Source organism: Paenibacillus sp. LT-B23, assembly GCF_059417685.1.
Window position 1 is genome coordinate 173,014 of record NZ_JBSQBM010000007.1, and the last position, 57,671, is coordinate 230,684.

At 47.3% G+C, this 57,671-nt stretch carries 51 protein-coding genes and 1 pseudogene (2 of these 52 only partly in view); 43 read left to right on the top strand and 9 right to left on the bottom strand.

Going from position 1 to position 57,671, the window contains the following annotated elements; all coding sequences use genetic code 11:
• The 8 genes from ACWXW9_RS11140 to ACWXW9_RS11175 all read left to right on the top strand — a co-directional run.
• On the top strand, positions 1-100 hold the end of the coding sequence (locus ACWXW9_RS11140; RefSeq protein WP_494929441.1) for an amino acid ABC transporter ATP-binding/permease protein. Its footprint begins 1,556 nt before the window's first position; the window shows 100 of its 1,656 coding nt (coding positions 1,557-1,656); its start codon lies off the left edge, out of view; the stop codon is at positions 98-100.
• Between the two features lie 293 nt (positions 101-393).
• Positions 394-2,895 (top strand): type I pullulanase, encoded by a 2,502-nt coding sequence (pulA, locus tag ACWXW9_RS11145; RefSeq protein ID WP_494929442.1) that lies wholly within the window; start codon positions 394-396, stop codon positions 2,893-2,895.
• A gap of 214 nt (positions 2,896-3,109) precedes the next feature.
• Positions 3,110-3,751, top strand: coding sequence for a 50S ribosomal protein L25 (locus tag ACWXW9_RS11150; RefSeq protein WP_494929443.1), 642 nt, complete (start codon positions 3,110-3,112; stop codon positions 3,749-3,751).
• Between the two features lie 479 nt (positions 3,752-4,230).
• Positions 4,231-5,217 (top strand): S66 family peptidase, encoded by a 987-nt coding sequence (locus ACWXW9_RS11155; RefSeq protein ID WP_494929444.1) that lies wholly within the window; start codon positions 4,231-4,233, stop codon positions 5,215-5,217.
• Between the two features lie 51 nt (positions 5,218-5,268).
• Positions 5,269-6,930: an ECF transporter S component gene (locus ACWXW9_RS11160; RefSeq protein WP_494929445.1), complete on the top strand. Its 1,662-nt coding sequence runs from the start codon at positions 5,269-5,271 to the stop codon at positions 6,928-6,930.
• Positions 6,927-7,691: a LytR/AlgR family response regulator transcription factor gene (locus ACWXW9_RS11165; RefSeq protein WP_494929446.1), complete on the top strand. Its 765-nt coding sequence runs from the start codon at positions 6,927-6,929 to the stop codon at positions 7,689-7,691. The genes ACWXW9_RS11160 and ACWXW9_RS11165 overlap by 4 nt, the downstream gene beginning before the upstream one ends.
• A gap of 190 nt (positions 7,692-7,881) precedes the next feature.
• The gene (locus ACWXW9_RS11170; protein WP_494929447.1) at positions 7,882-9,129 is read left to right on the top strand and encodes an L-lactate MFS transporter; all 1,248 of its coding nucleotides are present in this window, start codon (positions 7,882-7,884) and stop codon (positions 9,127-9,129) included.
• A gap of 178 nt (positions 9,130-9,307) precedes the next feature.
• On the top strand, positions 9,308-10,219 hold the full coding sequence (locus ACWXW9_RS11175) for a serine/threonine protein kinase (protein WP_494929448.1): 912 nt from the start codon (positions 9,308-9,310) through the stop codon (positions 10,217-10,219).
• A gap of 48 nt (positions 10,220-10,267) precedes the next feature.
• On the opposite strand, the gene ACWXW9_RS11180 is transcribed toward ACWXW9_RS11175, so the two are convergent.
• Positions 10,268-12,358, bottom strand: a complete 2,091-nt coding sequence (locus ACWXW9_RS11180; protein ID WP_494929449.1) for a VWA domain-containing protein — start codon at positions 12,356-12,358, stop codon at positions 10,268-10,270.
• A 632-nt stretch (positions 12,359-12,990) separates the two neighbouring features.
• On the opposite strand from ACWXW9_RS11180, the gene ACWXW9_RS11185 reads away from it, so the two are divergent.
• The 23 genes from ACWXW9_RS11185 (at position 12,991) to ACWXW9_RS11295 (ending at position 36,510) form a co-directional block, all read left to right on the top strand.
• Positions 12,991-15,159, top strand: coding sequence for a transcriptional regulator (locus ACWXW9_RS11185; protein WP_149093953.1), 2,169 nt, complete (start codon positions 12,991-12,993; stop codon positions 15,157-15,159).
• A 119-nt stretch (positions 15,160-15,278) separates the two neighbouring features.
• The gene (locus ACWXW9_RS11190) at positions 15,279-15,704 is read left to right on the top strand and encodes a hypothetical protein (protein ID WP_013311475.1); all 426 of its coding nucleotides are present in this window, start codon (positions 15,279-15,281) and stop codon (positions 15,702-15,704) included.
• Positions 15,705-15,834: 130 nt separating this feature from the next.
• On the top strand, positions 15,835-16,284 hold the full coding sequence (locus ACWXW9_RS11195) for a J domain-containing protein (protein WP_044647230.1): 450 nt from the start codon (positions 15,835-15,837) through the stop codon (positions 16,282-16,284).
• 32 nt (positions 16,285-16,316) lie between these two features.
• Positions 16,317-16,865, top strand: coding sequence for an FHA domain-containing protein (locus tag ACWXW9_RS11200; RefSeq protein WP_494929450.1), 549 nt, complete (start codon positions 16,317-16,319; stop codon positions 16,863-16,865).
• A gap of 39 nt (positions 16,866-16,904) precedes the next feature.
• Positions 16,905-17,432 (top strand): FHA domain-containing protein, encoded by a 528-nt coding sequence (locus tag ACWXW9_RS11205; RefSeq protein ID WP_044647232.1) that lies wholly within the window; start codon positions 16,905-16,907, stop codon positions 17,430-17,432.
• A gap of 33 nt (positions 17,433-17,465) precedes the next feature.
• Positions 17,466-18,296 carry a PP2C family protein-serine/threonine phosphatase gene (locus tag ACWXW9_RS11210; protein WP_494929451.1) on the top strand — a complete coding sequence of 277 codons (831 nt, stop codon included), beginning with the start codon at positions 17,466-17,468 and terminating at the stop codon, positions 18,294-18,296.
• 22 nt (positions 18,297-18,318) lie between these two features.
• On the top strand, positions 18,319-20,211 hold the full coding sequence (locus ACWXW9_RS11215; protein WP_494929452.1) for a PP2C family protein-serine/threonine phosphatase: 1,893 nt from the start codon (positions 18,319-18,321) through the stop codon (positions 20,209-20,211).
• Between the two features lie 47 nt (positions 20,212-20,258).
• The gene (locus ACWXW9_RS11220) at positions 20,259-21,578 is read left to right on the top strand and encodes a normocyte-binding protein (protein WP_494929453.1); all 1,320 of its coding nucleotides are present in this window, start codon (positions 20,259-20,261) and stop codon (positions 21,576-21,578) included.
• Positions 21,575-22,264: an iron-dependent peroxidase gene (locus ACWXW9_RS11225; RefSeq protein ID WP_494929454.1), complete on the top strand. Its 690-nt coding sequence runs from the start codon at positions 21,575-21,577 to the stop codon at positions 22,262-22,264. Before ACWXW9_RS11220 ends, ACWXW9_RS11225 begins: the two co-directional genes overlap by 4 nt.
• Before the next feature lie 31 nt (positions 22,265-22,295).
• Complete coding sequence (locus ACWXW9_RS11230; RefSeq protein WP_494929455.1) at positions 22,296-24,947, top strand: molecular chaperone; 2,652 nt, start codon at positions 22,296-22,298, stop codon at positions 24,945-24,947.
• A gap of 38 nt (positions 24,948-24,985) precedes the next feature.
• Positions 24,986-25,498: an RDD family protein gene (locus ACWXW9_RS11235; protein ID WP_494929456.1), complete on the top strand. Its 513-nt coding sequence runs from the start codon at positions 24,986-24,988 to the stop codon at positions 25,496-25,498.
• Positions 25,499-25,525: 27 nt separating this feature from the next.
• Positions 25,526-25,681: a hypothetical protein gene (locus tag ACWXW9_RS11240; RefSeq protein WP_431087446.1), complete on the top strand. Its 156-nt coding sequence runs from the start codon at positions 25,526-25,528 to the stop codon at positions 25,679-25,681.
• 13 nt (positions 25,682-25,694) lie between these two features.
• Positions 25,695-26,471: a DNA and RNA helicase gene (locus tag ACWXW9_RS11245; protein WP_494929457.1), complete on the top strand. Its 777-nt coding sequence runs from the start codon at positions 25,695-25,697 to the stop codon at positions 26,469-26,471.
• Between the two features lie 24 nt (positions 26,472-26,495).
• Positions 26,496-27,095, top strand: a complete 600-nt coding sequence (locus tag ACWXW9_RS11250; protein WP_494929458.1) for a hypothetical protein — start codon at positions 26,496-26,498, stop codon at positions 27,093-27,095.
• Positions 27,092-28,504 carry a phage tail protein gene (locus ACWXW9_RS11255; RefSeq protein ID WP_494929459.1) on the top strand — a complete coding sequence of 471 codons (1,413 nt, stop codon included), beginning with the start codon at positions 27,092-27,094 and terminating at the stop codon, positions 28,502-28,504. The genes ACWXW9_RS11250 and ACWXW9_RS11255 overlap by 4 nt, the downstream gene beginning before the upstream one ends.
• A complete protein-coding gene (locus tag ACWXW9_RS11260) occupies positions 28,501-29,148 on the top strand; it encodes a hypothetical protein (RefSeq protein ID WP_494929460.1) in 648 nt (215 codons plus the stop codon). Before ACWXW9_RS11255 ends, ACWXW9_RS11260 begins: the two co-directional genes overlap by 4 nt.
• Positions 29,130-29,654 (top strand): hypothetical protein, encoded by a 525-nt coding sequence (locus ACWXW9_RS11265; protein WP_494929461.1) that lies wholly within the window; start codon positions 29,130-29,132, stop codon positions 29,652-29,654. The genes ACWXW9_RS11260 and ACWXW9_RS11265 overlap by 19 nt, the downstream gene beginning before the upstream one ends.
• 15 nt (positions 29,655-29,669) lie before the next feature.
• Complete coding sequence (locus ACWXW9_RS11270; protein WP_494929462.1) at positions 29,670-30,062, top strand: DUF4280 domain-containing protein; 393 nt, start codon at positions 29,670-29,672, stop codon at positions 30,060-30,062.
• 21 nt (positions 30,063-30,083) lie between these two features.
• Positions 30,084-32,864 carry a hypothetical protein gene (locus ACWXW9_RS11275; RefSeq protein ID WP_494929463.1) on the top strand — a complete coding sequence of 927 codons (2,781 nt, stop codon included), beginning with the start codon at positions 30,084-30,086 and terminating at the stop codon, positions 32,862-32,864.
• A 27-nt stretch (positions 32,865-32,891) separates the two neighbouring features.
• Complete coding sequence (locus ACWXW9_RS11280; protein ID WP_494929464.1) at positions 32,892-33,338, top strand: SUKH-3 domain-containing protein; 447 nt, start codon at positions 32,892-32,894, stop codon at positions 33,336-33,338.
• Between the two features lie 453 nt (positions 33,339-33,791).
• Positions 33,792-34,406 carry an AHH domain-containing protein gene (locus ACWXW9_RS11285; RefSeq protein ID WP_494929465.1) on the top strand — a complete coding sequence of 205 codons (615 nt, stop codon included), beginning with the start codon at positions 33,792-33,794 and terminating at the stop codon, positions 34,404-34,406.
• On the top strand, positions 34,403-34,882 hold the full coding sequence (locus ACWXW9_RS11290) for a hypothetical protein (RefSeq protein WP_494929466.1): 480 nt from the start codon (positions 34,403-34,405) through the stop codon (positions 34,880-34,882). Before ACWXW9_RS11285 ends, ACWXW9_RS11290 begins: the two co-directional genes overlap by 4 nt.
• 695 nt (positions 34,883-35,577) lie before the next feature.
• Positions 35,578-36,510 carry a DUF2167 domain-containing protein gene (locus tag ACWXW9_RS11295; protein ID WP_494929492.1) on the top strand — a complete coding sequence of 311 codons (933 nt, stop codon included), beginning with the start codon at positions 35,578-35,580 and terminating at the stop codon, positions 36,508-36,510.
• Positions 36,511-36,690: 180 nt separating this feature from the next.
• Here the strand turns inward: ACWXW9_RS11295 and ACWXW9_RS11300 are convergent, their stop codons facing one another.
• Positions 36,691-37,722 carry a PocR ligand-binding domain-containing protein gene (locus ACWXW9_RS11300; protein ID WP_494929467.1) on the bottom strand — a complete coding sequence of 344 codons (1,032 nt, stop codon included), beginning with the start codon at positions 37,720-37,722 and terminating at the stop codon, positions 36,691-36,693.
• A 189-nt stretch (positions 37,723-37,911) separates the two neighbouring features.
• Between ACWXW9_RS11300 and ACWXW9_RS11305 the strand changes: the two genes are divergently transcribed.
• From ACWXW9_RS11305 to ACWXW9_RS11320, 4 genes are all read left to right on the top strand, one after another.
• Positions 37,912-39,045 (top strand): glycerol dehydrogenase, encoded by a 1,134-nt coding sequence (locus ACWXW9_RS11305; RefSeq protein ID WP_494929468.1) that lies wholly within the window; start codon positions 37,912-37,914, stop codon positions 39,043-39,045.
• Between the two features lies 1 nt (position 39,046).
• A complete protein-coding gene (dhaK, locus tag ACWXW9_RS11310) occupies positions 39,047-40,807 on the top strand; it encodes a dihydroxyacetone kinase subunit DhaK (RefSeq protein WP_494929469.1) in 1,761 nt (586 codons plus the stop codon).
• A 196-nt stretch (positions 40,808-41,003) separates the two neighbouring features.
• Entirely contained in the window at positions 41,004-41,288 is a 285-nt protein-coding gene (locus ACWXW9_RS11315) for a hypothetical protein (RefSeq protein WP_494929470.1), read from the top strand.
• Between the two features lie 434 nt (positions 41,289-41,722).
• Positions 41,723-43,336, top strand: coding sequence for a cellulase family glycosylhydrolase (locus tag ACWXW9_RS11320; RefSeq protein ID WP_494929471.1), 1,614 nt, complete (start codon positions 41,723-41,725; stop codon positions 43,334-43,336).
• 321 nt (positions 43,337-43,657) lie between these two features.
• On the opposite strand, the gene ACWXW9_RS11325 is transcribed toward ACWXW9_RS11320, so the two are convergent.
• Positions 43,658-44,662 (bottom strand): LLM class flavin-dependent oxidoreductase, encoded by a 1,005-nt coding sequence (locus ACWXW9_RS11325; protein WP_494929472.1) that lies wholly within the window; start codon positions 44,660-44,662, stop codon positions 43,658-43,660.
• 172 nt (positions 44,663-44,834) lie between these two features.
• Here ACWXW9_RS11325 and ACWXW9_RS11330 point away from each other — a divergent pair, with 172 nt between their 5' ends.
• Positions 44,835-45,158, top strand: coding sequence for a DUF3817 domain-containing protein (locus ACWXW9_RS11330; protein WP_494929473.1), 324 nt, complete (start codon positions 44,835-44,837; stop codon positions 45,156-45,158).
• A gap of 169 nt (positions 45,159-45,327) precedes the next feature.
• On the opposite strand, the gene ACWXW9_RS11335 is transcribed toward ACWXW9_RS11330, so the two are convergent.
• Positions 45,328-46,278, bottom strand: a complete 951-nt coding sequence (locus ACWXW9_RS11335) for an acetylxylan esterase (protein ID WP_494929474.1) — start codon at positions 46,276-46,278, stop codon at positions 45,328-45,330.
• Between the two features lie 36 nt (positions 46,279-46,314).
• Positions 46,315-46,578 (bottom strand): YkgJ family cysteine cluster protein, encoded by a 264-nt coding sequence (locus tag ACWXW9_RS11340; protein WP_013311446.1) that lies wholly within the window; start codon positions 46,576-46,578, stop codon positions 46,315-46,317.
• A gap of 297 nt (positions 46,579-46,875) precedes the next feature.
• Here ACWXW9_RS11340 and ACWXW9_RS11345 point away from each other — a divergent pair, with 297 nt between their 5' ends.
• A complete protein-coding gene (locus tag ACWXW9_RS11345) occupies positions 46,876-47,133 on the top strand; it encodes a GlsB/YeaQ/YmgE family stress response membrane protein (protein WP_023989828.1) in 258 nt (85 codons plus the stop codon).
• A gap of 128 nt (positions 47,134-47,261) precedes the next feature.
• Here ACWXW9_RS11345 and ACWXW9_RS11350 read toward each other — a convergent pair whose 3' ends face one another.
• Positions 47,262-48,563: an MFS transporter gene (locus ACWXW9_RS11350; RefSeq protein ID WP_494929475.1), complete on the bottom strand. Its 1,302-nt coding sequence runs from the start codon at positions 48,561-48,563 to the stop codon at positions 47,262-47,264.
• Between the two features lie 281 nt (positions 48,564-48,844).
• Between ACWXW9_RS11350 and ACWXW9_RS11355 the strand changes: the two genes are divergently transcribed.
• From ACWXW9_RS11355 to ACWXW9_RS11365, 3 genes are all read left to right on the top strand, one after another.
• A complete protein-coding gene (locus ACWXW9_RS11355; protein WP_494929476.1) occupies positions 48,845-49,696 on the top strand; it encodes an amino acid ABC transporter substrate-binding protein in 852 nt (283 codons plus the stop codon).
• A 73-nt stretch (positions 49,697-49,769) separates the two neighbouring features.
• Entirely contained in the window at positions 49,770-50,438 is a 669-nt protein-coding gene (locus ACWXW9_RS11360; RefSeq protein ID WP_023989825.1) for an amino acid ABC transporter permease, read from the top strand.
• 14 nt (positions 50,439-50,452) lie between these two features.
• Complete coding sequence (locus tag ACWXW9_RS11365; RefSeq protein WP_068942063.1) at positions 50,453-51,205, top strand: amino acid ABC transporter ATP-binding protein; 753 nt, start codon at positions 50,453-50,455, stop codon at positions 51,203-51,205.
• A 120-nt stretch (positions 51,206-51,325) separates the two neighbouring features.
• Here the strand turns inward: ACWXW9_RS11365 and ACWXW9_RS11370 are convergent.
• A pseudogene (locus tag ACWXW9_RS11370) lies at positions 51,326-52,478 on the bottom strand (MFS transporter).
• A gap of 44 nt (positions 52,479-52,522) precedes the next feature.
• Between ACWXW9_RS11370 and ACWXW9_RS11375 the strand changes: the two are divergent.
• Positions 52,523-52,699 carry a hypothetical protein gene (locus ACWXW9_RS11375; RefSeq protein WP_494929477.1) on the top strand — a complete coding sequence of 59 codons (177 nt, stop codon included), beginning with the start codon at positions 52,523-52,525 and terminating at the stop codon, positions 52,697-52,699.
• Between the two features lie 40 nt (positions 52,700-52,739).
• Here ACWXW9_RS11375 and ACWXW9_RS11380 read toward each other — a convergent pair whose 3' ends face one another.
• Positions 52,740-54,020, bottom strand: coding sequence for an AAA family ATPase (locus ACWXW9_RS11380; protein ID WP_494929478.1), 1,281 nt, complete (start codon positions 54,018-54,020; stop codon positions 52,740-52,742).
• A 1-nt stretch (position 54,021) separates the two neighbouring features.
• Positions 54,022-55,479 (bottom strand): RtcB family protein, encoded by a 1,458-nt coding sequence (locus ACWXW9_RS11385; RefSeq protein ID WP_494929479.1) that lies wholly within the window; start codon positions 55,477-55,479, stop codon positions 54,022-54,024.
• Between the two features lie 575 nt (positions 55,480-56,054).
• On the opposite strand from ACWXW9_RS11385, the gene ACWXW9_RS11390 reads away from it, so the two are divergent.
• Both ACWXW9_RS11390 and ACWXW9_RS11395 read left to right on the top strand, forming a co-directional pair.
• On the top strand, positions 56,055-56,384 hold the full coding sequence (locus tag ACWXW9_RS11390; RefSeq protein ID WP_014282840.1) for an ArsR/SmtB family transcription factor: 330 nt from the start codon (positions 56,055-56,057) through the stop codon (positions 56,382-56,384).
• A gap of 30 nt (positions 56,385-56,414) precedes the next feature.
• Positions 56,415-57,671, top strand: partial view of a SulP family inorganic anion transporter gene (locus ACWXW9_RS11395; protein WP_494929480.1) — the 5' portion only. 528 nt of this gene lie beyond the right edge of the window; only the first 1,257 of its 1,785 coding nucleotides appear in the window; its start codon is at positions 56,415-56,417; its stop codon lies off the right edge, out of view.

Here is a 57,671-nt window from a genome sequence, read left to right on the forward strand (position 1 = left end):
ACAGCAGCAGGATAAAACGATTGTCCTTGTTTCCCACCGAAGCTCCACCATGCGGATCGCAGACGATCTGTTTCAGATGGATAACCGTAGGCTGTCCTGATTTTTTGGCCGTTTTTAGCGTGTATGTGAAGGGTTAAAGGGAATTATATATGGTGCTTGGAGGGCTGCTGCTGTAGCCTGTTCATAGTTTTGTCATAAAATGGAGTGTGCGTGTGAAATGAAAGCAGCATCCGTATTTGAAATCATCCGACTTTTCAAGCTTGTCTTATTTTGATAGCCTAGTAGGTAAGGATTTTTGAAAAATCCTGAGGTATATTGACAAGTCGTAAACATCATAAATGATGGATGAACAGAGGCTGAAAGCCGATGTACAGAAATGGGTGGTGAACAGGAATGTCTGATTTCAATCAACTCAAGGAGCTTGAGCACACAACATATCCCACATATGAAGGCCATGATTTGGGTCTTACTTATACGCCTGCGGGCAGCATGTTTAAAGTATGGGCACCGACTGCAAAGCAGGTCCATGTAGCGCTGTATGACAACGCTGGATTGTACGACCAGGAAGGTAACGTTCAGGACCATAGCAGTGGCCGGGAATTTCCGATGAGCCGTGATGAGCGTGGTGTATGGTCCGTAGAGCTGGAAGGGGACTGGAACAAGTATTATTACATGTACAGGCTGGAATGGGCAGACAGTACCCTTCATTATGCCGCCGACCCTTATGCGACAGCGGTATCACCCAATGGACAGCGCACGGCTATCGTTGATTTGGCTCAAACCCATCCGGACGGATGGAAAGAGGATGCTGGACCCACACTTGCCCGGGCTACGGATGCCATTATATATGAGCTTCATGTGCGTGATTTTTCAATGGATACACATTTTAATACTGGAGAAAAAGGCTTATCTGCCGCACAAGGACGGTTTGCAGCCTTTACGTATACGGGACTAAAAGATTCGGTGGGCAACAGCATCGGACTGGATCATTTGCTGGAGCTGGGCATTACACATGTCCATCTGCTTCCAGTAGCTGATTTCCATACGGTAAATGATTTTGCGGAACAGGGCACGGAATATAACTGGGGCTATGATCCCCAGCACTATAATGTGCCGGAGGGATCTTATTCTTCCAATCCGGCTGACCCGGAGGCACGTATACGGGAGTTGAAGCTGCTGGTGCAATCCCTGCATACTGCTGGCATCGGTGTCATTATGGACGTCGTGTACAACCATACTTTCTCGGTGGAAAAAGGGCCGTTCGACCCTGTTGTACCGGGTTACTATTACCGTACGGATGAGCATGGGCAGCTTTCCAACGGCTCGGGTGTGGGTAATGAGGTGGCAAGCGAACGCCCGATGGTTCGCAAGTATATCAAGGATTCGCTGCGCTATTGGGCAAAGGAATATCATATAGACGGCTTCCGTTTTGATCTGATGGGACTGATAGATACCCCGACTGTGGAGCAGCTTACACAGGAGCTTCGCTCTGAGGTTCGTCCCGATCTGCTTATCTATGGAGAGCCTTGGACGGGGGGAGAATCCCCGCAGCCTCTGCTGACGTTAAAAGGAACACAACGGGACAAAGGCTTTGCCGTCTTCAATGACAACTATCGTTCTGCTATTAAGGGTGACAGTGATGGTACCGCAAGTGGCTTTGCCACGGGGGCATGGGATCAGGAGGAACTGGTGCTTAAAGGTGTTTTTGGAGCTATTCATGATTTTACAGCCCAACCTTCGGAAACGGTCAATTATGTCACGGCTCACGATAATCTCAATCTGTGGGATAAAATTTTGACGGTACAGCATTTGCGGGAACGCTGCGGTTTTCCTCAATGGGAGCAGGGTCAGCCGCAGGATGGAAGAGCGGCCGAACAAGCCGTGACGGATGCAGACCCGTACCGGGAAGTGAATGAGCATGACTTGCTGGAGAATGAAACCGTACGCAAATCCTTACTGGCAAACGGCATGGTGCTAACCTCCCAGGGCATTCCCTTTATCCATGCAGGTGATGAACTGTTGCGCTCCAAATATGGAGACCATAATAGCTACCGTAGTGTGGATGTGGTGAATGCTATTCGCTGGGAGAACAAGGCGAGATTTCGTCCCGTATTTGATTACTATCAGGGGTTAATCGCTTTACGGCGCAGTCATCCGGCATTCCGGATGGATCACCGGGAGTTGGTGGAGCAGCATATGGAAGTGCTGCACAGCAGCGGGCATGTGGTAGCTTTTGCATTGAGGAACCATGCTAACGGCGATGCCTGGAATCAGATTGTGGTGATTTATAACGGCTCGGATACGGAGCAGACAATACTGCTGCCTGCGGAATCGGATCGCTGGCATGTCGTTGTGGATGCTCACGGGGCTGGAAATGAGATACGGTATGAAGTAGCAGGCCATCGTGTGACCGTTTCGCGCTGGTCGATGATGGTACTGTATGATCAGGAGGAACCCGCTCAGCCATCCTTTTTGACTGGACAGGATCAGACTAACGAGCTGGCGGAGAACGGATTGGAAGGTTCGGATGAGGGAACAGACCAAGAAATAGCAGGTCACTACGAAGAAGCGGCGTTGTATCGCACCATTGAGTTGATTTACGAGCGTGCGGATCGACAATATTCCGGTTGGAATGTGTGGGTATGGGGCACCGGATGCCGGGACGGACATGTAGAATTGAGTGAATTGGATGACGGTCGCGCAGTAGCGCGTATTCAAGTGGCTCCTCATGTGCGGCGTATCGGCTACATCGTCCGCCTCAATCAGTGGGATGCCAAGGATATTGAGGCCGATCGGTATATTGATGTAGACCTGAACCGATCTGTGATGCAGGTATTGATTCATAGTGGCAGAGAAGAATATTTGCTGCTGGTCAACGACAACCGGGCAGGATAGCTTTATTTTCAGAATTAGCATTTTTCGATTATTTCGAGAGATGCTATTTTTTTATGCAAACGTGTGTCAGTTTCAGAAAAAAGGGGTAATATAGAATTATGGACTTGTTTGGTTTTGCCAGCTTGCTGGCTTATACCTTGTAGTACAACTGGTAAACAGGCAAGATTCTTGAGGAATAATCATTTGTAAGGTAACCTGAAGGAGGTTGTATATCATGAGTTCTAATGGAGGAAGTATTCAACTGACCGCCCAGCCGAGAACAGAGAAGAAGGGTTCGGCACTTCGTGGATTGAGGTTAAAAGGACGGATTCCAGCTGTGGTTTACGGCTCTGAGCTTGAAGGAACCCCTGTACATGTTGATGCCAAAGAATTTAATAAAGTAGTCAGAACCGGACGTTCCGAGGTGTTCAACCTCACAGTAGAAGGTGGAGAAACCATTCCGGTCATCATTAAGGATTATCAGCAGCGTGACAACCAGTGGTTGCATGCCGATTTTCTGAAAATTTCCAAAAACAAGCCGCTTCGTGTGCGTGTTTCTATTGATTATCAGGGTACACCTGTAGGTACAAAAACGGGCGGTATTCTGCAAATTCAGGAAACCGAAGTCGAAGTCGAGGGTCTTCCTGCTGACCTGCCCTCTACCATTGAGGTGGATGTATCCGCACTGGATGTCGGCGACAAGCTGAGCGCAAGCGACCTGAAACTCCCTAAAGGAGTAACGTTGCATGTTCCTGAGGAAGAGCTGCTTGCTTCCATTATCGTTCCGCGTGGGGTAGAGGTGGAAAATGCTGCTGTGGCAGGTGATGCAGCTGCAACAGAAGGTACAAAAGAGGCTTCTGAAAACAAGGAGTCCTGATGCTGTATGTCATCGGATAGATGAGTGCCTTCCTGCCGAAGACGGCTATTCAAGGATAAATGTAAAATCGCTCCCTGATCAGGGGGCGATTTTTTGCGTTTACATATGTTCCAGCATTATCTAATCCCTCGATGTGTGTGTCTAATGGAGTAGGTTTTGTCGTCGCAGCGGTTATGCCGATTTTGAATATTAAAAGCTTCATCATCGGGCTAATGAGCCGAGGAATATCGCTATCAGACGGTAATCCCCGGTTTTTTGCTGATGTAGAGTTGAGAGTGTATTTCTAAAAGCTATAATTACATAGGCTGAACTAAAAAAGGTACATAGAAAAGGGAGTAGGCGGAATGGTGCTGTACAAGCGAAGCACTATCCGACTGCGCAGTGGAGCAATAGGTAACTTTTAAGCTCAGTTTATATAGATGGAAGTTGATGGTATAATTTGTGGCAGTTTAAATGCTTCATACATAGGGGGAATCACCATGATAATGGGAAGGCAAGCACCCAAACTAAAGGCTGGAGACGAGATACGCATTCTTTCGCCGTCCATAAGTTTGTCTATCGTTTCTGAGAAAAATCGTCTAATTGCCCAGCAAAAGCTGGAGCAGCTCGGATTTGTGGTAAGCTTTTCACAGAATGTGCTGGAAAGCGATGATTTTACATCTTCCTCAATAGAATCCAGAGTAGCAGATTTACACGAAGCTTTTGCCGATCCGAAGGTGAAGGGCATTTTGACTGCCATTGGAGGGTATAATGCTAATCAGCTCCTTGCCCACCTTGACTATGAACTGATTGGCGCTCATCCTAAACGGTTATGTGGTTATTCGGATATTACTGCTTTAAGTCATGCCATATATGCAAAAACGGGACTTATCACGTATGCAGGGCCTCATTTTTTGACATTTGGTATGCAGCAAGGAAATGAATACACGACGGCGTATTTTCAAAGGATGATGTTGGAAGAGGGCAGTATTCAAATCCAGCCTTCGCCAGAGTGGAGTGACGATACATGGTATTTGGATCAGGATCAACGAATCTTTCACCGCAATGTCGGGCCTTATGCGATTCACGAAGGAGAAGCATACGGTACGATTGTGGGTGGAAACCTTTGCACCCTGAATTTGTTGCAGGGAACGCCGTATATGCCGAGTCTGGAAGGAACGATTCTATTGGTTGAGGATGATTATGAAAGCTCTCCTGCTACGTTTGATCGAGATTTGCAATCATTGCTGCACCAGCCGGGATTCGATCAGGTGAGAGGAATCATCATCGGACGTTTTCAGCAGGCATCTCATATGACGGAAAAGTTGCTGCGGCAAATCATTAGCTCGAAAAAGGAACTGACCTCTATTCCGGTGATTGCAGATGCCGATTTCGGACATACCACACCGCAATTTACATATCCGATTGGCGGGAAGGCGAGTATTCGTGCCCGGAATGACATGATTGATCTTGAAATATGTGAATAGTGAGAGTGGTACAAGGCTTGATGAATGGGTTTATATTTGGGAGGAACGCATGTGAACGGCTTTTTGGAAATGCTGATGCAGCTATTTGAACGCGCAGCGTTGTTGCTGATTTGTCTATTTTTTATTACTCGTATTCCCCGGTTTAAAGAAACCTTGCAAAAGAATAGCCATTCCCCGGCAGAGCTGACGCTATTGACGATGATTTTTTGTATGTTTGCGCTGTTCGGCACCTATACCGGGATCGAAGTCGAAGGGTCGCTCGTCAATGTTCGGATTATTGCGATTATGGCGGGTGGCATCCTATTTGGACCGTGGGTCGGGATTATTACGGGTATTGTATCGGGTATTCACCGTTATCTGATTGATATCGGGGGAGTGACCTCGATTCCGTGTCTGATTACGAGTATTCTGGCAGGTGTGGTATCGGGATATATCGGGCGCCGGGTCGACCGCTCCAAGAGGTGGCTGGTCGGTATTGCCGCCGGGATGATCTGCGAAACATTGACGATGCTGCTCATTTTGGTGATGGCACAACCGTATGAGCTTGGTTTGGACATCGTTTCAAAGATCGGTTTGCCGATGATTATCGGGCAAGTCAGCGTCGGTCTAATCGTTCTGCTGATTCAGAGTGTCGAGGGGGAAAAGGAAAATATCGCGGCCAGACAGGCCAAGCTGGCACTAGATATTGCCAACAAGACGCTGCCTTATTTTCGCTCCATTAATGCCGAATCGCTGCATACCATTTGTTCGATCATTAAGGAGGATATCAAGGCGGACGCGGTGGCGATTACGGATACCAGAGATGTATTGGCCTACGTTGGTTTTGGCGAGGAACGTTATCATATCGGCGACGAGATCATTAGCGATGTGACCAAATCGACGATCCGCAGCGGTAAAATCACGATTCGCAACCATATTGCCGACGATAAAACACCTCAAATCCAGTCTCTGCTCATTATCCCGTTGGAGGAACGGGGAGAGGTGACCGGAACCCTGAAAATTTACTACCGCAAAGCTTATAAAATCACGTACCCGTTGCAAACCATGGCGATTGGCTTGTCCCAAATTATATCCACGTTAATGGAAGTATCGCGTGTGGAGCAAATTAAGGAAGCGGCGAATAAAGCCGAGTTGAAGGCGCTCCAGACTAAAATCAATCCGCATTTTCTGTTCAACGCGCTGAACGCCATTGCCTCTACGACGCGCACCAAGCCGGATAAGGCACGAGAGCTGATTATTAATTTGTCGGGATATCTGCGTTATAATTTGGAGCTGAATGATGATGTGATCGAAATTCATAAGGAGCTTCAGCAGGTGTCTGATTATGTGGAAATTGAAAAAGCCCGCTTCGGCAACCGGCTTCAGGTGGAGTATGTGATGGACGAGGTGTCCGTACGCATTCCAAGCCTTATCATTCAGCCGCTGGTTGAGAATGCGATTAATCATGGAATTCTCAAGAAAAAGGGACCGGGTACAGTGACCATTTCCGTAAAGGATCGGGGAGAAAAGGTGCGGATTTCTGTGGCAGATACAGGAGTAGGCATACGGGATGATGTCGTGGATAACCTGTATCATGATCGGGTTCCGGCCAAACAAATTGGCTTGTATAATGTGCATAGACGACTCAAGCTCATGTATGGAGAAGGGGTTATTATTCTCAAGCATGAGCAAGGCACCGAAGTTTATTTTGACATACCAAAGGAGCAGTCATGAAGGCCATCATTGTAGAAGATGAAATTCCGGCGCGTGAAGAGCTGGAGTATCTTATTCAGACCCACAGCCATATTGAAGTGACGGACAGCTTTGAGGACGGGCTGGACGTGTTCCGTTTTTTGCAGGACCATGAGACGGACGCTATTTTTCTCGATATTAACATTCCTTCTCTGGACGGGATGCTGCTGGCGCAGAACATTAGCAAATTTGCCAAAAAGCCTTATATTATTTTTACGACTGCCTATAAAGAGCATGCCGCGCAGGCTTTCGAACTGGAGGCATTTGATTACATCCTCAAGCCGTATGATGAAAAGCGGATCGCCGCCATGCTGCGCAAGCTGGAAAATGCATACGAGCAGCAGAACGTTCAGGTACAGGAGATTGCCCAACCTGCGCAGCCCCGACCTGCTGAAACCAGCACCGCTAGCGCTCCGGGCCGTATTAATCTGCTGAAAAACGACAAAATCATTGTAACGGATGCGAACGATATTTATTATGCGTGCGCACAGGAAAAGGTCACCCGTGTCTTTACAAGACATGAGGAATATACGATGCCGATGAGCATCTCGGAATTTCATGCCAGACTGCCGCAGCAGGACTTTTTCCGCTGTCACCGATCCTACACGGTTAATCTGTCACAGATCCGTGAAATTGTACCTTGGTTCAATCATACGTACCTGCTGCGCTTGCGTGGTCTGGACGCGGAGATTCCAGTGAGTCGTAGCAAGGCCAAGGAATTTCGGCAAATTATGCGACTTTAAAGGCATTTCATTCCGCTATAGGTGCATTTCATTCCTCAAACGATTTCTGGCTAACATGCAGCGTTATAATGATCCATGTAGAGAGAATCCTTACAGACTTGCTTCTCCCAAGACGCAAAGCGTACTGGATTCCCGGTTATCATGATAACGAATTGAAGCGGTAGAGCCGGAATGAAAAGAGGAGATTTATATGAAAACAAACAGCGGAAACCGTTGGCTGGTCGTGCTTGGAACGATTATTGTCCAAATGGGTTTAGGAACGATTTACACATGGAGTTTATTCAATCAACCGCTGGTGGACCGCTTTGGCTGGAATCTCAGCTCGGTCGCCATTACATTTTCGATTACCAGCTTTGCGCTGGCGTTTGCTACATTGTTCGCAGGTAAGCTACAGGATAAATGGGGATTACGTCGTCTGATTTTGTGCGCGGGCGTTGTGTTGGGCGCAGGACTTATGCTCAGCTCACAGGTAACTTCCCTGTCCCTGTTGTACATTTTGGCGGGTATTGTCGTAGGTTTTGCGGATGGAACGGCTTATATTACATCACTGTCGAATCTGATCAAATGGTTCCCTGAGAAAAAAGGACTCATTTCCGGTATCTCGGTTGGGGCATACGGAACAGGCAGTCTTATATTTAAGTATATCAATGGTTCGTTAATTCAGTCCGTTGGCGTATCGCAGGCGTTTCTGTATTGGGGAATGATCGTGCTGATCATGATTGTGGGCGGTTCCTTCTTGGTACGGGAAGCAGCAGTCGTGAACAAGCCTTCGGTACAAAATGGAGTTGTGCAGCGTGATTACACTGTAAAAGAAATGCTGCGCACCAAGCAGGCTTATCTGTTATTCGTCATGTTCTTTACGGCTTGTATGAGTGGCTTGTATCTGATTGGAGTTGTAAAGGATATCGGCGTACGGATGGCGGGGCTGGATGTAGCTACAGCCGCCAATGCGGTTGCTATGGTTGCTATTTTCAACACGGCGGGTCGGATCATATTAGGTGCGCTGTCGGATAAAGTTGGTCGTCTGAAAGTAGTAGCAGGTGCGCTGCTAACAACAGCGGTCGCAGTTACAGTGCTGAGTCTGGTACCGCTGAATTACGGTTTGTTCTTTGCCTGTGTAGCAGGGATTGCCTTTTGCTTCGGCGGTAATATCACAGTCTTTCCTGCCATCGTGGCGGATTTCTTCGGTCTAAAAAACCAAAGTAAGAACTACGGTATCGTGTATCAGGGCTTTGGCCTCGGTGCGCTGGCGGGTTCCTTTATCGCAGCCTTGCTTGGCGGATTCATCCCGACCTTTACCACGATTGCTGTACTGTGTGTCGTATCGTTCTTGATTGCACTCACCATCCGTACCCCGGATCAAGGCAATTTGCGCAGCCAACGGAAGAAAAATACCAACAGCATGCGCAGCATGAAGCCTGAAACGAAGCTGGGTTAAAAGGGATTGAGAACAAAGTACCAGATGAATGCCAAAAGACCTGTCATCATTTCTCTGAGGGAGATTATGGCAGGTTATTTGTTTTTCCATTATTCGATTATACGGTATAATAAAAAGATATGTGATAAGCCGATATATACAAAAGACATAAGCTAAGAACCTGACAGGAGGACGAGTCATGATCGTGGATACAAGCGGGAGCCTGCTTGCCCGCAATACGAAGCTGCGAAATACATATCAAATTCGAAGCGCCTTGTCCCGCAGTGAGCTGGCCATCGTGTATACGGCAAGGCTGTTGGATAATCGAGAAAAGGTCATTGTTAAGGAGTTTTTTCCGAATGCGCTCGCTTTGCGGGGATCGGATCGAAAAACCGTGACTTGCAGTGCATCTATGCAATTCAAATATGTGGAGTTTATGCATTATTTCTTGCGTGAAGGGCAGATGCTCAAGGAATTAAGCCATCCGGGTATTGTCGGTTATATAGATCACTTTGAAGAAAATGGAACCGCTTATCTGGTCATGGAATACTGTGCCGGCAAGACGCTGGACCTGGTGATGAAGGAAGAGGATGCTCCAACGTCTGATCCTGCTTTTTTATATCATTCACTGCTGCCTTTAATTGATGCCATGGAGTATATTCACGACAAAGGCATTATTCATCGGGATATTAAGCCGGGCAACATTATGATCGGGGAGAATGGCAACATCAAGCTGCTTGATTTTGGATCGGCTGTGCATTTTGAAGGCAAAGAGCATCCGATCTTCACCACGGCGGGCTACTCTCCGCTGGAGTTCTACTCTAACCGCTCGCAGCAAGGACCCGTGTCGGATATCTACAGTCTGGCCGCCACGCTGTATTATTGCCGAAAAGGATCACCTCCACCTGATGTGCCGGGCAGATTGTTTGCAGATCAGGCTGACCGGATTCAGATCGAAAATGCAGGTCTTTCCCTGCTGCCGTATGTGATTCGGCGTGGTCTGGAGGTACAGGCGAACAAGCGTTGCCGCTCGCTTAGATGGTTTAAAGCCGCACTGTGTGCGGAATATTGGATAAAAAAAGGGAAACGCCCTACTCTTACGGTTCGTTAATCGTAAGAGACGGCGCTTCCCTTTTTTGTTTCCGACGGACGTTATCCATTATCCTGTCGGAGCTTGAATATGATCGGTGTACACGGAGGTATTGGGCTTGATCGCCTTGTACCGCAGCTCGATTTCAGTTACACCGTCCTCGAACGTAATGTAGAGCTTGTCGCTGTACTCCAGCACGGCCTTTTTATTGCGGCCAATTCTGACTTTCCCGTGCTGCAAGGCGCAGCGTGTATCATGTTTGACCACCAGAGTCCCTTTTTTACCTGCGGAAAAGACAATCCGCTCCGCTTCCGGCAGCGGTTCGTGAACGTCAAGCGTACGGAACAACTCCTGCAAGCTGACCTTCCGTCCCGGAAAGGAGGTAAGCGGCCAGGATTTTACCGGAATCTCCTGTCCACTTGCTGTCGCGAGGAAATATCCTTCGATTCTTCCCGCAAACTGCGGTTTTGGCCGCAAGAACCAGTACAGAAGTGCCGCTACTACGACACTAACAGCTACCGTCCATTTGATGGCTGTATACCGGGACTGTACGGCAACGGTCAGCGTAGCGCTACTGGATGCTCCTTCCGAATCGGTAGCGGTAATTTTCAGCTCGGAGTCGCCCGTGTGAAGCCCGGATAACAGCAGATCTGTGCCGTTAATCTCAGCATTCGCCGCATCCCCGGAGGCTCCTGAATCCAGCTTATAGGTGAGCTTGTCATGATTAGGATCAGCAAAAAATTCGCTTAAACTCCGGCGGGCATCCCCGTCTTCCTTCACGAGACGAATCGTCAGGTCCTTTAAAGCCTGCGGTGCTGCATTCGCCGCATGGACGGTATGGACTGCTCCCTTGCGATACCATTGCGGGCTGTCCAAAGACAACTGCCACGTATAATCTCCCGTTAGAGGGAACGCGTATTCGGCCTGAAAGAATCCCGACTTGTAGGTCATAGGTACCTTTTTGCTTGTACCACCCTTTACGGGTGTAACCATGATATTGGCTTGAAGCGATTTGTATACGGCTTCATCTGTAAGCTTTTGACCGTCCGGCAGCAACAACTGGGCCTTGAACGGTATGGCTTGTCCTTTAAGTAGCTGCACGGGTTTGTTTCCACTGGCTTGTGTTTCCTTGTTTCCCGTCATGGTAGCCTCAGCTTCCAGTCGATAGCTGCCAAGCAAATTGATTTTGACCAAATCTCCGCGTATGCCCCTCAGTTTCAGCTTGACTTTGCCTGCCTGTGGATGCTCAATTTTTAAAATCGCATATCGACTCGATTTGTACCTGCGGACATTTTCTGAATTGGAATAGAGCTGTGTTTCCTGAAGAGGATGCTCCGACAAAAGCACCAGATTGGCTTCTTCCATGCTGGAATCCGGTATATCTACTGTTAATTCTTGCATTTCGCCGGTGGTCGTAATCGCGGCGACTGGAACGAGCTTGGAACGAATCTGGCTGGCAAAAATACGGTTCAAAATTTCCGGCAGATCCTCGGCGCTGCTCGTTATAAAAGAAGCTCCCCCCGTTTGCGAAGCGATTCGCTCCAGTTCTTGTCGGTTCACCGTGCCGTCATGATTCAGTCCAATGGTATACACAGGGTATCCTTTGGTCTGTGCAGACTTAATGACGGAGGACACGTCATTACTTGAGTCCCCTTTGGATCGGGAACCGGAAGAGGCTCCAAAATCAGTCTCTCCATCCGATAACAGGATCATAAAAGGCTGACGTCCTTTGGAAGTCCCTGCGGCAAGCAGTTCCGAGCCTTTACGCAATCCAAGTCCCAAATCTGTATAACCGGAACGGTTCAGTGTTCTGATTTCCTGCTGAATTTGTGATTTTTGCGCTGCTACCGCAATAGAAGTCAGCGACTTCGAGGCGACTACATGATGGTTGTAAGCGACGAATCCGACGCGTGTACGGTCTGCATCACTCAAATCCATAAACATATTGATAACTTCGGCCGCAATGCCCTCGGGATCGGTATCCCTCATGGAATAGCTGGTATCCAATACAAAAACGGCATCATAACCCTCGACTGGAACAGTTCCCAAAGATGCGGCATTGGCCTGATTTACAGTCCAAATGACCCCGTTTGAGCCAATTTGAAAAAATAGTACAAAAGTCATAAAAGCAATAATTCCCAATTTCCTCATTCTGAACATAAGCCCCTCCATCGACGAGGCCAATGCGGGCGCGCCCACTCTCCTAATCCTTGGTATATAAGGGATAAAGGATCAAAACAGACTGTTAACCCTCACATTAGCCATGAATTTGATACTTTTACGCTTAACAGAAATATCCAATGGATTTCTATCGGCAATTGAGTTCCATTTGTGAATAATTCCCTGAATAAACAGGTCTAACATATCATAAAAATTACGTATTTACGCATAAAATGAGTCGAATTGCCCTGTTTCAATCTGGGGCTACAGAAATTGACAAAACTAACGGGTACTTTGTATGATAGCTCTCGTATCAACGGCAAAAAATGGGATAACAGTAGGATCACGGAATAACAGAATCGCAATTTTCCTTGTTACCTGAACGATATATCTCCGTTTGTTAATTTTGCCATTAAAAGTTAAACGAACGCTTCGGACTGATTTTCGAGGTTACATGCCTGTGCTGCGTATAGCAGTATGAGCCGAATCCTTTGGCCAATTTGAATGTTATGTAGGGGGGAGGAGGCAAAGGAACTAAGCGTGGAAACCCGATTGCTCTAAATTGGACATCCCGTGTCCGTGTATGGGGCTTTCGACGTATATCCATACTTTAATTTCGTTTGCCGACAGCGATGGAAATCATTTATCAAACAAACCGGACAATGCTTTTTGAAGAAATCAACCCGGAAAAGCTGGACCTGATCACAATTGTAGGTGATGTGAAGGGCATTGACAGCTTGAGTGATGAGAAAATCAAGGAAATTAACCAGCACCTTCTGGTGCGCAGCTTCGACGAATTTTTGGATAAATTTTCGCCGACTGTGTATTCGTTTTTTAACGCGGCTAATCAAAAAGTGGTCTATACCCTCAAAAAGCCGGAAGGGATTGATGAGGACAGCATTTCTGAAATTCGTGTGAACCAAAGTAATGATTTTCTGAAAATGTTGTTTACGCTCATCGATACCAAGCGCAGCCAAGGAATCACAAACGTGGATTTCAAGTTTGAAAATCTGCTGGACATGATTTCTCCGAAAAAGGTTATGGACGATATTCGCCAAGTCCGCAAAGAAATTCACTATATGTATGGTGAATATGACAAGCTGGATGATGGCGATCCGAAGAAACTCGACATGGGCGACAAGCTGAATGGCATGTTCGAGGAAGCAAGCCAGAACTATAACAACGTTATGGCGATGCTGCCATTGGCGATTGAGGATATCAAAACCCGCCTTTTGCTCGGTGGCGCCCAGGAGGAAAACTCCGGTGAGCTGATCCAGGTGGGTATGCTTTCTATTGGGGAAAGCGGCGAGCTGAAAATTATTGAAGCACCGAAGAGTGACAGCACCGAGCTGATGCTGCTGGACGAGAACAGCACGGGCGATTTGTCACAGGTGTTCGAGGAAGATTACAACTCGATTACCGATACGCCTTCCGACTATGTGAAGGATTTGGTGGTTCGCACATTTGTGCCGCTGCCGGCTGTTCAGACCAAGGTTGATACAGCAGTTGAAGTTCAGAACTACAACACGTATCTGGAGTTCTATAAAAATGCCAAGGATGATTTCGTAAAGGCGGTTAAGCCGCTTGTGGAAAAAATCCTCGGTGTCAAAATGTTCTTCGATCAATATGCAACGAAGAGCAAAGGTATGTTGCCGACCATGCTGGTGGCCAATAACAAGCTGGACATGCTGGTGAAAAGCAGCAATATCCCGCGTCTTGAAACATACCTGAACACCGTGAATGCCAAAAATGAATTCAGCGACACGATCTGGTTCGGTATCGTTCCATCCGTCGAGCTGGAAGCAGCCGGTAAGGTGAAGGTTTCACGTGAACGCTTTAAGGGCAACGAGAAGGTCGTTAAGCAGGGCGGAAATTCGATGGAATCGCTCTCGATGCTGCTGCAAGTTGTGAAGGATTACAAAATTCAAATGTTCTTTAATTTTGAATCCGGTGAAGAAACGACTTTCAACAGTATGGCGACAGCAGGTATCGACAAATATGTCGACAAATGCGCCAGTCTCGTTCGCAGAGAATACAGCGAATTTGCGATTCCTTGCGTACCGAACTTCACGATTATTCCGAAGGACAAATCGGGTGTCATTATCGATAGCAAAATGCTACAGACCGAAAGCGGTGTGCAGCTCTCCAAGGAGAAAGAGGATATCCTCAAGCTGTGGATCGAAGGCGTTTATGTGGGTGCAGCCTACGTTGCTGCTGGTTTGGTTGCTTCTTATCAGTGTCCCGAATACCTGCGTGAGACGTTCAAAACGGTCAACAAAAACTTCCCTGGCGTACGCTTCGACATTGAAGCGGGAGACAACAGTCTGCGCACAGTGACGACGATGGCCAAGGAAATCACGGGGTTCACCAACACGATCAAGGATGCCATCAACCGTAAAAACTTCGGCTTTGTATTCTCGTCCGAGAATGCTCAGATTCAGGATAAGGATATCCGCCGGATTACCGTCTACAAGGCGAGAAGCATGGCGATGTCCGAGGACGGCTTTGACTCCATCTACAAGACGCTGGTCAGCACGTACATTGAACGTATTTTGCGCTACCAGACAGGAGACTTCAAGCACGAAAATATCGTCCGCTTCTTCAGTAACAATCCAAGCAGCCAAAAGAGCAAGTGGCTGGGCAGCAGAGGATCTGTAAACTCGATCATTCAGGACGGAGACGATATGAGCTTTATTATTGATGAGAAAAGCAATATGTGCCATATCGATCTGGTCTTCAACGGCAATGTGAAGAACCTGGAAGTCATGATTACTAAAGGAACCAGCTCGGTCAAATCATGATCCGAGCGCTACGAAAGATGTTAGAGGCGTTTCTATCCAGAACCGCCTTTATACATAAATTGCGGAGAAGCCCTGCTTCTCCCGCCATCATATTACCTAATTTCAAGGAGGCAACACACATGGGATTCAGACTGAAAGTTGAAGGACAGGAAACAATCGAGCTGGGCTTGGATAACATCCAAACGGTTATTTATGACACCGATACACCGGACGACTCCAATGCACGCTCCACTGACGTAGGCTCCACGCTGCGCATCAGCGGTAAAATTATCACAGCCGTAGACGGCGACAGCGCGGATGACACGCTGAAACTGGCTTTGTGGTCCCTGGTTCCTGCTGAAAAAGCAGACAGCTACCGTAAAGTAACACTGGAAGTTATCGCAGCTGACCAAGTTGTGCGTAAAATCCACTTCCCGAACGCATTCGTTGTAGATTACAACGAGCATTTCGGTGACACAGAAGGTGTAGGTGCATTTACACTCTACATTAAACAAAAGAAAGACAAAACCGAGCTGGCTACCATCGACGGCGGATATCCGGTTTAAGCTTGACGTACTGACGTTAAGCGCAGCTTGAACACACACTCACTCCACGTGCAAGCGTAGGGTGGATCAATATTAAGAGGCCCCCGGGTCTCTTAATATTTGTTTTTTTCGGAGAGGGGAACATCACACAATGACCAATTATTATGAGCTGCTCGGTGTCAGCCGGGATGCTTCGGAGACAGAGATTAAGCAGGCTTACCGCAAACTGGCCAAAAAGTATCATCCTGATACCAACCAGGGAAGCGAGGAAGCAACGCGCAAGTTCAAGCTGATCCACGAGGCTTACAATACCTTGCGTGACGAAGCATTGCGGCAGGCATACGATGCCGAGCTCATCCGAAAAACAGAGGGAGCTGGCGGACCGCAGCAAGAGAGAGGAAGAGGGTCAGCATCTTCCAGCGGTGCTCGCACCGCAGCCAAAGGATTTAATCCGGCTGATATAGGAACTGATTTTGAGCAATTTTTCGGTTTTCATCCGAAAACGAAAGAAGGCTCACCGGGGAAAAAAACGAAAAAATCCGGTGATCCGACGGATACCTCGGCGATGTTTAACCAGTTTTTTGGTATTCGTAAAAAGTGATGATTTCAGGATAGAAACGGGGGAAGCAAGCAGTGAAAACGGCGCAGAACAGATGGGTTTTCATCATAGATGTTGCCATGTTCGGGCTGATGCTGGCGATCGCCTTTTATATGTTTAGTCGTACAGGCTATAGCGGTTTGAAAACCGTGGTCGTGATAGGTATCGGAATCGGCGTGCTTGTATACATATTGCGTAATCTGGTGTCAGTTGAACGTGTGGTGAAGCCAAAGACACAGCGCAATCGGATTGCCAAGCTGATACTGATGGATGAAGAGGGTGAGTCCATTAAAGAATGGTATATCGAAGGCGAAACTTCGCTCCTGATCGGCAAAACAACGGCTCGCTCCGAGGCGGATATTGATTTGGCAGGTACAGATTATGCATCTCTTGTAAGCGTGGAGCATGCGGTGCTCAACCGGGTGAACAGCGACTGGTTTGTGGAGGATGTGGATTCCGGTAACGGTACCGGGCTGCGGCCTGCAAACGAAAGTGTCACCAAGAAGCTGGAAAGCGGTGAGCCATACCGGATTTACACAGGTGATTTATTATATATCGCCAATACGAGACTGCTCGTGAAATAGCTGAAAAGACAATCATGACAATGGGGGAAGGAACCGATTATGAGTTTGACAAGATGCCCGAACGGACACATGTTCAGTACACGAAAGCACGGAAATACGTGTCCTTATTGTAATACGGTGGTAAATGTAGCCGCACCCAAAAGTGTTGAACCAACGGCAAAAACCAACGGTGCGGGAGACGATGACAGAACGATGCCGTATTTGGGCGAAACCACGGGGATTCACCCGGTAACCGGATGGTTGGTATGCATCGAAGGTGCGCAGGTGGGTCAGGACTACCGCATTATGGCTGAGAAAAACTTTATTGGACGCGCCGAGGAAATGCATGTCCGTATTATTGGTGATAACACGATTTCCCGCAGAAATCATGCGGTCATTGTGTATGATCCGAAGAAGCGTAATTTCTACTTGCTGCCGGGGGATTCGTCAGGCTTGGCGTATCACAATAACGAGGCAGTATATTCACCAGCAGAGCTGGCTGCTTATGACGTGATTCAACTGGGACACAGCAAATTTATCTTTATCCCGCTATGCGGCGCCCATTTTGAGTGGGATAACGAAAACTAGGACGGAAGTGGCATGGTGCAGGGAGGTAACGAAATGCAGCCTTATTTTGTTGTATGCGGAGCTGCGGTGCTATTCGCTGTTCTTCTCATGATCCGCATGCGGCTGACGCGAAGTCCCGGCAGCCGTACCGTGAGTGGAATTGAGATCGGAAATGGTCAAACGATCGGGAGCCGAAGCGAGCAGGACGATTATTTTGCAAGTATGACAACACCTGTCGGTACGCTGGCCGTTGTCGCAGACGGCATCAGCGGGCTGGCTAATGGACGCATGTCCAGTACATTGGCGGTGACGACCTTTACGAAGGCGTTCGCCAAGCTGGAGGATGGGTCGAACCTGAACGGATATTTTGCAGAAGCGGCAACTCAGAGCAATCGCGGTATTTTGCAAAATTTGAATGGGCAGGGCGGAGGGACGACGCTGGCGGCGGTTATCGTTTGCGGCTATCAGTTGTATTACGGAGCGGTAGGAGATAGCCTGATTACGATTTACCGTAACGGTCATTTTCAGAGCGTCAATTCCAAGCATACAGCGGAAACCTTGCTGGAGGAACGGGTGCTGGCTGGGCAAATGACCTCGGAAGAGGCCAAAACGAGTCCGGTTCGCAATCAATTGGTCAATTATTTGGGCTATGAGGGCTTTGAGAGCATGGAGCTTGGTGCTGCGCCGATTCGCCTGTACGCAGGCGATCATGTGCTGTTGTGCAGCGATGGAATTCAGGAGGCACTGACGGAGATTGAGCTGGAAGAGATCATGCGCAAGGGTGGAACACCGCAGGAAATGGCGGAAGCGATGATCGATACGATTAATGATAAAGGTTTTAAAAGTCAGGATAACGCGACAGTGGTTATGTTGGCGATAGGATGAAACAAGAAAGACGGGGGTAGCGATGCGCAAGGACAACAGCGATTTTAGTACCGCCTTTGTGTCGGAAGCGGGCTCTTACATAGACAACCGGGACTATTTTGCATTCATGGAGACGGACGACATGGCCTGTTATGTCCTCGCAGACGGTCTGGATTCGGATCAGGAGCTGCGCAGCGCAGAAATGGTTGTCAAAACGGTGCTGGAAAACTTCATGGAGAAGCCTTCCATGTCCAAGCGTCGCCTGATGAGAGACCTGCGTGAAGCGCAGGAATGGCTGCAATTTGAAAGCCGCCGTGTGCGGCTCAAGGCCAGTCTGCTGATGGTGGTGACCAACTACAACAAAATGGTATACGTTTCGTGCGGTAATGTGCGACTGTATCATTTTCGCAATGGACGGCTTAATTTTCGCAGTAAGGATCATAGCCTGGCTCAGTCATTGGCGGATGACGGACGTATTCCCGACGAAGCGACCAGCACGCATGAGGAACGGGGAAATCTGCTGGAATATCTGGGAAATCCGAATGGAGTTCATGCCCATGTTGCCAAAAAGACACAGCTTGCAGATGGAGATGTAATGCTGCTCGCCACATCCGGCATGTGGGAGGACGTCGAACTGGCGGAAATGCTGGGTGCGCTGGAGGAAGCAAAGGACCCGGTCATGCTGACGGATAAGCTGGAAGAGGTTCTGCTGAGCAAGCAGCGCCGGACGGTGAACAATTATACGGCTGCCGCCATCTATGTGAACAAAATTTTTCAGGAAAAGCCTAAAAACCGTCGCAAGCTGATCAAACGGATTTTGATAGCGTTGCTTGCCTTTGTGATCGTAGGCGGGGGAGCGTGGATTACTCTGGCTCGTATGGCTGCGAACAAGGCCGCTGCGCTGGAAACAATGGTCGAATCGGCTCAGGCCGCGGATGATTATGCCAGGGCAGGAGATTATGCGAAGGCGCTCAAGTCCTACAGTGAAGCGAAAAACGCGGCAGTTAAAATTAACGATAAGATTCACAAGCGACTGTATATGGCAGAGCAGAAAGTATCTCAACTCATGGTTGACGGGGATGGATATGTGGAAAAAGCAGACTTTACCAAAGCCGAAGCCAGCTACGATAAAGCGCGGAAAAGTGCCGGTCTGTACCCGCCGTTTAATGTGAAGGATATTGAGAAAAAAATCGACCAGCTGGACAGCTATGCCGAAACGGCGAGCTGGATGAAGGATGGGGATCTGAAATTTCAGGGCGGCGATTACACGAGTGCGCTCAAGCTGTATACGAAGGCGAATAAAGCTGCGATGGAATCCGGCTATACATCTGCGCAAAAAGAGCTGGAGAAGAAGATTACCGAGACCAATGATAAAATGACGGCCATCCAGCAGCAACTCAAGGAAATTCAGGCTGGCAAGCTACAGGCCAGAGGGGATCGGCTGATGAAGGATCTCGATTATGAAGGAGCCATTGACGCTTATAGCGGAGCACAGGAGATTTATCAGGAAATCGGCAAGCTTGAAAGCGTACTGGCACTGGAGCGGAGTATTGCGAAGGCAGAGGAGAAACAGAGCGCGGATCAGCAGAAAAATGGTCAACTTGCTGCTGGAGCGGGACTATCTGACGGAGCGCTGAACGATACAGGCACCGGGGACGTAGCGGACGAAGCTGCTACTGCTGTGCCCCCTGCTACAGCATCGCAAACCAAGGCTGCGGCAGCTACGGGTAATGCTGCAACAATGAAATCAGCGGATACAGCAGCCGCGAAGAAGGAAGCTTCTTCAACTGCCAAGAGCGGCAGTACGAGTGATGGGAATGCCTCTTCGACGAAGGCACCCGCCAGCAAGGAGCAAGGAACTGCTGATTCCGCTTCCAAAGAAGCGGGTGCGTCTGATTCAGGCAGTCAGAATCAGGCGGCTGCGAACGGAAGTTAAGGTTTTCATGTTCAATGAATGCTGGAGCCGGGAAGGAGTGAGACGTCGTGAAAGAGCTGGTGCAGGACCGTTTGAGCAAGATGGACGATCTGGAGCAGAGACGTTTGCTGAAAAATATGATGGCGGGGGTGTTTATGAACCTCGTCGAATATCAGGAAGAAATGACCCGCCAGCTGGAACGGCGGGTATTTGAGGAAATTGAGAATACGGAAGAGAAGTTTGACGTGTACGTGTCATTGACATCACGTGAGGACTATGATCCGATTCATGAATTTTTATATCCGGTGTTGCCGTCAGATACCAAGGACAAGGTCATGGATATCAGCCGCGTGGCAGAGGTCGTTCGGGAAGACGGAGCGTTGCCGCTATTTACTCTTTTTCTGGAGATGGAGACCGAGCAGATCACCGCACTTGTACGCAGCAACCGGGTTTTCGGGGGAACGTTGGTAACGGAAACGGGAAGCTATCCGATTCGTTTTCGTCTGGAGCACAACCGTTCTTATATTTTGGAGATTGAGAAGCTATATCTTATGTTCATGCAAAATGGCATGCCGTGGAAGACCATTAATCATCCGTATGCTTATAAATTTGTCGATTGTGTACTGGTTGGAGGAGAAGGCGAGCCTGCCGCTGATGAGGAAATTCACGAAATTACGATCTCATTGGAGGAATTCGATGGTTTTAAGAAGGTGGATGTTTTTCCACTTTGGAACATTGAACGACTGTCTCTGAAAAACAGTGGTTTCCCAATACCGGCTATAGATCATGTGAACTATGAGCATGTGCTTCCCTTACGTAAAACAGGACCTGAGCACGGCTACCTGATTGACGGAGTGGAAGGCGATATCCGGTATATCAAGCGCACGGAAGAGGAACTGACGATTGTCACGCCACGTGATAAGTCCGGCGAATGGAATGTGTTAAAGGTTACGAAGCCCGTCCTGACGCGACTTAGTCGTCAGACCTATCCGGTGTTGTCCAATCGGCGGCAGGACAGCTTTTTGGGCCGCTATGCAGGCAAACAGGCTGTGATCGTTCGAGCCAAAGCTGAGATTACGCGCATTGTACATTCTTTTGAAGCTGCACAGGGATTGGAATTGGAGCGTGTGGACATTTGGGGAGGCACAGGCAGAAATGATGTGAGCAAGCTTTTATCCAAATCCCAGACGTATCCGTTAAATCCGTTTGTCAGTGACAACGTGCGGACGGAGGAAGGCAAGCAGATCATGCGATTGGGGTTCAGACACGGTTCTGCGGAAGCTTCGTCAACATTTCCTGCATACATTTTATCCGACTTGATGAGCTTTCTGGTGTCGGAAGTGCAAATGTATTTCCCGGAGTACAAGTGTGAAGGAGAATGGCTGTGAATTACGTCTGGGATTTGCTTATGCGCGCAAAGGAACAGGAGTTAGATGTTAACAGCTTCCGGTTTGTACCCGCTGTCAGCTATTCCCCGTATATGGAGCTGAGTCTGACCGAGCTGAATACATCCGAGCTGGAGCAGGTGGTGGAAATCAATCCATACTACCGCTTTTATTCTATTTTTCGGGACCTGTTTCCGCCGGATGCTGAGGAGTACCTGGAGCTGAGGGAATCGCTGTTCGATATTATGATACATTTTCTGGCAGAAACGGATTTGTATCAGGGCATGAATCGGCGGGAGTACCATATCCGGTTTGTTCAGCGTGACATCGGGAACGGCATTTTTGGCCCGAAGGTGAGCGAAAGCTTTGTACAGTTAAACCGTGAGGAGCAGGATGCGATTGCCGAAGGATTGCTGCGGCTGTATGAGACGGGGGAAGCTGTACATCTGCTAAAAGAAACGATGCGCCGCGTATTTCACCGTTCGATCATTTATACCAATTGTGAGGAAAAGGACGAATTGCTCATCTATATCGGTCAGGAGGAAACGCAGTTATCACGGATCAAAGCGGATTTAATTCTGGACCTGTTTCTTCCGGCGCGTTTTACGATTGAGCTGTATTGGACACGTCATTTCGGTATTTTGGAGGCAGACCCGACGATGAAAATAGACGCTATTGCCCTCTATTAAGGCCAAATGGCAGAGAAAGGACATGTGAACGATGAACGGACCCTATACATACAGGCTGCTTGACCCGCTCACCGATCGAAAAGGCATTCGCTTCACGGCGAAATACACGCGGGCGGAGCTAGAGCAAATGACGACCTTTCAGCTACGCGGAATATGTGATAAGGAGCGTCTGGTCGAGGGCTTTGCTAATCGTCTGGCACGTGAAGAACTGATCCGCGTGATTTTGCGGTTTCGGAGTGCAGATGAGCATCTGCTCATTACCCGGCCTAACCCCGGCGGCTTCGAGCGCATCGAATCGGCATTGCGGCGAAATTGGAATGACCGTCGGCAGGAGAGCGACGGTATCCGGGTTCCCGCCAAAATCACACTGTATCAGGGTGTGCGGACAGGTCGTATGGACAATTATCGGATTGAATCCGACCTGCCTTGGCTGAACGCGTCTAATGTGCTTCTAGTGAATGCGGTAGGCGAACTATGCGGTGTTTTGAATTTGTTAAAGGACGAGGGACGGACAGGCGTATATTACCTTTCCCGCCATCTCGACGCTGAACTGCGGGAGACGGCCAACCATAATTACAGTCTGCTGTTTTTGCGAAGACAGGAATCGGAATATTTTTATAACCTCTACTATGGAGATAAGCCGATGCTGCCATTGAAGCTCCAAGGTCAACGTATTCCGGTGGCTGAGCTGATCATTCGCGGTACTGAAACGACAGATGCAGTATTGGCGGTTGATTTTGGCACCTCGAACACCACGGCAGGCGCATATCTGGATAGCTCCTATGTTACTGCCCCGGATGCGGGCATGAGCAGCACGGTACGGCTAAACGCGATCAACTATGTGTCCTTCCCCGGCCCGGAGGGAGCAGAGGGAGATTGGATCGAAGTGTTGCCGACCGCCATTCGTGTCGCGGACTGCTCTAACCCGGAGCATATTGTATACGTATTCGGAGAGGAAGCACTGCGTGGAACGGATGTAGCGGGCAGCCGGGCGACGGTACTGCGGGGCATCAAGCGCTGGGTCAATGACTATAAGCGAACCGAGGAATTAATGGATTCCGAGGGGAATACGGCGACTGCTTCCCGCAGCGAAATTCTAGCGGCTTTTATCCGCTATGTGATTGCGACAGCCGAACAGCAATTCAAGTGCCGGTTTCGTAACCTGCATTTTTCGGCACCCGTCAAGCTACAGCCGCAGTTTATCGAGATGTTTAGCGATATTTTGCCGGATTACCGGATTGAAGCAGAGGACGCGCTGGATGAAGGGCTGGCTGTGCTGTACAACACGCTGGCAGACCAGATGGAACGAGGGACGTTTGCGGACGGTGAGGAATATCAGGCCCTTGTGATTGATTGCGGTGGAGGTACAACGGATTTGTCATCCTGTCGATTCCGCATTGAGGATGGACGTATTGCTTATAAGCTGGATATTCACACCACATATGAAAATGGGGATACCAATTTTGGCGGAAACAATCTGACGTATCGGATTATGCAGTTCATGAAAATTGTGTTTGCAGGCTATTATGCTGCGGAAACGCGGTTGCCTGACACCGATATTGATGCCTTGATCGGCATTCCTTCAGGGGATTTGTACCGCCATGTGGATGAGTTTGGCGTAGATGCTGTGTATGTGGGACTGGAGGAACGTTATCGAGAGGCAGAGGCCATCTTGCCTACGGCGTTCAAACAGTATGAGCATGCCACACGAGATGAATATCAGCGGGTGCTGAGCAATTTTCATCTATTGTGGAGCGCGGCGGAAAATATGAAAAAGGAATTTTTCTTACGCACAGGTATCCTGCGCAGCCGCTTCGAATCGGAGCAGGTATTTTCATCTGAAAGTGATCTGAACATTGCCGTGATGGATCGTTGGCTGGTTTCAGTTGTCGAAAATGGACGTTTTCGTGATGAATACGGATTGCCTGATGTAGTGTTCAATATCCGTGAAATACAGCAGCTTCTCAAGGGGGATATCTATAATATTGTTCGCAAGTTTCTAGATGATTTTTATCAGGAGGGGCGCTTGCAGGATTATTCGATTATCAAGCTGACCGGGCAGTCCTGCCGAATTGACGTATTTCGCGAGGCGCTTAAGGAATTTGTGCCGGGGCGCAGCATTGAGTTCCGTCAGAAGGCGGAAGACCTGAGCCGAGTGCCTGAGCTGAAAATGGCCTGTCTGCGCGGCGCTATCCGTTATCTGAACGCCAAAAAAATGGGCACGATTGAGCCTGTCATTACCAATCATATTCCGGCCATTCCGTACACCGTCAGCGCATGGACGCATACGGGGCGCGAGAAGGAGCTGATTGCGAGTTTGGAGAGCAACCGCGTGCGAGGCTCTATTTCCAGGCCGTCCCATGCGGCCGAGGTGGAATTTTTCCTGACAGCGAACGGCGGCAAGCTGCGTCAGCGCCATGTATACCGCAGTCGGCCAGAAGCTTTCGAGCCGATGCCGTATGAGGAAATCGCCGTGCTGTACGGGCGGGATATTCCGCAGGATGATACCGACTCTATTCGCAACGGCGAGACGAAATATTTCGTTTTTGCAGGCGACAGCCGTTGGGGATTTTATGTGGTGCCGATTACCCGCCGGGATGAATTGCTGCATCTGGGACCCAAACGCTTTTTTGCCTTCGAAAACGATCTCTCCGAGCTGGATTTCTTTGACGGCACGAAGTAAGACAACAAGAAAAATATACATCATTGGGAGGCAACAGCATGCTGTACGCAGGTTTTTGGAAACGGGTTTTGGCGAGTATTATTGACAATTTGTTGATGTGGTTCGTGTTTATGATTCTGGGTCTGATCTGGTTTGTGATTCAAGCCATTGGGGACTGGGGGTCTTCTTCGGCAGAAACCTCTTTACTCACAGACGGATCGCCCCCTATTTTTACAATGAAGATGGTTGGACAGACTTTGCTTAATTGGTGTGCGATGTGGTTGTATCACGCGATTATGGAATCTTCCAAATGCAAAGCCTCGGTGGGCAAGCTGGCTCTCGGGATCGTCGTGGTAGATGAGTTTAACCAGAAGCTCAGCTTTGGACGTGCCAGTGCCCGCCATTGGAGTAAGTTTATATCCGCTATCATTCTGTGCATCGGCTTTATCATGACAGCCTTTACAGCTAGAAAACAAGCCCTTCACGATCTGATCGCTCGTACCTATGTCGTGGACAAACGTGAGCTGAATCATATCCTGCGTGAGCAGGCCGAGCGGGGAGCCGGGATGTAAAGGTAGATTTTAATCAGGGGGAGCACGATGGATATACGTAGATTTTTAGAAAAGAATTTTCGCCTGCTTACTGGATTACTCGGAGGAAGTAAAGCTCAGCCCACTGATGATGGAGTTACTGTTCCGCCTCCTGCGCCCGGTGTGAATCGGCTGTCTGTTCCCCTGAATAAAGAAGAATTGTGAAAGGAGGGGAACCATGTTAACCCATATCGTGCCGAAGTTTGAGAAAGGCCGTATTCTTAAAACCGAGATGCTGGAAAATCTGCGAGATTATCCTCGCAGTTTTCTAGATATCCGGTATCAGGATTATTCGGATGGCATTATTACCGGGATGAACGTCACTGTCGGGGAGCATACGCTGACCATTGGCAGAGGCATTGTAAAGCACAAGGGCAGGCTGTACCTGCTGGAGCAAGAGCAAGAGGTTCCGTATACAGCCACAGGTCGGCTGTCGGTGTTGAAGCTGCTTTTTTTGGAACAAACAGATCGCCCGGATTTCATCGCTCATCATGCAGATATTGTACTGAAGGATGAGGCCGAGATCGGATTGGATGAGCTGGAGCTGGGCAGATTTAAGCTCAAAGATGGAGCCGTGCTTCGCTCGGATTATCAGGATTTTGCCGACATGGCAACCGAATTCAATACATGGAGTGATATCCATGCTCCCTTTGCGGGTTTGAAGCAGAGTACATTGCGCCCGGAAACGATGCGGTACTTCGCATCTGAGCTGCTTAAAAGCGGCACAACCGATCCGATGGATTGTATGTTTGCGCTCATGTGCCTGAACCTGGAAGCCGTGGACAGAGAATCTATCCAGCATTACATTGCAAACCGAAATGGTGCGGAATACAGGGGTTATTCCCAGATGCAACTGCACAGACAGTTGGTTCTTATTCTGGAAGGGGCCGGACGGGGGAAACGCACAGCAGGTCGTTGGCAAGGCGGCGGAGCCGGACGGATGATTGTGGATTAGTCTGTATGCGAAGGAGGAAAAACCATGAAATATGAGGATGAAAAGATTTTGGATCGGCTCCATGAGATGGAGAAGCTGAAGATGCCTAAAAATATTTTGGCAGGTCCCGTAATCATTGACGGTCAATCCTATGTGTTTGAAGAACGATTTTTCTTTAAGGATCGGTTGAAAATACATGTTCCCTCTGCTTTTACCCCTATGCCCAAGCATTTGCAAAAGATGAAGTATCCTCATGAGCAGCGTCCAGAAATCATTTTGACGAATCAATTGGGCAGTGTGGATGTTACCCTGAATCGGGTGGATCAGGCACTACAAGATGAATGGGTGGAACAACTCACCTCTGGCATGAAGGCAATGATGAAAAACATGAATCCTGCGCATGTATTTTATGAAGAAAAAGTAGAAGAGATCCATGGCAAGCAGATCGGCTATTTTGACTTTAAAAGCCCGGCGTTGGATCAGCCCATTTACCACAATATGTTCTACTTTGAGCTGGAAGGAAAGACGGTCATGGGAACATTTTGCTGTCCATATAAGCAGTATGCCGAATGGCGGAATATCGCCCTGCAAATGATCCATACCATTCAAACGGTTGACGAGGCGGAAGAGGAGGGATATGAATGAGTAACCCGATTTATACCACGGCTGATGTCCAGGTTGCCCCTTATCAGTTTCAACGTGTATTAAGTGTTCATCTCATTAAACAGTTAAACGAGCATGTGAGCTTCAGCATTCGCGGAATTGTTTCGGAGGACAAGCTGGATCAATACGTGGAAAAAGCGGATGAAGATGAGCACATCGAAGTGTTTCTAAAAAGTGAAGGGAAGCAAATCCGTCTCTTTCAGGGAATCGTCACGAAAATTGCTGTAAAAGCCGTAAACGGAGTACGCGAGCTTACCGTTGAAGCCAGCAGTGAAACCTTATTGATGGATATTCGCCCCAAACGCCGTTCCTTCCAAAAAACAGGGGATTCATATAACAACTTATTTTCGCATATTACAGGTTCGTATTCAGATGCAGAAGTGGTTGATGAGGCTTCTCATGGTGCAGCTATCGATGAATTATTGGTGCAATACAATGAAACGGACTGGGCCTTTGTCAAAAGAATTGCTTCTCGACTGCATGCTGCTTTAATTCCAATTACGATGCAACAAGGACTGAAATACGTGATTGGTGTCCCCCATTCCAGTGCCCCTCAACCGCTGAACGAACCTAACTATTCCATTAAAAAAGACTTGAAGGAGCACAAGCTCATGTCCCGCAACGGACTGCCGGAATTTGACGAGTCCAACAGCTTGAGCTATGAGGTTACCAGCAACAAAGTACTAGAACTCGGTAGTTCCGTCATTTTTCATAAAAGAACTCTTTACATAGCCAAGGCGGAAACGACCACCGAAGGAAATCTGATCGTGAATCGTTACATTTTACGAGATGCACATGGGTTAAAATGCCCAACTCACTACGCCTATGATCTGTCAGGTGCTTCTCTGTTTGGCAAGGTAATTGATATTTCCAAAGAAAAAGTGAAAATCAAGCTGGAAATTGACCAAGGCTCGACTGCATCCGGGGCTATGTGGTTTCCCTATTCTACGGTTTATTCTTCTCCCGATGGCAGCGGTTGGTATGTCATGCCGGAAGCAGGAGATCAAATTCGTCTGTATTTTCCGGATGAACGGGAGCAGCATGCTTTTGCCGCCAGTTCTGTCGATCTTGCTTCCTCTGATCCTGTGAAAAGAAGCGATCCTGCGGTCAAAAGCATTAGCACTAAATATGGCAAACAGGTGGTTTTCAAGCCTGGTGCAGTAGAAATTATCAACAGTGGACAAATGCTGATGCGCCTCACAGATGAAGGCGGTATTGAAATTAACAGCAACAAAAAAATAACCCTGTCTGCTCAGGAGGATATCCAAATTACAGGGGGCGCCAAAATTATTATGGAGGGGAAAGAAGGCGTGAGTTTTATTCAATCCGGAGCTAAGCTCGACATCATGGACGATGTGAGATTAACCGGGGGTAAGGTGAACATTGAATGAAGCTTATGGACCGGGATGCGGCATTGCAGGACTTATTGGAAAAACACGTATTTACGGAATGGCTGCATGATCTGGCGCTCATTGAAAACAACTTTCTGACACGGCAGCAAGCCATTGAGGAAGAACTTATAACGGCTTTAGAGTCGCTATGCCAGCTCGCTACGGTCCAGCACGAGCAAGGTCTTAAGGGAGACATTCGATATATTTATATCTCCTTGCTCAGAAGCCGTGTGATGGAAAATAGAGCTGTTTATCGTATAGATGCCTATGATGAGGATTGGTTTCTGGATGAGGCTGAATGTGCGGTGGAGTGGTCGGCAGACTTTGTTTTCGAGCCTCTGTTCAATCGCATGGCTAAGCTGGAAAAGCTTAAATCCGACTATGCCCGTAAGATTACGACGATGGATATTGAGCAGATTCAACAAATTGAAGCGGTTAAATACCACCTGCTCACTGTTGAGTTTCTGAAAAGTCAGATGCCCGCCTTCGTTGCTTCCCCTTCACTAGAAAGGTTGCCGAAAGCTGACATATGCACGATATTTGCCGGAGAGTATCGAGATGATAGCGAGATATTGTGCCGTTTTACGCGTATAGGGGAAGTCGGGGAGCGAGAGGGGGAATCCTCATGGATTATTTCCACTTAAAGCAGGATGTGCGGTATACCAACGTTCCTATGCTGCAAAAGGTGATGGAAACGATTGATCCGTGGAAGCTGTATGATCTACAGCCGGAGGATATTGTCAAACCATTGATGTTCAACGTGAGGGCAGATGCAGAAAGTATTTTTATTGATTATCTGGAAGGCCCTATTCCTCTCATATCAGATGCTTTAAAACGTCTTGTCCAGGCCTATGTGCCGGAGCTGCCTATGAAATTAACGATACTTACTCAGATCGAACAGAAGATACAGAAGAATTACTATATTCCTTTTGTGGAGCGGCTTGTAGCCGTACATCCGGAAAGCGAATGGAATTTGGATCAAAGTGTGCTTAAAAAGCTGGTATTACAGGCAGACGCTATTCGGGGCCACAAGATATTTAGAATTCAGGAGAGTGCCATCCCGATGATCATCGTCCGCTTGGACGTGGCGGAAAGTATATTGCGGCGTGATTATACAGGGATCACTTTGGAACAGGTCCGGGCGAAATAGGGAGGTTGAGAGAACATGCCAGACGATGAGTTTTATGTCGTACGGGGAGCCTGTATGCGTTGCACTTGCGGGAGCCATCCTCGAAAGATCAATTTGCCGAACAGTCACGGCTCTTATGTTAATGGTAAACCGATGATGAATAAAGGAGATTATTCTCCTGAAAATGTCCCTCATTTTGGAATTTGTAATAGTCCGGAACAGCCGAGTGCCGAAACCGTTTATCTGATCGCTGAAGATGGCTCTACGATTTCTGGAAAGCCATGCATGCCGATGCTGACGGACAAGTGGAAAAACACAAAAGAGCATACGAAGGTGGAAGGCCAGCCAGCCTTGACGACTTCTTCATTTCAGACTTGTTTATATCATGGATTTATCGAATTTCATACGAATGGCCAGCAGGAGGAGTAGCTGGAAGGGAGGTTTGAAAACATGATAGGATATGATCAGATTCGAATAGATTCCCCCTACCCCATTCAGGTCATAAAGGATGTTCAGATCGAGTGGAAGCCGGGTGAGCATGGGCGTATTACACTCACAGGCATTTGTAAGGAGTCGAGTCATGCCACGGCTGCGCTGGATGCGACTTCAGAGGATCAGCTACATGTGTATGCCCAAAAAGAACAAGAGAGAATCAGCTTGTTTAAGGGTGTCGTCCATACGGTGGAGGTTGAGAACCATAATGGAGTATATACACTTACACTGGAGGGAATCAGTGGCTCATTTGAGCTGGATATTGTCAAAAGAAAGCGGTCTTTTCCTGAGGAAAAACAAACATACAAGCAGTTAGTGAATAAGCTTGCTCAAGGCTATGCACGAAGTGATGTGCTGTATCAAACCGGGGAGCAGTCGGTGGACGAAGCCATTTTACAATATGATGAAACCGACTGGGAGTTTATGAAACGGATGGCGAGTCGTTTACATACAGTGGTGGTAAGCGACATATGGGAGTCTGCAGCGCCGAAGCTGTATTTTGGCATGCCCGCAGGTATCCAGCGGACGATTCGGGAGAATTCGCCTTATACGGCAAGCAAAGATTTAAAGGGCTATCAACAAGCAGGCGGAACATCAGCCGGGCTACATGACACCGATTTTTTCAAATACGAGATCGAAAGCGGAGAACGGTATGCTCTCGGAGACGAGGTGCAATTTCGCCAGAAAACGATGATTGTAACTGAATTGCGAAGCCGCATGGAAAAGGGGCATTTGCTATTCAGTTATGTGTTGGCCCGCGCGGAGGGCATTCGCAGTGATTTCATTCCCAATTCTAAAACGATCGGAATATCTCTGGAAGGAGAGGTCCTCGCGGTACGTGGGGAGGAAGTGAAGCTGCGGCTGGTGATTGATAAGGATGACGGGGTATCCGAGCCGCATTGGTACCCGTTTGCTCCCTCAACGGGAAGTGCGATGTACAGCATGCCGAAGGTGGGAACACATGCAAGCCTGTATTTTCCGGATGCATCTGGCTCCAGAGCGATGATTTTGGGTGCAGTTCGTACGAACGGAGACGGTTGTGCGAAAACGAGTGATCCGAATGACCGATATTTTGGTACGGAGCATGGAAGTGAGCTGAAAATGGCCCCAGGTCGCATCCACATCACGGGTGATCCGGGTGGAACGTTGCAGATGAGTCTGGACGATGCTACGGGGATTGAAATTACAAGTCCGAAGAAGCTTACGCTAGAAGCAGAGCAGGAAATCATTCTGAATACGCCGAAGAAAATTATTATTGACGGGACGAGCCAGGTCATGGCGTACCAGACGGGAGGAAGCACGGGGCTTTCGGTAGAAAACGAATACCATGTGCTGGGAGGAAATGTCTGGGCGGACGGAAGCGACCGAACTGCATACCCGCCGTTTGATGATGAACCGAAGGAAGGCGAGCCACCTCCACCGCCGCCACCCCCTGAGCCGTTTAATTGGGGCAAGCTGGGGAGGAATATTTTGGGAGGCTTGGCAGTCGTGGCAGCCGTAGCCGTGGTAGCAGCCATTACGGTAGCGACGCTTGGAGCGGGTACGGTGGTCATTGCGGCGGTAGCCGGAGGAGCGCTGCTGGCGGGCGGCTTGGGGGTAGCAAGCTTGGCGGCATCGGATATCGCCCGAGGGGAAGTGAGCGACTTTAGTGACTATGCCCTGACCGGCTTGAAAGAAGCGGGGATCGGGGCGGTATCTGGAGCGATTTTTGGCCCTCTCGGTGTAGGGGGAACCTTGCTGAGGAAAGCAGCGATCGGCGGTGTGACAAATGCGGCAGAAAATTTGGCTAGCCAGGCGCTAAGCGGCGAAAAGATTAACTGGGGCTCGGTAGCAAAAGACGCGGGTTTGGGCTTTGTCACCGTGGGCGTACTGGATTCCAAAGTAGGCAAGGCCATTGGCGGATTCGCAGAAAAAGTAGGCAGTAAGGTCACACCGCAATGGATTAGCAAAGGTGTAGATGCAGTCGGAGCAGGCTTTGGCAAAGCTGTAAACAAGCTGGAACAGACCGGCAGCAAGCTGGGCCAGAAGTTCAATGAGCAACTGAGTAAAATGGCAGACGGCCTCAACACCGGGAAGTTGGCCACAGCCAACGGAGCGCCAGTTCCACACGTGAATAAGATGGACAGCGGACCACTTCCACAGACGGATGTGCAGAAGAATTACAACAAGGTTATGAAGGAAATGGAAGAGGGAGCAGCGAAGAAGATTGAGGGGACTGGTGATGCTAGCAGACAAAAGCTAATTGAGGATTCTAGAGATTTTGCTAGAGAGCAGTTAGACAAGCATGTTCAGTTCCTTAAGGACGGTGGAATAAAAAGACCTTTAGATAAAAATGGATTTGGTGGCGGAAAATATAAACCGGACGTAATAAGTGCTGCAGTAGACATAACGACAGTAGGTGGTAAAAAAACTAAAATAACATTTGGCTATAATGGCGCTAGGGAAGGACAATTCAATCCAAGTGTAACGGAACTGCATCCTGACTTAACTAAGATAGCACAAGAAACAAGGAAGAAAGCCAAAAACGACCCCAATAATCCGTACAAGGACGATGAAAGTTTCGAACTATGGCATGTTGAAAATTGTGCTGAAATCCAGGCGGTCAATCAGCTTTTATGGTCAGGTTCAAAAATAGAAGATATACTAATAAGTACGGTTAACGGTAAAGGGAAATACAAGCCACCATGTAGAAACTGTCAGAAGACATTTTTCGATTTCATTAATGATTTTCATGAATAGTATTTTTGAATAAATAGGAGGCTGCTTATGCGGAACTTATCAGATGAAACGAGAGAAATACTGCTACAAGCAGGATGGAATCCAAATAATAAGGTTGATTTAACCGAGACAGTAAAATTTTTAGAGGCAATGGGGTATCAAGTATTCAATCCAGTTATTGAAGCATTAAGTCTATTTGGTGGAGTTGAATATAAATTTAAGCATCCGGATGGAAGTTTGGAAACCTTTCGTTTTAGCCCTGAAGAAGCTGTTGGGGATTACTATGAAAAAGAAGACTTTGAGGAATTTGAAGCGCGAGTGAAAGAGCCGCTTGTTGTAGTTGGAGAGGCATACCGTGGAAACTTAATAATGTTTATCTCGAAATCAGGGAAGGTTTTTGGGAAAAACGGGTATTCATTATTTAAGTTCGGAGATAACATTTTGGAGGCACTAGACACTCTTTGTTTATTTAGAAAACCGGAAGAAATAGAATGATAAAGTTCAGTCATTTATGAAAGACTTTGGCAACACGAGAGAAGGCAATCCGGTGCTCAATGAGCCACTTAGCCTTGTGTTTATAACGTAATCCAATTTTTCACGAATTGAGATGTTCGCACAAAAAAGCTGAAAAAAGTATACCCTATTTAATGCAATAGCGTTACGTTAGACAGGTCATATGGTCAGATACTACCATGATTGGCCTGTTTTTTGTTATGTTCGCTTTGTTGCAGTTTTTTCAAATAAAACTGCAACAATATACATACAAAAGCAAGCCGGCAGCAAACTGGGTCAGAAATTTAATGAGCAACTGAGTAAAATGGCAGACAGCCTAAACACCGAGAAGTTGACCACAGCCAAGGAGCCCCAGTTCCATCAATTCCGCACGTGAATAAGATGGACAGCGGACCACTTCCACAGACGGATGTGCAGAAGAATTACAATAAGGTTATGAAGGAAATGGAAGAGAACGCGGGGAAAAAGGTTGATGGAACTGGCAAATCTAAGAGATTGATTCCGGGAACTCCTGGTAAGGTAACGGGGGGAAGTTCCACGAAGTTAGGTAAGAATATGTTTGAAGAGATGGGGTTACGCAGGTCTACAAAGCGTACTCCTTATCAAGCACAGCATGTTATTCCAGCAGAGTTTAACGAACATCCTGTTATTGAAAAAATAGGAATGGATATGGACCATGCCTCCAATGGTTTTTTCCTTCGCGTTCCAGACAAATATACAAGTTCAACCTCGAGGCATCAAGGCTATCATTCAGTTTATAGCGATTTTGTAGAGAGTAAACTTAATAAAATAGATATAAACCAAGATATAGCCGCTATTGAAAAGCAAGTGTTTGATTTGCAACAAAAGTTGAGAAAACTTCAAGAAAAAGGGCTACCACTATATATGACAGATGATTATCTACAAAAAGAATTGAAAAAAATAAAATCCAAAGGTATGGATGATTATTTACTTGACAGAGCTAAAAACAAAGATAAAATTAAGCCTGTTTGGGACAGAGGCGGGGGCGCAATAATAGATTTGTGGGAAAGGTGGTTTGATAAGTTATGAAGTACGGAATACACAGTAATTTAGTTGAAGAGGTTATTCAATTCTCAAATTCTATGATGGATTTTCCAAAAATAGAAAGACCTCAAAATATTGTTACAATTAATCAATATGAAGAGGCGAAAAGACTAGCCATTACTGAAGTTTTCGGTGAAGATGAATATACTTGGTCTGATATAAGACAACTTGAAATGGGAAAAGTTAAGGGAAAGTTGTATAAATTAGATTCTTCCCAAAAACCTAATGGTTTGGATGAATTAACTGAATTAATAGCAGATGGTCTTAGAAGTCAAATAACGGACTCTTATAGTGATTTTTTTGAAAGTGTTGTAGTAGATTTGAGAAACTGCGCAATGAATCGTGCAATAAATGGTGAAATTGAAAATTTTTATGAACAAGTTTTTAGAATCTATAAGGCTGGTGGTTTTCCATGTGGGTGGGATGGTGACGAAGGAAGACTTATTGCTTATTTTTCTTAAAAACAGTAATGTTTTTCTTTACTTTTTTGGACTAGAGATTGTGGATACATTTCAGTAAGCAGAACGTTATACCAAACTTAAACAAATACTTGGTGACACTATCAAATACTGGTGAATAACTCCTAGCCCCCAAAACAAGCAGTAAACTTGTATGGGGGCTTCTCAATCATTAGCTTATTTATAATCAATCGACCCTATGAAAGCCTATACATTCTTTTAAATAAAAAAGTTGACATATGTTTAAAAATAGGAAAAAAGTCACTGAGACTAAAGTCGCTTGTTAGATGATTATACATTCCTTAATCTGCTGAAATTCGACATTTTTTATGCTAGATAGATGTGTTCGAGATTAAGCTAGAAGTCAACGAGGTTGTCGTATCAAGGAATACGTCTTTTTTAGGAATTCATAAGAAGGAGACTTTAACGGAGAAGTAGTGCCATTGCGCGATTGTGCTTGTCCTTCATGAGTTTTTCTTATCGCTCATTCACATATTATAAATTCAGTTCGATTAGATTAGAATATTTGCATACATATGTATAAAAATGAGTATTAAGTCTCGGAAACTCCCTTTGCTACTGCGAATTGACAAAATATGAAGCAGTGGCTAATATGGTTGGGGAGACGGAAGATACTGGAATTTATAAAGGGGTAATGAGTTTTGAACAAGAGACTAGATAACAGATGTAGTAGCAAAATGAAATGGGGCCAAACGATTTTTGGAGCGCTGTTGGCGCTTAGTCTGGTGTTACTCAGTGGGGGTAACGCGTGGGCCTCATCCAATGAACAATTAAAATGGATTGAGGGTGGCCGAAAGGTAGACCTGGGAAAAATGGCTGCGGTTGAACTGGACTCCTCTCTTCTTTTCTTGGATGCAGCTAACACAGCAAAGGTAAGCGAAATGAATCACGAGAAGCCATCTGGCAAGGAAATTGGGAGTATATTTCCGAAAGATGAAAATCAAAATTGGGAAGTTGTTTTTGAATACTATGAACTTGGACACATCAAGGATGATGAAAAAGAAGACATCGATGCGGATGCCATTCTAGATAGTTATAAAGAGGGTACGGAAGAGAGTAACAAGGAAAAAGCGGAAAGTGATCGCCTGTATGTTACGGGCTGGGATGTGGAGCCTTTTTATAATGAAGCGACCCATAATCTAACCTGGTCTATGCTGGCGGAGGATGGGAACAAGGAAAAGCTGATCAATTATAATGTTCGTTTGCTCACTCGCCAGGGTTATATCTCTGCAATATTAGTGTCCGATCCTGCGCATTTGGACGCAGATAAGAAGTTTTTGAATGAGAACATATTACCCAAGCTGACAGTCAAATCAGGTGAGCGGTACGAGGATTTTAATGCTTCAACGGACAAAATTTCCGAATACGGCCTGACCGGATTGATTTTGGGAGGAGCAGGCTTGGCAGTAGCTAAAAAAGTAGGCTTGTTGGCATTACTCATTGCTTTTTTTAAGGGCGCGGGAATTAAGGCTATCATACTTATTGGTGCTGCTTGTGCAGGTGTCTTTGGTGTGATAGGCAAGTTTTTTGCCAAATTATTTCGCAAGAAAAAATCGGAATCCATGCACAATGAAACGAACGTTCAGGATCAGTCAGAAACACTACAGTAAAGATAAAAAAACACTCCAACATAAAAATGCTGATAAAAAGGGGATGGTGATTGAGCGCAAATCACCATCTCTTGCAGCTTGAGAAGCACAACAGGACATAAGTAGCTGAGCAGAACTAATTTACATGAACAGATGATCATGGAGACGATAGACCTGTGAATCATCTGTTTTTCGTATTTTTTATCCCTTGTAATACTTTCGGTACACCGCGGGCGTTGTGCCTTCATACTTTTTGAATATTTTAATGAAATACCCCGGCTCATTGAAGCCGAGCTCGCTACTGATCTGAGATACAGGAATATCTGTAGCTTCGAGCAACTGCTTCGCCCATTTAATCTTCAGGCGGGAAAGATAGCTAGAAAAGTTCTCACCTGTTTCCTTCGCAAACAGCCGACTAAAATAGCTTGGGCTAATGTGGCACAAGTCAGCCATGGCTTTAAGAGAAAAAGTTTCACCCTTGTGCTCAAAAATATATTCGAAGGCAGGCTTTAGTACGGGATTTCCGCACGGAATATCCACATCTCCTGAGGAATTCAGATAGGCATCTGCTAAGAAATTATTCATTTCTTTCTTAAGGCTTTCGATATGCTCCAGCGAGTAGCCAGGAAGGATCTCGGACAACTGCAGAGTAGACTGTGTGGCTGACGCCTTCTCGAACATTTCTGCGAGAAGATTTTTGTTCATCGCTTCTTCAACAATATAATTACACAATAAGGATAACATGTTGGAGATCATCTGGATTTCCTGATAGGTCATGGATGGCAGATCGGCGAAGTCGTTCTTAAGTTCCTCCCATTTGGAACTGTACAGTTTTTCATTTTTTGACGTGAGGATTTGCTCCAGCTGTAAGGCACTCGAAGGATCGGCTAAGCGGACCTGACCTGCCATGACGGCGCCGATGTACTTATCGTTGATAATGATCGGTACCGCGATGTCGACGATGTCATAATGACAGAGATAAATATAAGGTTTATTGGAACGCACCGCTTCAAGTCCACCGCGAGAGTCACATTTTTGGCAGTAGGGAAGGAGATTCTCATCCTGGCGAACCTTCTTGCAGAACGATTGGCATTGGCTGTGGCTAGTTACGGGATTCCCTTTAAAATCGACGGTGAGAATGGCTAATTTGGTAACGGATGCTAACGAATCCTGCAACTGCTCCCACTTTTTCAAATCAAAGATTTTCTGGATGCTCAAATGTTCACGTATCAAGATTCTCATCCCTTAATGGTAAATTATCCTGTAAGCAATAACAAAAAAGTACAATTTGTGATCTACAGTGCAAAAGAATACGATTGTAGATTATAATATATTCCTTGATTCCTCCAATGTAAAGTTTACATGGTTCGGTTATAGTTTTAATCAGAACGAAGCCAACACAATCATAAGGAGGAATTATAGATGAGAAAAGCTTTTATCAGCCCAAGCAAATATGTACAAGGTGAAAATGAATTGTTGAATTTGGGTTACTATGTGAGCACCTTCGGCAAATCCGCTTTACTGATTGCGCATCCTGCCGATGTGGCGCGGGTAAAAGATAAGCTTGATTCCACTTTGAATAAATATAACGTGACCTTTATTGAAAGCGGTTTTATGGGTGAGTGTTCCAGACAGGAAGTGTCTAGACTTCAGGAAATCGCCACTGCGAATGGATGCGATTGTATCGTAGGTCTCGGCGGCGGGAAAGCGATCGACGCGGCGAAATGCGTGGCTCAAGGGGAAGCGCTTATCATCTGTCCGACGATTGCTGCGACGGATGCACCGACAAGTCACTCGGCCGTTCTTTACACCCCGGAAGGCGCTTTCGACGATTACGCCTATTTTAAGCAAAGTCCGAGTGTCGTATTAGTCGACACCACCGTAATCGCTAATGCACCAACCCGATTCCTCGTATCAGGTATGGGTGATGCGCTGTCGACTTACTTTGAAGCCCGTGCGACCTCCCGTTCTTACTCCAGGGTCAATGCCGGACTGCCTAACGGAGTACGCGAAGGACAGTGTGCGCCAGCAGTAGGTACGAATGCGGCGATTGCACTTGCAACGCTATGTTATGAAATGTTGTTAAAAGACGGTGCCAAAGCAAAAGCGGCATGTGATGAAAACCAAGTTACGCAAGCACTCGAAAATATCATTGAAACTAATATTTTACTCTCAGGCCTCGGCTTCGAGAGCGGCGGACTTGCGGCGGCCCATGCGATTCATGATGGACTCACGATTTTGGAAGGCACGCATCATTATTATCATGGAGAGAAAGTAGCATTCGGCACGATCGCACAGCTGGTGCTCGAAAACGCGCCCACGGAAGAATTGCATCAGGTACTTGATTTCTGTTTAGCCGTCGGTTTACCGGTCTGCTTGGCCGATATCGGCGTCGATCATATCAGCCAGGAAGAACTCATGGAAGTAGCTGCAAAGGCCTGCATTCTGGAGGAATCGATCCATTCCATGCCGTTTCCGGTCACAGTGGAGCAGGTTGCAGCGGCAATCGCTGCGGCCGACCGTATCGGGAGCCAGTACAAAGTGGAGGTAAAGTAGCATGAAAAAGGTCATCAACCGTCCGGAAAATTTGGTTCTTGAGATGTGCAGCGGTATTGCGCTCGCGCATCCCGAGTTGGAATTTCTGCCAAAATACAAATTGCTCAAGAAAAAGGAATTGAACGCGGAGAAAGTAACGCTCATCAGCGGCGGTGGTAGCGGGCATGAGCCCGCCCACGCCGGCTTCGTTGGCAAAGGGATGCTCGATGCCGCGGTCTGCGGTGATGTCTTTGCCTCTCCCTCACAAATTCAAGTATATCAGGCCATCCGAGCGACAACCGGGAAAAAAGGTGCGCTGCTGATTATCAAAAATTACAGCGGCGATATTATGAACTTTAGAAACGGCGCCCATCTGGCCACTGAAGACGGTCTGGAAGTGGACTATGTAAAGGTTGAAGACGACATCGCTGTAGAAGACAGCCTATATACGGTCGGACGACGCGGGGTGGCGGGAACGGTACTCGTCCATAAGATCGCGGGTGCAGCGGCGGAAGAGGGTCGGAGTCTGGCGGAAGTTAAAGCAGTTGCCGAGAAAGCCGCTGCGAATGTACGCAGTATCGGATTCGCATTGACTTCGTGTACCGTGCCGGCGAAGGGCTCGCCAACATTAGAGCTCGGGCATGATGAAATCGAGTACGGCGTCGGCATTCACGGCGAGCCTGGGACCAGCCGCGAGAAGTTGACGGATGCGGATACGCTGGCAGGCAGAATGGTAACCGATCTCCTTCGAGACATGCAGATCGAAACTGGATTCAGCGGAGAAGTTGCCCTGTTGATCAATGGTTTCGGCGGTACGCCTCTGCAAGAACTGTACCTCTTCAATCATGCGGTCACTCGCGAACTAGCAGCGAAGGGGATTAAGATTGATCGCACTTTTGTCAACAATTATATGACGAGTATCGATATGGCAGGTATCTCGGTTTCCATCATGAAGCTGGACAACGAACTGAAAACACTTCTTTCCCATGAAAGCAACACGCCTGCGTTCAAGGTGTCTGGACCTGTTGATCATGTCGTATTTACGGATATTTCAACTGTAGCAGACGAAAATCGGCAAGTATCCTTTGAGGTGGAAACTGACCCTGCCTTCGCGGTTATTGAGAACAACAAGATTACGTTGAACAATCTTATCTACCTAGTCGATAAGATGAGTGAGGTTATCATCAAGAATGAGGTATCTTTCTGCGATCTTGACTCTCATGCAGGCGACGGCGACTTTGGCATGAGCGTTGCAAAGGGATTTCGTCAGCTGAAACGGGAATGGAGAGACATCCTGAATCAAGATTCTTTGACAATGGGAACCTTTCTTCATTCATGCTCGCTCGTCATCATGGAATACTGCGGTGGCGCTTCGGGCCCGATTTGGGGCTCAGCATTTCGCGCAGCGGCACGATCTGCGGGCGAACGAACCGAACTCACCGTTTCCGAATTCGCGGATATGATGCAGGCTGCGGTGCAAGGCATACAATCGACAGGCGAACGTTCTTTCGGCAGAGGAGCCGTTGTTGGCGATAAAACGCTTATAGATGCATTAGTGCCATGTGCGGATAGCTGGTTGGAGAGCGCGAAATTAGATTTTGATGTGAAGGCAGCCTTTGTAAGAGGTGCTCAAGCCGCTGTATCAGGTGCCAAAAAGACGGAAGACATCGTGGCGCGCATGGGCCGTGCCGGAACGGTCGGAGAGAGAAGCCTCGGTTATCCAGATGCGGGGGCTTATGCGCTTGGGGTGATTTTTACGGAGCTCGCTGAGTGTTTGAACTGATTCTCTATATATCCAAAATTACTGTAGCGAACACTTCGTTCAGTTATCCATTCTCACCTGTAACACTCGCTAATTCTGAAAAAATTCAAGGTTTGTTCATTGCAATTGATGTGCATTAGGTTTATAATTTCAGACGGATTCAAAGGGCTTATCCCTGAATCCATGGGAGTTCATCCCATCTGAGCTAGCTTACTGCATGCTCAAATATGAATTAAGCGAGGGATTTACAATGAAAACCTGCTGCACCATCCAAGTTGACGAAGACAGTTTAGTTATTGATTTGCCAGAAGAAGGAACCACGCTAGAGTCCCTGCTCGGTGATATTGAGAGCTGTGGAGGTAGTGAAGAACCTTGGTTGGAACTTATAGACAAGGTAATAGGTAACTCATCTGAGACTGTACTGACAGATCAAGCGACGGATGGCGGCGATATGAAGGAAGATCAGACGACCAAAGAACCTCAAGCAACCACTCAGGGGTAATAGGCAGATCATACGTTAATACGATTTTTTAACACGATACGATTCACATACATGATCATGTATAAGACTGCTATACCGGGCCGAAGGGCGTCGGGAAGCAGTCTTTTTTTAGCATGATGGAAAGTTGAAATCCTCTCTATATCCGCTAAAATTCGTCAAATTTTGCAGTCCGCAGATGAGTCTTTTGTCCCTCCTGCTCTCCGCAATAACAAACGTAATGGCAAACATCCCGAAACCGTGACTTCCTGTTCATTTTCCACCATAAAGTCGAAATATAACATGGAACTAACTATAATAGTAGTAACATCCATATACAGGTAAGTGACACCTAATGTTGGACCTGATCCTCTTGCTGTATAAAGGAGGGGAGCAAAAAGGCGGAGAACAACGTACTGATAAGCTTATCCACTTTATTAAAAGGAAGGAATGTGTAAATGATGAATGGGCAATGGATCCTGCCAAGGATCGCAAAAAGAGTAGCGGTGATGCTAACAGCAGTATTACTGTTAACGTTAACGAACGGATTCAACTGGAATACGCAAACAGCAGAGGCTGCTGGGACGACCCCTGTGGAACGTTACGGACAACTTTCAGTAAAGAATGGTAAACTGGTGGATAAAAATGGCAAGCCAGTACAACTCAAAGGTATTAGCTCTCACGGCGTCCAATGGTTTGGGGATCTGGTAAATCAGGACTCTATGAAATGGCTACGGGACGATTGGGGCATTTCCGTATTTCGGGTTGCGTTGTACACTGAAGAAGATGGTTATATCGCCAATCCTTCATTGAAAAATAAAGTGAAGGAAGCGATTGAGGCAGCACAGAAACTGGGCTTGTACGTCATTATCGACTGGCACATTCTTTCAGATGGCGATCCGAACATTCATAAAAATGAAGCCAAAGCTTTCTTTAATGAATTTTCGACTCAGTACGGCCATTTGCCTAACGTAATCTATGAGCTTGCCAATGAGCCGAATGGGAATGTGAACTGGAACAATCAAATCCGACCTTATGCGTCTGAGGTATCTCAGGTTATTCGCGCTAAGGACCCGGACAATATTATTATTGTAGGAACAGGCACATGGAGTCAGGATGTACATGATGCAGCAGACCATCCACTTCCAGACAAGAATACAATGTATACCGTACATTTCTATGCGGGTACGCATGGACAGTATTTGCGCGATCGGGTCGATTATGCGCTGAACAAAGGCGTGGGTATATTTGCTACCGAGTGGGGTACAAGCGATGCTTCAGGTAACGGTGGTCCGTTCCTGAATGAATCCAAAGTATGGACCGATTTTCTGGCCAGCCGTGGAATCAGTTGGGCTAACTGGTCGCTGGCAGACAAAAATGAGACCTCTGCTGCGCTGTTGCCTGGTGCTGACCGTAAAGGCGGATGGCCTGATTCACAATTGTCCGCTTCCGGCAAATTCGTAAAACAAGCGATACTGGAAGGCTCCAGCAACATTGGTGGAGGCGGAAATAACGGGGGGGATAACGGCGGAGATGGCAACACTGGCGGTGATAACGGTGGTGGCAACAACGGCGGCGATAACGGCAACGGAGGAAGTACACCAGGCAGTAACGATCAAGGGATTGTGCTACAGTATCGCACCGGTGACACGAACGCCAAGGATAACGCAATCCGTCCTGAATTTAATATCAAAAACACAGGAAAAACAGCTGTGAAGTTGAGTGATCTAAAAATTCGCTACTATTACACAGATGAAAGCAAACAAGCTCAGCAGTTTTTTGTGGACTGGGCTAGGATTGGCAATGAAAAGGTAAAAGCAACTTTTGTAACATTGCCAAATCCGAAGGCCAAGGCTGATAAATATGTGGAGATTTCTTTCACAGACGGAGCGGGAACTATCCAGCCTGGCGGGGAAAGCGGAGAAATTCAACCCCGTATTCATGCTGCAAATTGGAGCAATTTTGATGAGACCAACGATTACTCTTATGGTGCTACCCAAACAGCATTCGCAGACTGGGACCATGGCACTGTATATCAGCAGGGGAAGCTGGCTTGGGGCATAGAACCTTAGAATCCAACCGTAACTAACTTTACCGGAACGAGTAAAGTGATGGGATTTTTGGGTGCAATCTTTCCAAGGTTTGGAGTATAGCATATGCGCCTTTAGTATATGCGGGCTGGAACTTTAGGAGGGGACGACTGACACTTTAGTTTCGGTGTGTATACTACCAAAGTACCATGTGATGTTCGACTTTTGTGGTGCTTGAATTACTTCCATAGTGCAGAGGGGTTGGTTCCAATGAACCCCTCTCTACGACAAACCCCCGCTGTTGCCATCATAGGCAGGCGGGGGTTTTAATGTTTCTGAAGCTCAGCCTCCGTTTAACTGCGTCTATACCAAATCAAAAGCTTTGGCCAGCAGACGGTAGGACTGAACACGTTTATCAAAGTCATGAATGGATGAAACGACCAGCAACTCATCGGTACGATACTGCTCAGCCAGTCTTAGCAGCTGTTCCTTACACTGTTCAGGGGTACCAACAACGCGCCATGCTGCGGACTGACGCAGCCGCTCACGATCAAACTCCGTGTATGGATAGGACATTGCTGTTTTCACCGACGGAAGAGAACTCATTTCTTTACCTTGCATGAGCAAAAGGAAATACAAACTAGCACTGGACGCCAGCTGCTCGGCTTCCTCTTCGGTTTCAGCGCAGGCTACCGTGACTGCTGCCATGGAGTGGGGCTTATCACCCAGGATGGAAGGCTGGAATTGCTCGTGGTAACGTGCGGTAGCTTCTACACCACCTGGAGTCCCGAAAAATTGGGCAAAGGCATAGGAGGCACCCATCATCGCGGCCATTCTGGCGCTCTCCCCGCTGGAGCCAAGCAACCATAATTCAGGAACGGTCGAAATCATCGGGGAGGCATGAAGACCGGCAAACCGATGATTGTCAGGCACCGTATCATGGAAGTAGTCGATTAAATCGAGAATCTGCTGTGGATATTGTTCGACAGATTGGTACTTGCCTTCCTGCAGGGCACGAGTAGCCAGCGGTAAACCACCGGGAGCACGCCCTATTCCCAGGTCGATGCGTCCTGGATGGAGCGCTTCCAGCAAGCGGAAGTTTTCGGCGACTTTATACGCGCTGTAGTGTGGCAGCATAATACCGCCTGAACCCACACGAATGCGTGATGTATGAGCAGCCAAATGCGCAATCAGCACCTCAGGGCTGGAGTGCGCTAGAGTTTTGGACGCATGATGCTCGGATACCCAATAACGGCTGTACCCCAGTTGATCAGCTTCACGCGCTAAATCTGTTGTATTGGATAATGCATCCTGAGCATTACCGCCTTCAGGAATATGAGACTGGTCCAGTATACCCAGTTTAAGCATTTTGCAATCACCTCTTACACAACTGTATCAGACACAACTCATTAGGTCAAAACTTGAAATTGGATGGTTTGGTGCTAAAGTTGAATCGGTTGGAGTTTAGGAATCTTTTCGTTATAATGAAGGAAGTGTAGGATGAGAGAACATCCTTGCTAATGGAGAGGGGATTGAATTTGTGTTAAGAACACCTTTGGGGCGTGTCCGACTCATGCTCTGGATTCAAGCTATAGCTTATTTGGCGATACTATTCACCCACCAGCCTCTGCAAGCTGCGGGTATGACCCAGGCGGTTATGGCGATTGGTAACATATACCGGGTGAGCTTTTTGTTGCTCCTCGTTGCTTTGATCTATGGAAAAACAGCACTGCATTGGTCTATACGGCGGCCTCTTTTTATTATGTTTGCATCCTTCATCCCATTTGGTTTGATGATTATGGATTTTGTTTGGGTGCGAAAATGGACAGGGGATTCGGCAGCAGAACAGCGAACTGCATCGTAACATTTGAAGATGTGCTTCGTGTGAAGTGTCGAGGAGTTTGTCTGGCGTAAGCGGGACTGGCCCCGATGCAGTAGAAAAGAACATTACGCAGGTTGATGCGTGGTGTTCTTTTTTTGTGCACCGGAGGAATCATTCTATATATTTGTACTTTCGAGCGTTGGAAATCAAATTATGAAAAATGCTGAACTAAAAATTCAGCCGTCTTGCGTCTTTGAAAGCCTTCAACCCAATGTCCGGTAAACGGATAAATTTCAATCGTTTTCGCTGATTCAATGCGGTTATAAGCGGCGAAAATCGTCTCTGGCATACACACAGTATCCTTAAACCCTACCGATACCATGACCGGTATACGAATGCGATAAGCAAGATTCATCACGTCAAAATAACTTAATGTATGTAGTACCTGCTCCAAATGCTCCGGGAATCGGTTGGCGAATTCGGCAGCTTCCGTCAGTGAACTGGTAGAATTCATCATACCAAAATCCATATGACACATATTAGGAATATCCGCTACCGTAATGGAAGCTTTATCGCTGAGCGCCGCCACCATTAATGCAAGTCCGCCGCCTTGACTGGCGCCACTGATTGCGATTTTAGCTGAATCGACATCCGACTGCTCCGCTACCCAATCTACGGCTCTAAGGGCATCGGTTGTAATCGTTTTGTAGTAGCAGGTATCCTTGTCCAATATGCCTTTCGTTACCCAACCTTTAACGGTACCATGGGGATCATCCAGACGGTCTCCCGTTTCTCCCCCCTGACCACGTACATCTACCGCTAATACAGCGAAGCCAAGCATGAGCCAAGAGGAATAATCTTCAGGGTAGCCTTTTCCGCCTGTATAGCCATGAAACAGAACGATACACGGCAGCTTTTGATCTCCGGCAAATCGGGGGCGTACATACCAGGCATGCAGCGGCGTATCATCGACACCCTCAAAAGTAACCCGGTAGGCAAGGATATGAGGATACGGTGTTTCTACGGTAGCTTTGAACGCACGTACTGGTTTGGCGTGGACTTCTTCCAGTGTTTTATCCCAGAATAAATCTATATCCTTCGGGGCGGTAAGATCGGGCCGATACTGCTTCAATTCGGCAATTCTTTTCTCAATAACATTCATAATCAAAATTCTCCCTCATATAAAATGAATCTCTCCTTAAGCTTTACCCGGTAAAGTTGACTCCTCCAGCTCTCTCAGCAGTTCAAATGCTCTTTCATTAGTGCTTCCGCACGTATCCTCATCAGCATGGAATCCACTGCATACAACTGGGCGCTCAGGTTTGCCAAACAATCGGCAACGGTAATCGGAAGTGAGCTGAGGGCAAGGAACACCAGCTGGTTTTCCATCAGGCATGCCGGGAATAGGGGAAGAAATCGTAATGGCAATACAGCACGCGGCGCATCCTACTCTACACTCCAGTTGGGGTCACTCCTTAATAATCTGTTATTTTTGTAACTTATGCATGAAGTGACATTAATGAAGCCATAATGTGAGGATGGCACAAAAAAAGCAGGAATACAAGGATAAACGCATATTAGACACACTTTTCACACAAGGGGTATAAATAGTCGTAGAGGCACGTAGGATGGTATCAAGCCCCTAAATCAGCATTCCGTTCGGTGGTAATATTAACCACTTGTCCTTTATGTGTTCAAAAGGAGTTCGAGTGGTTAATAATAGAACACAACGATAAAAACTTAAACGAGGTGACGCAAAATGAGTTGGTTATGGGCATTGATTGTTGGTGGTATTATTGGTTGGTTGGCAGGAATTATCGCAGGTCGTGATGTTCCGGGTGGCGTGATAGGTAACATCATCGCTGGTTTTATCGGCGCATGGTTGGGTAGCTTGATTCTGGGAAACTGGGGTCCTGAAATCGGATCGTTCTACATCGTTCCTGCATTAATTGGTGCGATTGTGCTGGTCGTGATTGTAAGCTTGATCTTCCGTTCCGTTGGACGGAGTAGAGGCTAACTTTACGAATCATTGAATAGACTAGCCCCTATGGGGCACAAGGCTAAAATGGAAAGAAGCTGCTTCCGCAAGGTTCGCAAATGAACCTGTGGGAGCAGCTTTTTTTGTGAAAAAGTGACGGCTTTTTCCTATTGAAACCGCCTGATATGAGGAACATTTAGAACGCCCAGCACGATACACATACCGATGGTTGCAAACATGCCAATTGTGAACATACCACCAAGCTTATCCGCCACAGCACCTACTGCTAGATAGCCGACAGGGAGCAGAGCAAAGGAAAACATCAGATCCAGACTAGCTACACGTCCAAAAGACTCGGCTGGGACTAATTCCTGAAGACTTGTCTCCCAGATAATCGCAAATATCATAATGCCAAATCCTTCGAGCATCATGCTCATAATCAATCCTGGCATCCAGGTGACTATAGACAACAATAGTAAAGCAAGACCGCTGACAAAAGCTCCTAAGTAAGCGAGCAGGCCGCGATGCTTCCAATGCTTGCGTGACCCATATACAAAAGCCCCCAGCATGGCGCCAATGCCGCTACTTGCCATCGCAATGCCGTACACGACTGGACTGTAGCCATGATGAACCTTGAACAGCCAAGGAATGAGTACAGCGATAATGCCTGAATAACAAATATTGATGAAGGAAAAGGCAAGAATCGTAATCCATAGCCAAGGGTGGCTTTTGAGAATGGTAAAGCCTGCGATAAAATCCTTGAGAAAATGCTGTCCACCCTGATCTTGCTGTTCTGCATCTACCTGACCTTTGCCGATGATGGAGGCCAAATGAGCGCTCAGCATCCAAAAACAGGCAAAAGATATCAGATAAGTGATAGAATCCAGCCCAAAGCCGATACCTGGTGAGGAAAAGGATACAATGAAGCCTCCTAACGGAGGGCCAAGTAGACGGACGGCTTGTATACTGATCTGACTAAGCGCGTTGGCTGCATTGCGTATGTCCGGTGTGAACACCTGTGCACGTAAGGCAGAATAAGCGGGATTAAAGATACCGTCCATCAATCCGTACAACGCAAGGCCAACGAAGAGAAACGGCAATTTCATCCCGCCCGTAAACATCAGCACCGCCGCAAGGAACATCAGCCCAAACCGGGCGATATTCGTAAACAGAAGGAGACGGATTCGGTCAATTCTGTCCACGATCATTCCTGCGAAAGGCAGAATAAGTACGTTTGGCAGCATATAAACAGTCATCGCCAGTCCCATGATAGTAGTCGAGCCTGTTAGGGAATAGATAATCAGTGGCAAAATGACTGTGGTGACCGAGCTCCCCAACATTGCGATCCAATGTCCAAGCCACAACAGGGTGAACGCTTTGGATTGTTTTAAAGGTGAAGTGAAGGTAGCCCAGGCCGAGTGACTTCCTTCGGGTGAAGTAGAGGAAAAGGTTGAATTTTGGGTATCCATGATCACACTCCGGTAAATAATACTAAATTTCATATTGAAGCTTATTATACGAAATCTCTAACGTAAGGGTACAGAAAAAGTTGCTGTGAGGGGAGTTGTAATGAATAGCTTGCCAATGAAAGAGTCAACCTAGAATAACTTTAGGCTGCAAATGATATATAACTTACTTTTTGCATAGGGATTATTGGATAAAAGCATTGACGCGTGAAAATGAATGATGTACTATTCAATGACCAGCTGTGTGCTAGGTTACCAAGAAAAAGGGAAAGAGTGTGAATACCATGAAAAAATTTAGTTTTTTTCCAATTGTACTCATCGTGATGGCATTGCTGGTTTCGGCCTGTGGTAACAACGATAAAGGCGCCAATACCAATAATGCATCTAACGGAGATAACGGATCTAATAATGGAAAAGCAGATACAACTGCTACAGCTACTCTTGAATCTGTAAAAGCGAGCGGCAAGCTAAGAATTGGCACGGAGGGCACCTATGCTCCGTTTACCTACCATGATGCTGCTGGTAAACTGACAGGCTTCGATGTCGATATTGCGACCGAAGTGAGTAAACGCCTGGGTGTACAACCGGAGTTTATCGAGACGCAATGGGACGGTATATTCGCAGGGTTGAACTCCAAGCGGTTTGACACGGTGTTCAATGAAGTATCCATTACAGATGAGCGCAAGCAAAAATACGATTTTTCCGATCCTTACATTGTCTCCAAGGCGGTTCTGATCGTGAGCGAAGACAATACGGACATCCAGAAATTTGCTGATCTAAAAGGGAAAAAGGCTGGGCAGTCCCTGACCAGTAACCTGACTCAAATCGCGAAAAGCAACGGTGCGGAAATTGTGGCAACAGAGGGATTCAACCAAGCCATTGACCTCCTCACTTCCAAACGGGTGGATGCGACCGTCAATGATGGATTATCCTATCTCGATCTGAAAAAGCAAAAGCCTGACGCACCAATCAAAAAGGTGGACGAATCTCCAGATGCTTCACACAGCGCAGCTGTATTCAATAAAGGCAGCGAAGATTTGATCAAGGAAGTAAACAAAGCGCTGGCTGATATGAAGGCTGACGGTACGTATCTGAAAATTTCCGAGAAATATTTTGGAGCTGACGTATCCAAATAATAAATGAAGACCAAACGTTCGCCAAGTCGAACCGAATCTTCTCAAACCTATCTTTTCAAAGGATGTCTGTACAATGGATGATCGTCAAATACAAATCATTATCGATTCATTATTGCCTCTGCTAAAAGCAGGGGTTTCTTTTACGATTCCGCTTACGCTTATCTCCTTTGCTCTTGGACTCGTACTGGCGCTGATTACAGCGTTGGCCCGGCTGTCCAAATGGAGAATACTCAAGCTGATTTTCGGCTTCTATGTATGGGTGATTCGAGGAACTCCTTTGCTGGTGCAATTGTATATTATTTTCTATGGTTTACCTTCCGTGGGTATTACACTGGACCCGTTTATTGCTTCAGTGATCGGCTTCACCCTCAGCGTAGGGGCTTATAGCTCTGAAATTATGCGTGCGGCTATCATATCCATTCAGGAAGGCCAATGGGAGGCGGGATACTCTCTGGGTATGACGCGCTGGCAAGTATTGCGGCGTATCGTGCTTCCGCAAGCATCCCGTGTGTCCGTACCTCCGTTGGCTAATTCATTCATCAGCTTGGTGAAGGATACCTCACTGGCTGCGACCATCACCTATGTGGAAATGTTCAGAACGGCTAACCAGATTGTAGCTACCACATACGAACCGCTATTGGTGTATACCGAGGCGGGGGTTATTTACCTGCTGTTTAGCACTATTTTGACTGTGTTACAAAATTACCTGGAGAAGCGACTAGGCCGTTTTTCCGTCAGATAAAGGAGATTGTACCGGTGATCCAAATTCGGAATATACACAAATCGTTCGGCTCGCTGGAAGTGCTTAAGGGTGTTGACGTGACGTTGGGTAAGGGGAAAGTGCTTGTTATCATCGGTCCTTCCGGTTCTGGTAAAACAACGCTTTTACGCTGCTTGAATTTGCTGGAAATTCCTGACCAAGGAGAGATCCAAGTAGGGGATATTGCACTGAATTTTGCGAAAGGAACGAAGCTCAGGCAAGAAAACATTTTGGCGCTGCGCAAGCGGACAGGGATGGTATTTCAATCCTACAACCTCTTCCCGCATATGACAGCCGTACAAAATGTGATGGAGGGACAAGTCACGGTTCAGAAAAAGAGCAAGGATGAGGCGCGCAAACGTGCATTGGAGTTGCTTAAAAAAGTGGGGCTGGCTGATAAAGCGGAATCCTATCCGCATCAGTTGTCGGGAGGACAGCAGCAACGAGTCGGTATTGCCCGGGCAATGGCGGTCGAACCTGAGGTACTATTGTTCGACGAGCCGACCTCTGCGCTTGACCCCGAGTTGGTAGGCGAGGTGCTCAAGGTCATGAAGCAACTGGCTGCCGAAGGGATGACCATGGTCATTGTCACCCATGAAATGAAATTTGCAGCTGAGGTCGCGGACCATGTGATTTTGATGGATCAGGGTGTAATCGTTGAGCAGGGTACGCCGCATGAGGTTCTGGAGCAGCCCACCAGTCCGCGGGCTATTCAGTTTTTGAATCGTCTGAGCGGGGAAGCGGAATAAAGGGAATTACAGTATTTATTAAAATAAGCGTTTAGACTGAATAAAAAGGCAGCTACAGCCGGGCATTGAAAAATAAAGCCTCGCACCAGTAGTTGCCTTTTGCTCATCAGTTGTCCTCTTTTATTTCAATTTTAATGTTAGCAAAAAAGTAATCAACAGAATACAACAGCCTGCTATGAATGGAGCGAACAGATTTGCATCAAACAAAAATCCCGCTAGAGTAGGGCCTAAAATATTCCCGACACTCATATAGGCGTTATTCATACCAGCTACATATCCTTGCTCATTCCCGGCCATCTTCGATAATTGTGTATTAAGAGCTGGACGAAGCATAGCTGTGGCAAAGAAAATAAGGGAAGTGACAAGGAAGATACTCCAAAAATCTTTGGCTAAGAGAAATAAAATATAAGCAACTGAGGTGAAAAGAAGCGATCCTTTGATCACCCTTTGTTCACTAAACTTATTGATTATTTTAGCAACAAATAATGCCTGCATACCGACTCCAATCACAGCACCTACGGTCAGAATGACAGCAATATTTTGCGGTGAGAATTGGAAGCGTTTCGTTACATATAAACCAAGAACAGATTCAAAATTAGCGAGTCCAAAGGTCATCACCAGGACAAGTACAAAGAGCATCGTATATTTTGACTTCAACGATCTCACGTATTGTTTGTAAATAGATTCCTTCTGAATAATTCTTGCCCGCGCTGCTTTCATTTGCTCTTTCGATAAACTTTCAGGCAAACAAAACACTGAAAAAATAACAGCAGCCATAGCAGCACCTGTCGCTGCGTAAAGCGGCACTCTCGTTCCATATCCTGCAAGAAGACCACCCAGTCCAGGTCCAATGACAAATCCGAATGACATGGATGCGGCTAGCAAGCTATTACCTTTGGCGCGTTCTTCGGTTGTTGTAATGTCCGCTACATATGCCATCATGGGTGGAACAATCAGGGCTGCTGCCATTCCTTCCAGAAGTCTTGAGGTATACAGCATCCACAGCTCATCTCCGATAGCAAAGATAAATTTAGCTACAGCAAAAACAATGACACCTACGACGATGAATACTTTTCTCCCATATCGATCAGACAGTTGTCCAGTCATTGGAGAGAGTAGGAATTGTGTCATGCCATAGGCTGCTACTAATAATCCTATCGATTGCCCACTGGCTCCAAACTCAATGATCAGTTCTGGCAGGATGGGGGTAATTAAACCAACGCCCACCATAACGATGAAGATATTAATCATTAGTTCCAAGTATTCTTTTCATGCAAAAAACCTCCTTATCCATTGGTTTCTGGATAGGAGGTAGACGTGCGAACAGGAAGATACACTGCTCCCGTCAAAGAAGCAATGCTCTTATCGTTAATACCCAAAGCCTACACTAATCCTATCCAGAAAATTCGTAAGATTACGATTTTTTCCTTTGGTGGAATAGGATTAGTAGATCATTGGCTTAAAGTCACCCTTTCGATACTTTATTATTTATAAACGTAACATAAATTTCTTGATAAGGCGATGAAAGGATAACTCAGAAGAACCCGACTCGTCCTTCGGCCACATTTTTTAACCAGTCCTGCTTACGGCTCTTATCGAGCTCGCCTCGCATACCTTTGATAATCAGTTCAAAATCGGCTTTTCCCTGCTCATGCCACTCCAGAGCAGTGCTGACATACAGTTCTCCGAGCTGTGCCAGCGAAAACCCGTCAGTCATGGATGCCGCCTTCTGTGTACCTGTTTCCCCTGCAAAAACAAGGAAGTTGCGCAGCTTGAGATACGCCAGTCGCAGCGCTTCGTCAGGCAGACTGATTTCATAGGCGCGATCGAAACGACCTGCCCGGTTCATCAGACCCGGGTCAATTTTTTCAGGATAATTGGTCGTTCCGATCAGGAAGATGCCCTCCTTGGAAGTAGCACCATCAAGCGTATTCAGGAAAAAGGAACGAACCTCCTGCGGCATGGAATCAATATCTTCAATGACCAGTACCATCGGAGCCAGGCGGGTAGCCGCCTCGAACACCTCTTTGACCGATTCACTGGTTGTATACTCCGTAATTTGCCAGTAGGCAGCCGGACCCGGTACGCTGCTCGCAATTGATTTTACAAGTGTCGTTTTGCCGTTGCCCGGATGACCGTACAGCAGAATACCGCGTTTGTATGGAATATTATAAGTCTGATAGAAGGTACGATCTGCTTCAAAAAACTGATCGAGTGAACGGAAAATATCCCGCTTGATTTCCGCTTTCAAAATAACGTCATCCCGCGTAATGGCACGGGTAATCGGCTCCGCCTGCCGGGATAATCCGCGGCTTGTGTCCGTAAAGACGGTGACCCGCTTCATGTTCTGCTTGCGTTCACGTCCGCGTACCCCCGCGAGGAAGCCTTGCAGTTCCTGATCGCCTGTCGCAAATACGTAATCTTCATTATATACGCCATTTTCACGGAAAAAGGGAACCCGCGCCAGCGCGATGCCCCACTTGGGATAGGCGAATACATTATTACGCATCGACAGGTGCACGCCGTACTCTGGAGTCGGCCCGTCATCGTCATATTGGATGGTGCGTTCCTCCAGGCGATCAAAGACCCGTGCCACATGCTCCAGATCCAGGCTGCCTGAACGAATATCCTCCTCCAGCAAATCCCAATACTCAATATTGGGATCGTCGCTGGCATACAGCTCATATTTTACGCCATAGCGGTTATATAGAGCTTCACTGATGCCGTCGATCAGACGGGCATAAGCGGCATAGCCAGTAATGCGCCCATCCGTACGTTCATCAAATTTATAAATAGCCGGTGTATCTATACTCAAATTATTTGGCTCCTTTCAGGGCGGCCAGCGGCTTACATTTGGCTACAACTGCTGCGAGTCCTGCCCCGGTGACACTTTCAATAATATCATCTACATTTTTGTAGGCTTGTGGAGATTCGTCGAGAATGCTTTCCAGTGATGACTGATTGACCACAATCTCGTCGTCTGTCCCTACACCAAGTGCTCCGGCAAAATCGTCCACACTTACGAGCCGTTTGGTCGCAGAGCGTGAACGGATACGGCCTGCTCCATGGCAAATGGAGTGGAAGTTACCCTGCCCGCCCGGCAGACCGACCATAATATAGGAGGACGTACCCATAGAGCCGGGAATCAAGGCCGGATGTCCTGTTTCCCGGTAAGGTTTCGGATTGTCGGGATGTCCGGCTGGAAGAGCGCGGGTAGCCCCTTTACGATGCACAAACACGTTACCGTGATCCGGGTGGGATTCCTCCCAACCATAATTGTGCATCAGATCGTACAAGGTGCGCAACTCGCACTTTGTACCAAAGACATCACGGAAGGCTTCACGCACGGAATATGCGATCAAATGTCGGTTCACCACCGCATAGTTCAGCGCCGAGTACATCATATTGATGTAATGTGCAGCTTCGGGATGTTCCAGGGGGGCAAATACCAACCTTGGATCAGAAGTTCCAAGCCCAAGGCGACCCATTGCTTTGGCAATGGCAGACGAGCTGGTTTGGCTGACCGCTCCACCCCAGGCACGTGATCCGGAGTGGACCATAACGGCAACCTGACCGTCGAACATCCCCCAGGCTTCGGCGATTTCACGGTTGTGCTCGGCAATCTCAATCGCCTGAATTTCAACGAAATGATTGCCTCCACCCAGCGTGCCAAGCTGTCGGTGAGCCCGGTGCCACGTGCGATCTTCGACAAGATTGAGTACCTCTTCATCAAATGAGAATTTACTGTGCTCTACATGGGTGAGTGAGGTTGATTTTTTAGGCGTGTAGCTGTCTGGAATATATTTATTGGGTAACCCATGCAGGCCCTTGCGTACAATATGCTCCAGTCGGATATCTGAATAATGTCCCCGCTGGTGGGCTTCCATCGGCAAATATTTATCAATGGTCTTGACCAGCTTGCGGCGCAGCTTGGTTTCCTTCAAGTCGTCCTTGTACAAATTCGTCAGGTGTACGCGCATGCCGCAGCCGATATCGCTGCCAACGATGGAGGGAGATACATAGCCGTCCTCCATTCCCCATACCGCTGTCGTGCCGATGCAGGTTCCGACGCCTACATGCACATCCGGAGTATAGCCCATATAGCGGATACCGGGAATTTGTAAATTGTTATTAGCCATCTCGAACACTTTGTAATCCAGCGAGGAGAAAAGCTGCTGAGAAGCATATACGGTCAAATCGCCAGCCGGAAGCTTCATAAGATGGCTGTAAGGTCCCTTTTCTAAGAACGAGTCTGTTGTGTGTTGTATATTCATATGGTTGGATAGTTCCCTTCTTCATGTAAATGAGGATTTTGCAAAAATCCTGAAATCTAAAATTACATACAAATTAAACTTTAAAAAGAAAATAAAAAAAAGCCGCAGACTTGTCGTCTACGGCTTCCTGCACCGAAAGTGTCATTACACGTCATGATCTATACATCATTAATACGTAAAATAACCTGTTCTTCCAATAGCATTTAGATACAAAAAAGCCTGGTTAATCACGCCGTCAGACAGCGCGATGTCACCCATCATGTCGCCCGAACGGGGCCGATGAGACGAGAATTCAAATATGTGGTTTTGTCATGCTGCCTGTCTGTCACCATCATGTAAAGCTCAGTCATGTCTGTCGGCCCCCTTTTCTTAAAGTTAATTGCAATGTTAATGGAAACCTGTGGAAGCTGTCAACCCCGAAAAGAGGAAGTATGGAAAGATGTGACTTTAATCATAGTGAAGTGTGAGCTATATCATAGTTCCAATGGCCCAAACCTGTTACTGTCTAAATATTCAAATATTCAGAGATTGTTGATGGTTTACAGGACAATTTTTGTGAGGGGGACGGAGCAAGCATGGAAGGAGATCTCCAGAAGTTTAAGGCCGACTTTTTCAAAGCATTGGCTCATCCTCTGCGCATCCGCATTCTGGAGGTGTTGAGTGAAGGGGAGCGGAACGTAAATGAGCTACAGACTGCGCTCGGTTCCGAAGGCTCTGCTGTATCGCAGCAATTGGCTGTGTTGCGCGCCAAAAATTTGGTGAGCAGCATCAAGGAAGGCACGACGGTCGTTTACTCGTTGCGGGACCCGCTCTTGACGGAACTGCTTGCGGTGGCGCGGCAAATTTTTGACAATCATCTGGTCGAAGCGATCTCGTTGCTGGAGGGTATACGGAACGAGAAGTAATGCTACTACAGAAAAGAAGGGTTACAGGGGATGAAGTGGATGGGAAGGTTCGAGGGATATAACGCAGGAGCTTTGCGAAAGGACCTGATTTCCGGAAGTATCGTGGCAATTGTGGCCATTCCGCTCGGTATGGCGTTTGCCATTGCATCGGGAGTAAAGCCGGAATACGGGCTGTACACGACCATTGTGGCAGGAGTTTTGGTTTCACTGTTAGGAGGGTCCAAATTTCAGATTGGCGGACCTACGGGCGCTTTTATCCCGATTTTGCTGGCTATTGTCATGCAATACGGTTATGAAAACTTGCTCATAGCCGGTTTCATGGCAGGGATTATGCTCATTTTAATGGGAGTGCTGAGGCTGGGAGCGTTAATTAAGTTTATCCCCAAGCCGGTAACGATTGGCTTTACGGCGGGCATTGCCGTGACGATTTTCAGCGGTCAGATTGCTAACTTTCTCGGCTTGCGCGGAGTAGAGCGGCATGAAACGTTTCTGCCTTCTATGGCAGAGCTGATCCATCGCCTGCCTTCACTGAATGTGTACAGTATTCTGACGGCGTGTATCTGTCTTGCCGCCCTCATTCTGGTGCCTAAAAAATGGCCCAAGGTACCCGGTTCACTCGTGGGCCTGCTCTTATCCACGCTGGTGGCAGTCTGGCTTTTTCCGGGTCAGGTGGCAACGATCGGCTCCGCATACGGCGCAATTCCGGCATCTCTGCCTGAGCTGCATGTTCCAGGCGTGACCTGGGACCTAATTGTGAAGCTGCTGCCGCCTGCACTTGTTATCGCAATGCTGGGAGCTATCGAATCACTGCTTTCGGCGGTGGTTGCGGACGGCATGACGGGAGCCCGGCATAACAGCAATCGTGAGCTGGTTGGACAGGGTATTGCCAACTTGCTCACACCGCTATTTGGCGGCATTCCTGCGACGGGGGCGATTGCGCGTACAGCCACAAATATCCGCAGTGGTGCCGTGTCTCCCATGTCGGGTATTGTACACGGCTTGGTTGTGCTGCTTATTCTGGTGGTTTTTGCTCCGTATGCATCCAATATTCCGCTGGCGAGCATGGCCCCGGTGTTGATGGTGGTCGCCTGGAATATGAGCGAGCGCAAACATTTTGCACACATCGTCAAGACGCGGACAGCTGACTCTATCGTACTGGTTGTCACCTTTTTGCTGACGGTATTTACGACGCTGACTACGGCTGTTGAAGTAGGTCTGATTCTGGCCGTTGTGCTGTTCGTCAAGCGTATGAGCAGTACACTTTCAGTGGATAAGGTGTTACCCGAT

Excerpts from the sequence above, each read along its gene's own strand:
- ACWXW9_RS11195 (WP_044647230.1), top strand. The coding sequence starts at position 15,835 with ATGACCAATTATTATGAGCTGCTCGGTGTCAGCCGGGATGCTTCGGAG.
- ACWXW9_RS11260 (WP_494929460.1), top strand. The coding sequence starts at position 28,501 with ATGAAGCTTATGGACCGGGATGCGGCATTGCAGGACTTATTGGAAAAA.
- ACWXW9_RS11390 (WP_014282840.1), top strand. The coding sequence starts at position 56,055 with ATGGAAGGAGATCTCCAGAAGTTTAAGGCCGACTTTTTCAAAGCATTG.
- ACWXW9_RS11315 (WP_494929470.1), top strand. The coding sequence starts at position 41,004 with ATGCTCAAATATGAATTAAGCGAGGGATTTACAATGAAAACCTGCTGC.
- ACWXW9_RS11215 (WP_494929452.1), top strand. The coding sequence starts at position 18,319 with ATGCGCAAGGACAACAGCGATTTTAGTACCGCCTTTGTGTCGGAAGCG.
- ACWXW9_RS11165 (WP_494929446.1), top strand. The coding sequence starts at position 6,927 with ATGAAGGCCATCATTGTAGAAGATGAAATTCCGGCGCGTGAAGAGCTG.
- ACWXW9_RS11190 (WP_013311475.1), top strand. The coding sequence starts at position 15,279 with ATGGGATTCAGACTGAAAGTTGAAGGACAGGAAACAATCGAGCTGGGC.
- ACWXW9_RS11230 (WP_494929455.1), top strand. The coding sequence starts at position 22,296 with ATGAACGGACCCTATACATACAGGCTGCTTGACCCGCTCACCGATCGA.
- ACWXW9_RS11385 (WP_494929479.1), bottom strand. The coding sequence starts at position 55,479 with ATGAATATACAACACACAACAGACTCGTTCTTAGAAAAGGGACCTTAC.
- ACWXW9_RS11240 (WP_431087446.1), top strand. The coding sequence starts at position 25,526 with ATGGATATACGTAGATTTTTAGAAAAGAATTTTCGCCTGCTTACTGGA.
- ACWXW9_RS11345 (WP_023989828.1), top strand. The coding sequence starts at position 46,876 with ATGAGTTGGTTATGGGCATTGATTGTTGGTGGTATTATTGGTTGGTTG.
- ACWXW9_RS11245 (WP_494929457.1), top strand. The coding sequence starts at position 25,695 with ATGTTAACCCATATCGTGCCGAAGTTTGAGAAAGGCCGTATTCTTAAA.
- ACWXW9_RS11320 (WP_494929471.1), top strand. The coding sequence starts at position 41,723 with ATGATGAATGGGCAATGGATCCTGCCAAGGATCGCAAAAAGAGTAGCG.
- ACWXW9_RS11305 (WP_494929468.1), top strand. The coding sequence starts at position 37,912 with ATGAGAAAAGCTTTTATCAGCCCAAGCAAATATGTACAAGGTGAAAAT.
- ACWXW9_RS11185 (WP_149093953.1), top strand. The coding sequence starts at position 12,991 with ATGGAAATCATTTATCAAACAAACCGGACAATGCTTTTTGAAGAAATC.
- ACWXW9_RS11350 (WP_494929475.1), bottom strand. The coding sequence starts at position 48,563 with ATGGATACCCAAAATTCAACCTTTTCCTCTACTTCACCCGAAGGAAGT.
- ACWXW9_RS11175 (WP_494929448.1), top strand. The coding sequence starts at position 9,308 with ATGATCGTGGATACAAGCGGGAGCCTGCTTGCCCGCAATACGAAGCTG.
- ACWXW9_RS11275 (WP_494929463.1), top strand. The coding sequence starts at position 30,084 with ATGATAGGATATGATCAGATTCGAATAGATTCCCCCTACCCCATTCAG.
- ACWXW9_RS11250 (WP_494929458.1), top strand. The coding sequence starts at position 26,496 with ATGAAATATGAGGATGAAAAGATTTTGGATCGGCTCCATGAGATGGAG.
- ACWXW9_RS11155 (WP_494929444.1), top strand. The coding sequence starts at position 4,231 with ATGATAATGGGAAGGCAAGCACCCAAACTAAAGGCTGGAGACGAGATA.
- ACWXW9_RS11285 (WP_494929465.1), top strand. The coding sequence starts at position 33,792 with ATGAAGGAAATGGAAGAGAACGCGGGGAAAAAGGTTGATGGAACTGGC.
- ACWXW9_RS11280 (WP_494929464.1), top strand. The coding sequence starts at position 32,892 with ATGCGGAACTTATCAGATGAAACGAGAGAAATACTGCTACAAGCAGGA.
- ACWXW9_RS11295 (WP_494929492.1), top strand. The coding sequence starts at position 35,578 with ATGAAATGGGGCCAAACGATTTTTGGAGCGCTGTTGGCGCTTAGTCTG.
- ACWXW9_RS11355 (WP_494929476.1), top strand. The coding sequence starts at position 48,845 with ATGAAAAAATTTAGTTTTTTTCCAATTGTACTCATCGTGATGGCATTG.
- ACWXW9_RS11255 (WP_494929459.1), top strand. The coding sequence starts at position 27,092 with ATGAGTAACCCGATTTATACCACGGCTGATGTCCAGGTTGCCCCTTAT.
- ACWXW9_RS11210 (WP_494929451.1), top strand. The coding sequence starts at position 17,466 with ATGCAGCCTTATTTTGTTGTATGCGGAGCTGCGGTGCTATTCGCTGTT.
- ACWXW9_RS11205 (WP_044647232.1), top strand. The coding sequence starts at position 16,905 with ATGAGTTTGACAAGATGCCCGAACGGACACATGTTCAGTACACGAAAG.
- ACWXW9_RS11265 (WP_494929461.1), top strand. The coding sequence starts at position 29,130 with ATGGATTATTTCCACTTAAAGCAGGATGTGCGGTATACCAACGTTCCT.
- pulA (WP_494929442.1), top strand. The coding sequence starts at position 394 with ATGTCTGATTTCAATCAACTCAAGGAGCTTGAGCACACAACATATCCC.
- dhaK (WP_494929469.1), top strand. The coding sequence starts at position 39,047 with ATGAAAAAGGTCATCAACCGTCCGGAAAATTTGGTTCTTGAGATGTGC.
- ACWXW9_RS11235 (WP_494929456.1), top strand. The coding sequence starts at position 24,986 with ATGCTGTACGCAGGTTTTTGGAAACGGGTTTTGGCGAGTATTATTGAC.
- ACWXW9_RS11180 (WP_494929449.1), bottom strand. The coding sequence starts at position 12,358 with ATGTTCAGAATGAGGAAATTGGGAATTATTGCTTTTATGACTTTTGTA.
- ACWXW9_RS11170 (WP_494929447.1), top strand. The coding sequence starts at position 7,882 with ATGAAAACAAACAGCGGAAACCGTTGGCTGGTCGTGCTTGGAACGATT.
- ACWXW9_RS11290 (WP_494929466.1), top strand. The coding sequence starts at position 34,403 with ATGAAGTACGGAATACACAGTAATTTAGTTGAAGAGGTTATTCAATTC.
- ACWXW9_RS11360 (WP_023989825.1), top strand. The coding sequence starts at position 49,770 with ATGGATGATCGTCAAATACAAATCATTATCGATTCATTATTGCCTCTG.
- ACWXW9_RS11150 (WP_494929443.1), top strand. The coding sequence starts at position 3,110 with ATGAGTTCTAATGGAGGAAGTATTCAACTGACCGCCCAGCCGAGAACA.
- ACWXW9_RS11335 (WP_494929474.1), bottom strand. The coding sequence starts at position 46,278 with ATGAATGTTATTGAGAAAAGAATTGCCGAATTGAAGCAGTATCGGCCC.
- ACWXW9_RS11270 (WP_494929462.1), top strand. The coding sequence starts at position 29,670 with ATGCCAGACGATGAGTTTTATGTCGTACGGGGAGCCTGTATGCGTTGC.
- ACWXW9_RS11325 (WP_494929472.1), bottom strand. The coding sequence starts at position 44,662 with ATGCTTAAACTGGGTATACTGGACCAGTCTCATATTCCTGAAGGCGGT.